Here is a 57,671-nt window from a genome sequence, read left to right as displayed (position 1 = left end):
AACCCAATCAAGTGTCATGGCATACTGAAGCATTACTCAAACATGATAAACAAAAGCCACTCGTGTTAATTTCAAAGCACACGACTCGTGGTGGCAGCGAGCTGTTTGTTTACGCCAAAGACAAACCCAAGTTATTCGCCACTGTTATGACAGTGTTAGATAACAAAAATATAAATGTTCATGATGCTAACATCATGACATCAAACGATGACTTCGCCTTAGATACATTCGTTATATTAGAGCAAGATGGCGAACCAATCAGCCAACTTTCACGCATTCAGTCGATTAAAAAGTCGCTTGAAAAGAGATTGGCGACACAAAAATCTAAACCTCCAAAGTTTAGAAAGATGTCACGAATCATGAAACCTTTTAAAGTTCGTACACAAGTGAGTTTCTTACCGGGTGCGAAGCATGATACAAGTATGATGGAGCTAATTGCGCTGGACACCCCTGGCCTACTCGCCAAAGTAGGTGATGTACTTTACCGCTGCGATATCACGTTATTATCAGCAAAAATTACCACCATTGGTGAAAGAGCAGAAGATTTCTTTATTTTACAAACAGCTCAAGGCCAAGCGCTCAACGAAGCTCAACAAACACAATTATCAGAAGCGCTTTCAGAGGCGCTTACTCAACCTTTACATCAATAAACACAATTTGGGAGAAAGTAATGGAGGCATTACGCCAACGCATAGAAGCTGCATTTGAGGCTCGTCAGGACATCACACCTAGCACGGTAGAGCCAAGTGTTCGTGCAGATATCGAAACTGTTATTAGCATGCTTGATAAAGGCCAAGCTCGCGTAGCAGAAAAGATTGACGGCGAATGGCATGTACATCAGTGGTTAAAGAAAGCTGTTTTACTTTCTTTCCGTATTTTCGACAACGAAGTTGTTGAAGGCGGTGACACTAAGTACTTTGATAAAGTGCCACAAAAATTCTCAGACTACACAGCTGAACGCTTTAAAGAAGAAGCTATTCGTGTTGTTCCACCAGCGACCGTTCGTAAAGGTTCATTTATCGGTAAGAACACCGTATTAATGCCATCTTACGTTAACCTAGGCGCATTCGTTGATGAAGGTACCATGGTTGATACATGGGCAACAGTTGGCTCTTGTGCACAAATTGGTAAGAATGTGCATTTATCAGGTGGTGTTGGCATTGGTGGCGTACTTGAGCCATTACAAGCAGGCCCAACAATCATTGAAGATAACTGTTTCATTGGCGCACGTAGTGAAATTGTTGAAGGCGTTGTGGTTGAAGAAGGCAGCGTAATTTCAATGGGCGTATACATTGGCCAAAGCACACGTATCTTTGACCGTGAAACTGGCGAAGTGCATTACGGCCGCGTACCTGCAGGCTCTGTAGTGGTTTCTGGTAACCTACCATCTAAATGTGGTACTTACAGCTTATACGCAGCTATCATCGTTAAGAAAGTTGACGCTAAAACTCGCGGTAAAGTAGGCATTAACGAATTATTACGTATCGTCGATTAATCGATAAAACACTGAGTGTGATAAGTCATAACGACCACTAAGCACTCCGATGTTAACGTAAAAAGGCTCAGATGATACTGAGCCTTTTTTATTGAATTTTTGCCAACTAGCAGCTTAAAACACGACGGTTTTGTTGCCGTACACCACCACTTGTTCTTCAAGCACTAATTGTAATGCTTTACTCAATACACTCTTTTCAACGTCACGGCCGTTATGGGCCATTTCTTCAGCGCTAAAGCTATGATCAACATTAATCACATCTTGCTTAATGATTGGTCCTTCATCTAAACAGTTATTCACAAAGTGCGCTGTTGCACCAATAATTTTAACTCCCCTTTCCCAAGCCTGGCGATAAGGCGATGCGCCAATAAATGCCGGCAAGAATGAATGATGAATATTGATAATGGTATTTGGAAACTCTGCAACAAACTCAGGGGTTAAAATACGCATGAATTTGGCCAGCACGATATAGTCAGGCGAATAACGTTTTATCTTTTCAAGCATAGCTTGTTCATGTTCTTGTCTATCAAGCCCTTGATGACTCACATAATGAAACGGAATATCAAACTTCTCCGTTAAGCCTTGTAAAATGTCGTAATTACCAATGACTGCCGCAATTTCGACGTCTAAACCACCGTAATATGACTTCATTAGAATATCACCCAGGCAATGAGCTTCTTTAGTCACTAATACCACAATACGCTTCTTACCGGCATCAACTAACTTCATGTGGTTTTGTTCTGGTAAAACTTGACGAAGATCTGCCAATAACGCTTCATCATTAATCTTGCCTTCTAACACGGTGCGCATGAAAAAACGGCCTTGCTGATGATCAACAAATTCGGTGTTTTTGATAATGTTTAGCTGATGAGCAAAACATACCCCTGTGATGTTCGCGATTAATCCTTGAGCATCTTCACAATCAGTAATTAAAATTTTCCGAGGTAATGGTGTCGATGCAGTTTCACTTTGTTGACTTAAAGGGGAGTTATTCATAATTACACTACTCATATCAATAATATTAAACGCTTATAGCCATTCATTAATAACACAGCATTTGAGAAAATAAATATTCAGGAATATATTTTTATGATTGCGAATTAAATAAGTGCCTTGAGATAGGATATGTATAAAAATATGACTTAAAAGATGATAATTCTATAATTAAACTTGAATTTTACTGACGAGTGTCGAGATATTTCTGCAATAGCTTTCTTAAGCTTTCTGCTTTAGTACCAAATACGACTTGTACCCCCTTGCCTACTTTAATCACGCCCTTTGCTCCCAGTCTCATCAATCTAGGCTTATCAACTAGCTTAGGATCGACAACCGCAATACGTAATCGAGTTAAACAAGCATTCAATTCAACGATATTATCAGGTCCACCTAAGGCACTGATCATTGATCTCAAACTCTCTTTATTTCCATCGTCATTAAGCTCTAACCGACCAGGTGTCTTCAAATTAAAAGCTAAAATACTGACTCTAAAAATAAGGTAGTAAATAAAGGCCGTTAATGGCCCTAAAAACCAGAACCAACTGGTATTGCTGGACTGAGCAAACAATAAACTGAAATCAATTAACCCATGGGAAAACACCACACTATGGTTAACATCAAGTAAAATACAGACGGTATAAGCAAGCCCAGTTAATATGGCATGAATAACAAATAACACTGGTGCCACAAACATAAATGCAAACTCAATCGGCTCAGTAATGCCCGTAAGCCAACTTGTAGCTGCGGCTGATAACATAATGCCGGCAACACGGTTGCGCTCTGATTTATCTGCGCAGCGCCAAATCGCTAATGCAGCAGCAGGTAAGCCCCACATTTTAATTAAATAGCCACCAGCTAAATTCCCCGCTAACGGATCGCCTGCAAGATAACGTGCGATTTCACCACGAACCATTTTTCCTTCATGAAAATACTGACCCACTTCAAGATAAAAAGGTGCATTCCAAATATGATGTAAACCAAGAGGGATCAAAAAACGTTCAATGGTGCCATAAACACCGAAGGCAAGTGCGGGATCTTGATATACAGCCCAAAGCGATAGTGAATCAATATAGTAAGCTAACGTTGGCCAAATATGAGCAAGTAAAAAAGCCAGAGCAATTGTGAAAGGAATGATGATTAACGCGGCGCTGCGCTGGCCTTCAAAAAAAGAAAACATCGCAGGCAGCTTAACATCCTGACTTAACCGAACAACAAAACAGGTTAACGCGCCAACAAGAATACCGCCTGCAATACCTGTATCAATGGTGTCAATTCCCCATATTGGCCGGGAGTTTAACTCATAAATAGCAGTAAATGCTCCTAGGCTAGATATAAAGACCCCGTAGCCAAACACTGCAACAAATGCTGCAATGCCTTGATCTTTACAAAAACCTATAGATATAGCCACCGCAAAAAGCAAAGGCATCATAGTAAAAATGAGGTTACCAACAGCGGAGAAAACCGTCGCCAGCTCTGCTGGAATAAAAGGGAGTGGATTAAATGATAAACCGAGCATTACACCGGCAGCGGGTAAAATGGCAATAGGAATAAGCAGCGCCTGACTCAGGCGCTGGGCAAACTTAAACCATTGCTGGCTAAGTCGTCTTAACTGGCGAGTGATTGAACTGCCGCGTGCCAAGCTGGTATCCATTGTGTCGCTTCAGTTTCAGGTTCCATGGTTTCGCATGCATCAATTTCTAATGTCTCAGTGAGTTTTTTTGCCCCAAGTTCAGACAATAACTCATCAAATTGTTTAGCGGCACCACAAAAGGTTTCATAACTTGAATCCCCAAGACCAATGATACTGTATTGCAACTTAGGTAAATATGGCGCCACTGATTTCAGCTCACTAAACCACTGGGCAATATCATCCGGTAAATCGCCTTGCCCGGTCGTTGAAGTAACGACAATCAATAACTCATCTTCACTGGGCACATAACCAGTTAAATCGGCTGGCTGCAGCAGATTAGCCGTGAAATCTAATTCGGCAATTTTATCGGTCAATGTTTCAGCAACAAATTGAGCACTACCGTATACCGTCCCAAACACTAAATTAACTTTTTCCATGATATACTTCTCTTTAAGTTAACTGACTTCTATAATTCATTTAGCAGTGCGCTGCTTTATGAGGTTAATAACTTCACCATACTGTATTCTAATACTAGGCTGCAAGTATGAAATACAAACAAAAGTAATAACTTACCCATTCGTTAAGGTTACTGTTATGCGTCAGGCCAACAGGCACAGATTGTTTAAACTGCAACACAAATCAGCCCATATTCGCCGTAATTTTTATTTTCGTTGTGAGCAACAAGATACCAGTGAACCTCTGGCAAAAATTGAAGAGTTTGAAAAACTTAAATCGGTATTGCTAGAACATACTAAAGTGCCGCTTAAGGCCAGTTAGTCCGTTTTAGTCCAATAGTCGCGGTTGTTATTGGCTCGTTATTGACAGTCATGATATCGATCAAAGAATATTGAAAAAAGAGATATCCCTGACAGATATCTCTTTTTATTATTCAACTTTTTCTATTTTCTATTTTCTATTTTCTATTACTAAATATTTAGCACTAGGCAAGCAGCATAGGCTCTTCATCAATTAGTTGCTCTTGCCAACCAAACTGTTCAAAAATCGTTAACCACTCTTGCTCAAGCTCTGTTTCAATATGCATTAATTGCTGAGTGACAGGATGGGTAAAGCGAATAGATTTCGCTATCAGCCACAGTCGATTTATCTCAAAGTGCGATCTGAAGAATTTATTTTGTTTGCCGTCACCATGGGTGGTATCACCAATGATCGGGTGACGTAAATGTGCCATATGACGACGTAATTGGTGTTTACGTCCTGTTTGCGGTGTTAATTTAATTAAACAAAAACGACTCGTCGAGTAACGACCTGAACTAAATGGAATTTCTGTATTTAATAAAGGAGCATAGTCAGTCACCGCATCTTGAGGAGGTTTATCTTTGCGGGCTTTTTTGTCGGCAACATCATCAAGTTCTACTTTTAATGCGTAATCCAACCTAGCTGCTTCATGCATATTACCCCGCACTAATGCTAAGTAGGTTTTCTCAATTTGGTGCAGCTCGAACTGCTCACATAAAGCCCTAGCCACCTCACTACTTTTAGCAAACACCAATACACCTGAAGTCGGCCTATCTAAGCGGTGAACAGGGAATACATGACATCCAACTAAATCACGTGTTAATTGCATCGCAAAAAAACGCTCTTTTCTGGCTAAGTATGAACGATGTACCAATAAACCGGCAGGCTTATGGATGGCCACAATATGTTCATCTTCAAATAAAATCTCTAACTCAGGAGCGACTTCATCGCTTTCCTCTAACTCAGTATTAAGCGTTTCATCGTCAAAGTATTCATCATCAGCAAATGGACTAATATATTTATCTTCTGTCATTATATTCACCTTACTGACGGGTTAAAAAGTTATCTATCTGAGTCAGCAATTCAACTAAAGCAGTTAAGTCACCGTGATTTACCCAAGCTTGCTCTGCCATTGGCGTTAACGATATTTGCGTCGGCAGAGGTAAGCATTGCTCAATTAACTGACCCATTTTCGGAATGAATATGAACTGCAGCCACTGCTCAAAACGCAATGAGTCACAAGCAAATGGCGCCGTACTGGCAAGCGCTGTATCTGAAGGTATAGAGCCAGACCACAAATCACTTTGCTTTAGTTGCTGTTCTAACTGTATTAAATATTGAGCGGTTTGAATATGAGGCATAACGGCAGGTTTTCGCTTAAACGGTTTAAAATAATCATAGTTGTTTGTGCGACTAATCATATCATCAGACGCCAGTTAACCCTATAATAGCGGCAAGTTAATCGCGATAAATAAACTCCCATGACACAACTCGAAACCTTAAGCCAATTCCTAGACACCGCTAACACTCAATTTCAGGTTTATGATTTAGGCCGAAGAGTGGAAAACATTGACCCAGTGTTATTCAACCAAATTGAAGCATTGAACACCCCTTACCCATTTCCAATTCAAGGCCACGCCCAGTTTGCTATTGTGTTTTGGCGTGAAGAACAACCGCCTTTTATTTGGTTTTTAAAGTTGCCCCTTGATGAGCAAGGTTTGTTATCGCCTGCCCAGCGTAGCCAGTTTATTAAAATGATCCTAGAAGCGTTAGGGCGTGATCCAACTAAAGCTTTGTCTGATGAAGAACAAGAACGCTACGCCAATCATCCGTTCAGTTTTAAGCCTAGCCAAGAAAAACTAGCACTGTTTAATGCAATGGTTAAAAAGCAATTAAGTCAGCAAGCATCAGCTCAATATGAATATGCAGCCCAGTATTTTTCGAATTTAAATGAAACCAATGCTCAAGGTGACAACTGGCAACAACTCGGATTGCAAGGTATTGCCGATGTCTGTGTCCGCTTAGATAAGTTTGACCATGACAAGCATATCAATTTAGCTATTACCCTAGCACCGTTAGAGGTTCAAGCTGCTATTTGTCAATGTTTAGAGCACGTTGCCATTTCAGATGCATTAGCTAATACCTTATTTGATAAGTTATCCGCCGCAGAAGTTGAGCATAAGCATATCTACCTTAGAGCGCTCGCATCTCAACCAGAATTAACGCAAAAAGCGATTAAGCTATTAGTGAATTACCAACAGTTAGATGAGAACTTATTGATCACAATTGCAGCAAGAAGTTGGACTGCTCTAAAAGATGATGCAACTCGCAAACTTTATCTTGAAGTATTAGCTAACCAACCGCAAAACTTCTTTAATCAAGTTTTTGCTGATATCGTAGCTATTCCAAGTTTACGAGATTCACTGCTGCTCGATTTAAGAAGTGCTGACCGTAGTGAGAAACTTTCTTCCGCCATCGGCGGATTATTTAGGGCCGTTAGCCAATGATGTCAGATTTTATTTTAATCGTCGCAGTTGTCGTTATTGCTGCATTCTTTTGGCAATTACGTCAAATGGCTGAAATCAGTCGTCGCTATGCTGAAAGATCTTGTGCCAATCAAAAAGTACAATTGTTGGCTATTGCTATGGAATCAGCAAGACCAAGTATTGGTGGCACAACAGGCTTATGTTGGCGTGCAAAATTTATGTTTGAATTCAGTACCGATGGTATTAATCAATACCGCGGTCACATCGATATGCACGGCAAAAAGATAGAAAAGATTAACTGGCCGATATTTCCAGAGCCGGAATGGATGGATGCGCCAATGGCCAAAGGTAAGTTTGGTGGCTGTGGTGGCGCATCAAGCTGCAATTCTGGCAAATGCCGTTAATACGCATACGTTAAGCAAGCCTTCAATTAAGCATCTACTTAATTAAAGTATAAAACGTCCACATGATGAAACGCTATTAGAGGGTTAAGCACACTCTCAATAGCGTTTTTTATTGGCTGAGTATTAGAGTGTGTTGATCTTTTAAGGTTTTTTTGCAGTGAAATTTGCTTAGATTGCTAGGCGGCAATTCACTCGCCGCGCTTAATTCGCTTTTTACCTCGAACAAATTCAACCAGTAAAAATCAACTCGCCCTAGCTGATATCTCGTTTCAATATCAACGTAAGTCGAATTTTAAGCAAAAGAAAGACCGCGGCAATAAATTGTCGCGGTCTCTTATACTCTTGTTAAGCCATCCAGCTATATTTGTGCTCCCTGCACCATCCATGCGTCTAACTTGCTCCGTGCGCTATCCTTATTCAATCCTTGATGTTCCATGTACACTAAAGTACTGTCCCTCTTACTCGATTATCCTTTGACCGAGCCTGCTCAAATCCTTAAGCGTGTCCTTTAAATCATCCTTGGGGTTCTTCCATGACATCCTTGCTTCAATTATCTGCATCCATTGCAATCACTGTTATCCTTAACAGCGTAAATCCATTTTACTGATGTCCAAACATTAAAATCCATTTCACCATAAAGTCTTTCATCATCTCTGATGTCAGTGTCATCCATTAACACTGTCGTTTTCCTTAACGACGCTTTATCGTCCACTTAATTAATGTGCTATAAGTCATCATCCTGATGAGCAACATCAATAACTAAGGTAATAACTAGGGTTCATCCTGAGCAGGCCATTACAACAATCTATTGTAATCAGTCTCATGTTACAGCCACTTGCTAAAATCTTAATTAGCAGCAGTTTTGTTTAAAACTACTAAACACATCCTGTGCTTATCTGCTTCCTTGTCGCTTATTTTAAGCAATATGTGAGTAAATAAATATGCACAAAACACGCAATTAACACAGCAGCAACAAACAGCAAAAGCCAAACTAAAAATTAAACTAACTGATACAACAACTTAAATAAAAACGCTCCAAATAAGCCAATCTAAAAGCGCTAAGTCTCACAGCGCTTGTGAGATATATCTCACAAGGCGAGTGGAAAAGTAAGAAGCTAAGTCTTTTGACCGACTTACATATTTAACATTTACATAGCAGACATGCATTCATAAAAGTAGGCATATATAAAAGTAGGCGTGCATAAATATTGATTTCAATTAAGCATAAAAAAGCGCAACCTAATAAGGTTGCGCTCATTTTACTCTTCGTTAGCTATCCTGCTAAATTGTGCTCCCTGCTCCATCCATGCGACTAACGTGCTCCTTGCTCCATTTTCCTTTTAACTCAATTTCCTTGTACTACCCTTGAAGAGTATTACTTGAGTGTTCATTCCTTTGAATCAGTCTATCCTTGTGACTGAGAGGCTAACTCCTAATATACCGTCCTAGTATTTGCTTCCTGCAATCCTTCATCTTCCTGATGAGGTTCATCCTTGTTTCAGTTAATCATTAACTGAGCTTATGCCCATTCCTTGAGCGTGTCCTAGTTTCATCCTGAAATTGATACGCTCATTCAAAACTAATGAAAAAGCATTTTTATTCACTTTAAGCACTAACTCAATTAACTTTGATTGTGGCTACATCCTGTAACTCACTCAATTAATTCATTGATTGCTTAATAAGTTCATTGTAAATAATAATTGAATTCGAAATCAGCCTAAAAACCATTGAAACAAAATATTCACAAAGTAAATATTACAACCAAATACATAAGTACCTGTTTTTATTTAGCTTTAAATTAAATGGTGAGAAATTAGATAACTCATAACGAAAGAATACCTACACTACTGTGAGATAAGTCTCACAAGCATAGGTAACAGTTAGCTTGAAGTCGAGCCTAAACCAAGGCGCTTTTTTAACATTTGTGCAAACATCACCCAGTCGGCTAGTAAGCTATATAAAGGATATTCAAATGTGGCAGGTCTATTTTTTTCAAATACAAAGTGTCCTACCCAAGCAAAACCATACCCAATAACTGGCAAAAGCCATAATTGCCACCACTGTTGATTCAACAAAGTAACAATGATTAGCACAATGATTAAGGCACTGCCGACATAATGAAGCCTCCGGCAAGTTATGTCTTGATGTTGTGATAAATAGAAAGGATAAAAAGATTTAAAGTCTTGATACTTTTTTTCACTTATCTTTTCATTCATAACCGTCACTCATCTTTTCATCCATAACCGAAGCTAATTGTAATAATATAAATTAACGCAATAATTTTTCTTAAACGATCAGCTACTTCATGAAGTTAGCTAATGGTTAGATAATAGGTAGCTAATAGCTTGTTAACTGAAGCTTTTACTTACTCGGATAAATTAATATTTCACCATCTACGCTACCTATAGAAAGTTCAGATAAATGATTAAAACCTTCGCGGGCAAATAGCTCTGCATGTTTAGGGTTATTCACAAACACCCCAATGCCATCTAAATCAGGCTGTTCATCACACCAACTTAATACTGCTTCGATCAATTTTGCACCGTTACCTTTACTCTGTTCATTAGGGGTTAATGCAATAAATTGCAGGATCCCATATTGCTTACTCGGCAAGCTTTCTAAGATGCTGTGTTCTTTTTTAATTAATGCCTGAGTGGAATTCCAGCCTGTTCCCAGTACCATTTTCAAGCGCCAATGCCAGTAACGGCTTTCCCCTAGCGGCACTTGGTGAGTAATAACACATGCAACGCCAATTAGGCGAACACCATCGAACCAACCAATTAAAGGTTGTTCTTGCTGCCAAAGCTCCGTCAATTCTTCACGAATAGCTGCGCGAAGCTTTTGCTCGTAACTTGCCTGATTTGTTGTAGCAAGTGCTTCAATAAAGAAAGGATCATCATGGTAAGCGTTATAAATAATCGAAGCTGCCACTCGCAAGTCTTCTGCCGTTAAGTAAACGGCTTTATGCTCTGCCAACACGTTCTGTTCCATATTCTCACTCATTGCTAAATCAAGTTGATAGTTACAACTTAACAAGTTTGAAACATATTGCAATTTTAATGCTGTCACCTACGCTTAAAGTTAATTTAATCGCGAAATTTAAGCATAATAACGGGACTATTATGGACACGACTTCAGCTACGCTTGCACACTTATTTGAACAACTCGGTTTAGATGCTACAGAGGCCGGTATCAAGCTTTTTCTGTCACAACATAGTATTGATGCCAATACCAAGTTAACCGATGCAAGCTTTTGGAATCATGCTCAGAAAGCATTTTTAGAAGAGAGTTTAAAAGAAGACGCCCAGTGGTCTGAACTCGTGGACCAACTGGACGTTCTTTTAAGGCAATAGCTAAGATTCTATCTAAAATTGCATAGCCATAAAATATTGATAAAAACTTACCCAACTAATGGCTGGTATTAAATCTTTTGATACGCGGTTTCACCCCAACCCACTAATTTATTGTCACTTATGACTACTGGGGTACATTCATCTTTAGTGGTTTTGCCATCGCCTTTACTCCACTGCGTACGATAGAAAAGCACATTCACTTCTTTCTTCGGACTTTCAGCATCAGCTTGAGTCACGTAAGCTTCACTAAAATCTGCTGTGCCCATTAAAATAGTGACTTGATCGCGCGCCATACCAATGGTTAATTTTGATAAGTTAGTTCTATTAGTTTGTTGCTGTTTTTCCCAGTAAGAATCACTACGATTACCTTCATGATCACCAACATTCAACACACAACCACTCAAAGAAAGGCTACTCACAGCCATTAAAAATGCTAAACCCAATTTTGTTTTCATGATACTTCCCTTTTATTAAAATGATTCTCACGTAATTACTACTCAAACTGCTTTTGAGATACGTTATAATGTTGTCAATTATCATTAAGCTAAAACCGTGCCAAAATTTATACAATTGATTTTATTAAGTTTTATAAATATCTAATTGGCGGTTGAGCATTTTCACTAATCAATATTGAGGGTTTTCACCAATTATGAGTCCAATCGAACAGGTCCTCGCAGCGGCAAAAACTATCGCAATGAATGGTCATACACCAACAATGGCATTGATTAAGGGGAAATTAGGTGGCCGAGTACCTATGCCAATTCTTATTCAAGGCTTACAGCAATTCAAAGCCATTCCGAAAGAACAATGGCAAACCTTGCCAGACTTAGGCGATGCGCTTGAAACAACTAAACAAGCAACAAATGATGCACCTAGTATGATTGAGCAACAATTAATGGCTCAAATGCAGCAAATGAAAATTGAATTTGAAGCTAAAATAGAATCACTAGAAAAGCGTGTTTTACAGCTTGAAAATAAACAATAACGATTGAAGTACAACAGTATTTTCATTTAAATATATGAGTCTGCTGACACAAAATGAGTGCCTTAACTTGTGTGCTCACATTGACTTAGTACACTCACATTAATTTAGTACACTCACGTTGATTTAGTGCACTCACATTGATTTAGTGCACTCACATTGATTTAGTGCACTGGAACCTTGTCATTTTACAGCCCAAGAATTGAACGGAAACCCCATGTTTGTCACAGAGCTCAGATTTGAATGTTTTGCGGATACCACGATAACCGCAGCCGAGAAAGCCATTAACCATTACCTCGAATCATTAAGAGCAAACGGTCAAATTTTAGGAAGAGAATTCGCTGTTGCATTTAACGAAGGTGAGTTTAAAGTCAGGTTGTTAATGCCGGAAAAAACCAGTTTATCGAGCCGTCATAACAGCCCTTGGACTAAACAAGCTTTACTGCAATTGACTGAAGCAAAGTTACTTGCGCCACGTGAGAAGTACATTGGCCAAGACATTAATTCAGAACAAAGTAATGAAGAAGCACCAAGTTGGCAGGTGCTTTATACCAGTTATGTTCATATGTGTTCGCCACTACGTAGCGGCGATAACTTGTTACCTATTCCGTTATATCAAATCCCTGCCACATTTAATGGCGACCACAAAAGAGTGATCCGCTGGCAAACAGAGTGGCAAGCCTGTGATGAATTACAAATGGCTGCAGCGACTCAAGCTGAGTTTGCCGCTCTAGAAGAAATCACCAGCCATAAAAGCGACCTATTTAGACGCGGTTGGGATATACGCGGCAGAGTCGAATTTATCACTAAAATTCCAACCTACTATTACTTATATCGTGTAGGTGGTGAAAGCCTAGCCAAAGAGAAAGAACGAGCTTGTCCTAAATGTGGCTCGAAGGAATGGCGTTTAAATGAGCCATTACTCGATATGTTCCATTTTCGATGTGAGCCTTGTCGAATCGTGTCTAATATTTCTTGGGATCATCAGTAAGCTTGTACTCATAAGCCCTTAGCTAATAAGCCTTTAGCTAATAACTTCTTAATTAATAACCTCTTAGGCTATAAGCCTGCGGTTCAAAAAAGCCTGACTTATAATGAGTAAGCCAGGCTTTTATTTTCACATCACGCTAAACGCGCTGATTGATCATTTACGTTTCAGTAAATCATTACACATCATCTTCATTCGCTGCCAAATTCCAGGGTGAGCGACATAATTGTCTTCAACAATAGGTGCAACTGGTGGCATAACGCGCGGCGATAATGCATCGATGAATTCGGCTAAACTGTCAGCCAGTTGGTCTTTAGGTTTATCACCAGGAATTTCAATCCACACACTGCCGTCTTCATTATTTACGGTGATCATTTGGTCACTATCACCTAATACACCCACAAACCAAGTTGGCGCTTGCTTAAGCTTTTTCTTCATCATGAGATGACCGATCACATTTTGTTGCAAAGATTCAAAGTCTTGCTGATTCCAAACTTGGAGTAATTCACCCTCACCCCATGTTGAATCAAAATACAAAGGTGCAGAAAAATACTCACCATAAAATGCATTAATATCTTGATGTAATTTGAGCTCTAAAGCGTGTTCTACATTACTGAAATCAGAGCTATTTTTACGTTTAACAGCCTTCCAGGAAACGGCTTCATCTGATTCAAGATCATACTTACCTACAATGCAGGCGGATCCTTGCCCAAGTGGGAAATAACGGGGAAACTCGCCTAATACATCCTGATAAGCTTGAATATAACGGCTAGAAAAATGATCCAATGAAGTTGAACAAGACACTTAAGATGCTCCAATTTTGGGTTATAATATAAGTCTATTTTGACACGGAAACAGACTAGATGACACACAATCACGACCCCTATAGTGATGCAGAGGCACTTAAAGGACTCACTTTAGGCCAAACGACGCAATATCAAGCAGAATATGATGCTTCACTGCTGCAAGGGGTTCCTCGTAAACTGAATCGAGATGCCATTGAATTAACTGATACGCTTCCTTTTCAAGGTGCTGATATTTGGACAGGTTACGAGCTGTCTTGGCTAAATGCCAAGGGTAAACCCATGGTCGCTATTATTGAAGTTTACTTAGCGATTGAAAGTGATAATTTAATCGAATCCAAATCTTTTAAGCTATATCTCAACAGCTACAATCAGACACGATTTGACAGTGTTGAACAAGTGCAGCAAACATTAGTTACCGACTTAAGCCTCTGTGCTAATGGTAACGTCAGCGTCAAAGTCATTGAGCCAAAGCATTTTAATACCCAGCGTATTGTTGAATTGCCGGGTCACTGTATTGACGAGCTTGATATTGAAGTAGATGACTATCAGTTTAAACCTGAGTATCTTGAAAACAGCACTGATGATAAACACGTAGCAGAAACGCTGACTTCAAACCTGCTAAAGTCGAATTGCCTTATCACCTCACAGCCTGATTGGGGCAGCGTAATGATCCGTTATCAAGGCCCTAAAATTGACCGTGAAAAACTGCTGCGCTATTTAATTTCTTTCCGCCAGCATAACGAGTTTCATGAGCAATGTGTCGAGCGTATTTTTACCGATTTAAAGCGCTATTGTGAATGCACAAAACTAACGGTTTATGCCCGCTATACACGTCGTGGTGGTTTAGATATTAATCCATTCAGAAGTGACTTTGAGCAGCCACCAGAAACTCACCGTTTAGCTAGACAGTAAGCTGTGTAGTGACAAATAAAAACGGATTAAGCGCGGCAAGTGAATTGCCGCCTTGCAATCTAGCAAAATGCGTTTTTATTGTTCGATACTTTTTTGCTAACCTAAGCTCAAAAGATGTCGAAAAAGTTAACTTGTTTAGCCTTCACAACAACCTTATTTTCAGCCCCGCAATCGACACTGATCGCAAATCGATATGTTTGATCAATCCTGCCTAAATAACATTGCCAATTGGATGCGGTGACATATTGCTTTGTGTCGGTTTCACACAGCAAACTCAGTGGAATGCTATCAGACAATAACAACTCCTTGTTTAGTAACTTATAAGTACTTGACGCCATATGCGCATCTGGCACTTTATGAGTTACTGACAATGGTTCATGTGAAACTGGCAAAGGACAAAATTGTAGGTTCTTGAGGTCAAATGCAAACGATTTAAGTGACAATGCCAAGCCTAGGCCTTTGGCTTTTATGTAAGATTCTTTTAAAGACCATAAATCAAAGAAGCGTTCTCGCTGTTGATTTTCTGGTAACGCCAATAACGCAGACTCTTCTGGGGATGAGAAGTAGTGATGTAAAATGGCATGAATGTTAGTACTGTTTCGGCGACGTTCTATATCAACGCCAAAATCAACACCAAACTCTTCTGCAATCACTGAGTCTGCACTCTTAAAGACAATAGTATTAGAGTCAGCAGCATTAGAATCAATCGTATTTTGGATCACGCCAATCAACAGCCACTCACCGCTATGGCTGACATTAAACTGAATGCCCGTTTGCTTATATTGCGCAGCTGATAACCTTGGTTTCCCCTTCTCACCATATTCAAATTGCCACTGCTGCGGCGTAATATCTGCAAATTGGGACAACACTGCACGTAAATATCCACGTACCATCAAACCTTGTTCTCTGGCTGATTGTTGAATAAAGCGATCGACTTTAGTCAGTTCATTTTCAGGCAGCCATGAACGCACGATAGATGCACTACAATCATCGAGTAAATCAGTATTAAGAGAACAATAAAACAGTTGAATGGTGGTAGAAGACTGCAAATTAAGCTCACACAGAGTAACAATAGCGTATTGTCGCTTTTTTTAGGGGCTTGTTTCAACTAGCAGCCTATCTGTTTGTTGCAATAAAAAAGAGCTAAGCCAAGCTTAACCCTTTTATTTTTCGGTCAATAGGTATTGCAAGAGTTACTCAAGCAATTAACCTGCTAATGCTTGAATAGATTTACGCTTATATCAAAAAGTACTTTTATCAAAGAGAGCTTATATCCAAGATATGCTTATATCAAAGAGTGCTTTTATCAACTAACGCGTTAATTGACTTATAAGCTAACTAACCACAGCCTTGAGCTCTTTTTGTGGCAATACATCGTAACGACTGAATTGCATCGAGAACTGACCATCTCCTCCCGTCATCGATTTTAGCCGAGTAGAATAGTTACTCACATTGGCTAGCGGCGCTTCTACATTAACTTCCACTAAACCTTTACTGTTAGCCTGTGTGCCACACACAATACCGCGGGCAGAACTAATGTCACCGGTGATCTCACCGACATGGGTTTGCGCTACTTGAATATTCATATCAACTATCGGCTCTAACATTACAGGTTGCGCTAATTTCACTGCCTCCATAAAAGCTCTTTTACCTGCCATAACAAAGGCTATTTCTTTTGAGTCAACGCTGTGATGCTTGCCATCAAGCACGGTCACTTTGATATCTTGCAGCGGGTATCCTCCTAACTCTCCGACGAGCATGGCTTCACGAACGCCCTTTTCAACTGCTGGAATATACTGACTAGGCACCGAGCCACCCACCACTTTAGAGACAAACTCAAAACCTTGCCCACGAGCAAGAGGCTCAACTTTTAACTCAACCTCACCAAACTGGCCTGAACCACCAGATTGCTTTTTATGGCGATAACGAAATTCAGCCTCGCCCATAATGGTTTCCCGATACGCAATGGCAGGAATGTCGGTTTCCATATCAACATTAAATAGATTCTGCGCTTTCTCCAATGCAATTTGCAGATGTAAATCCCCTTGTCCTTGCAATACAGTTTGGCCTTCAGCTTCATTGCGACTGATTTGCAAACTAGGATCTTCTGCCACTAACTTATGTAACACTTCCGATATTTTTTGCTCATCACCGCGGCGTTTTGCAGATACCGCTAAGCCAAAAATAGGCTGCGGGAATTTGAGCTCCGGTAAATGGAATTCATCTTCATCATGACTGTCATGCAGCACTGCGCCTACTGTCAACTCTTCCAATTTAGCGATGGCGCAGATATCTCCTGGTAACGCTTGGTTCACATTGATTTGTTTGTCACCTTGCAACTTCATTAAATGAGACACTTTAAACGGCTTACGACCGCTACCAATAAACAATTTCATTCCCACAGAAATCGTACCTTGATACAAGCGGAAAACCCCCATACGTCCAAAAAACGGATCTATCGCCACCCTAAATACATGAGCTAAAACATGGTCTGAGGCTTTTTGTGTGACATTAACTGGCTTAGCATCATCACCAAACCCTTTAATAAATTGTGGTGAGTTAGCTTCAAGCGGGCTAGGCATTAATTTAATCAGCATTTCTAATAACGAGCCAATACCAATATCTTGCTCTGCACTGGTAAAACAAACTGGCACTAGGTGCCCCATTCTTAATGCTGTTTCTAATGGTGCATGTAATTGCTCAGGGCTTAGTGATTCCCCCTGCTCGAGATAAAGCTCCATTAAGGCTTCATCTTCTTCTAATACGGTATCGACTAGCTCATCTCTGGCTTGGGTAGGGCTACTGAATAGCGTCGATGTGGTTTCATCACAATGTAAATAACAATCAACAACTGAATCCACAACGCCATCAGCATTGGTATGAGGTAAATTAACCGGCAAACAACGATGACCAAATTGATGCTGAATATCCATCATCACTTCTGACACGTTTGTTTCATTGCCATCCATATGATTAATCGCAATGATCACCGCTTTACCTTGACGGCGCGCTGCTTCAAAAGCGCGTTTAGTGACAGATTCAATGCCGACACCTGCATTGACGACCAATAACACCGACTCAACGCCGGGTAAGGGTAATAGTGCACGACCAAAAAAGTCAGGTAATCCAGGAGTATCGATAAAATTGATGTGATGCGATTGATAATCAAGATTTAAAAAGGAAGGTTCTAAACTGTGGCGGTGGGATTTTTCTTGGGCAGTGAAATCAGCATGATTTGTACCCTTATCGACCCTGCCTTTTAAAGTGATTGCATCAGCGCTAAAGAGTAATGCCTCAAGTAATGAGGATTTCCCTGCGCCAGTGTGTCCGAGCACTGCCAGATTGCGGATTTGCTCAGTGGTAAACTCAGCCATGATGGCCTCCTTTGTTCACATTATTAAACTATCCATATTTTGTCTTTGTATGTTTACAGCTGCCTATTATTTGCACTCAAACCAGTATACGACTGAAAGAAAGTGAATAAATTGACCTAGATCAGTCTTTACACCGACCCCATTTTTCATAACAAAATCACCCATTCAGCTTACAAGTGTTAGCTAGTTCTGGTCGTATCAGTGATTAATTAGTTTCGGGTGATTGTATCGACCTGAAACCTCAGGTACTCTGCATGCTCGTTTATGCTAAAACACTAATAATGAAGATGAACAAACGTTAATCTTCATTATGATTTTAAGAGTCCCAATAGATTGTACGGAGTATTCATTCTGCTATGGCCGTCCTTAAATGACAGCAAACCGACAAGCTAAATCTGCCATGAAAAAACCTGGCAAAAAAGTATCTTCCGATTGTGATGCGGCAAACACACCAGTGCGCCATCGCAATGCAACAACGACACCTGAAATGCGTCAATTCATTCAGACTTCCGAGTTTACTGTCAGCCAGTTAGCTAAAATTCTTAATATTACTGAAGCAACAGTTAGAAAGTGGCGCAAGCGAGACTCAATAAGTGATACACCTAATACCCCACATCATTTAAAAACCACCCTTTCACCAATGGAAGAGTATGTGGTTGTCGGGTTGCGCTATCAATTGAAAATGCCCTTAGATAGGCTGCTAAAAGTCACCCAACAGTTCATCAATGAAAACGTATCTCGCTCTGGTTTAGCCCGTTGTCTTAAACGTTACGGTGTATCCAAACTCGATGAATTTGAAAGCCCTTTTGTACCTGAACGATATTTTAATCAGTTACCTATTGTTCAGGGTACAGATGTAGCGACTTATACCTTAAACCCTGAAACTCTGGCTAACACCCTTGCTCTACCAGAGGCTACGCCCGATAACGTGGTACAAGTGGTTTCATTAACCATTCCACCGCAACTGACACAAGCAGACAGTTATTCAATTTTACTCGGTGTCGATTTTGCAACCGACTGGGTTTATCTCGACATCTATCAAGACAACCACACACAAGCGACCAATCGATATATCGCTTATGTGTTAAAGCACGGACCGTTTCATCTACGTAAGTTACTCGTCAAAAATTACCATACATTTTTAGCTCGTTTTCCTGGTGCAACTGCAGCAGAAAACGCGCCTCAAAATAATAAATCAGCTAAGGATAAGCTGAGTACTGGAGACTCAAAATGAGCCAAACACCTACTAATCCTGAGACGCCCTCTCAAGAAAACAGTCAATCTCAAGATTCGAGATTAAATAAACGCCTTAAAGACATGCCAATTGCCATTGTTGGCATGGCAAGCATTTTTGCAAATTCGCGTTACCTGAATAAATTTTGGGATTTAATCAGTGAAAAAATTGATGCGATTACCGAAGTGCCTGAGTCGCACTGGCGTCCTGAAGATTACTTTGATGCTGATAAATCAACGCCAGATAAAAGCTACTGTAAACGTGGTGGCTTTATTCCAGAAGTGGACTTTAATCCAATGGAGTTTGGCCTGCCACCAAATATTTTAGAACTGACTGATACTTCACAGCTGCTTTCGCTAGTCATTGCCAAAGAAGTGCTTGCAGATGCGGGCGTGACCTCTGAGTACGATACTGACAAAATCGGTATTACGCTGGGTGTGGGTGGCGGTCAAAAGATCAATGCAAGCTTAACGGCGCGCCTGCAATACCCAGTGCTTAAAAAGGTATTTAAAAGCAGCGGCCTAAGTGATGCTGACAGCGATATGCTGATCAAAAAATTCCAAGACCAGTACATTCACTGGGAAGAAAACTCATTCCCAGGCTCACTAGGTAATGTTATTGCAGGTCGTATTGCTAACCGCTTCGATTTAGGCGGCATGAACTGTGTGGTTGACGCTGCATGTGCAGGTTCGCTTGCAGCAATGCGTATGGCATTAACTGAGCTGGTTGAAGGCCGCAGTGAAATGATGATCACTGGTGGTGTGTGTACCGATAACTCACCTTCAATGTACATGAGCTTTTCAAAAACCCCAGCGTTCACGACCAATGAAACGATTCAACCATTTGATATCGATTCAAAAGGCATGATGATTGGTGAAGGTATCGGCATGGTAGCCCTTAAGCGCCTTGAAGATGCAGAACGTGATGGTGACCGTATTTACTCAGTCATTAAAGGTGTTGGCGCTTCATCAGACGGTAAGTTCAAAAGTATTTATGCTCCACGCCCTGAAGGCCAAGCAAAAGCACTAAAACGTGCTTATGATGATGCAGGTTTTGCCCCTGAAACCGTTGGCTTAATTGAAGCACACGGTACAGGCACTGCAGCAGGTGATGTAGCCGAATTCAATGGTCTTAAATCAGTATTTGGTGAAAATGACCCGACCAAACAGCACATTGCGTTAGGTTCGGTTAAATCACAAGTGGGACACACTAAATCTACCGCTGGTACTGCTGGTGTGATTAAAGCTGCGCTTGCACTGCACCACAAAGTGCTGCCGCCAACCATTAACGTCTCAAAGCCAAACCCTAAACTAAACGTTGAAGATTCACCGTTTTTCGTTAATACCGAAACCCGTCCTTGGATGCCTCGCCCTGACGGCACACCACGTCGTGCTGGTATTAGCTCATTTGGTTTTGGTGGCACTAACTTCCACTTAGTCTTGGAAGAATATAGTCCAGAACACAGCCGTGATGACAAATACCGTCAACGCCAAGTGGCTCAAAGCTTATTAATTAGTGCTGATAACAAAGCAGCCTTAATTGCAGAAGTGAATAAGTTAACCGCTGAAATCAGCGCACTTAAAGGTACTGACAATAGCAGTATTGAGCAAGCAGAGCTCACGCGCATTGCCAAGCAATATGCAGTGACTAAAATTGAAGATTCCGCTGCCCGCTTAGGTCTTGTGGTATCAAGCCTTACCGAGCTAACCACTCAGCTTGGTTTAGCGTTAAAGCAACTTAATAACGATTCAGAAGCATGGCAATTGCCATCGGGTACCAGTTACCGCTCATCAGCACTCATCACTGTGACAACTAAGGGTAAAAAAGCGACTAGCGAACCAAAAGTCGCAGCGTTATTTGCCGGCCAAGGCTCGCAATACGTCAACATGGGTATTGAAGTCGCTTGTCATTTCCCTGAAATGCGTCAGCAACTGATCAAAGCCGATAAAGTGTTTGCAAGCTTTGACAAAACACCACTATCACAAGTGATGTTCCCTATTCCTGCTTTTGAAAAAGCAGATAAAGATGCACAAGCGGCATTACTCACCAGCACCGACAATGCGCAAAGTGCTATTGGCGTAGTCAGCATGAGTCAGTATCAGTTACTGAGTCAGGCAGGCTTTAGCGCGGATATGTTTGCAGGTCATAGCTTTGGTGAGCTTTCAGCATTATGTGCCGCTGGGGTAATTTCAAATGATGATTACTATCAGCTTTCATATGCTCGCGGCGCAGCTATGGCTTCATCGGCTATAGATAAAGACGGTAATGAATTAGATAAAGGCACCATGTACGCCATTATCTTGCCAGCTAATGATGCAGATGCTGCAAACAGCGATAACATCGCTAAGTTAGAAACCTGTATTGCTGAATTTGACGGTGTAAAAGTCGCTAATTACAACTCTGCGACTCAGCTTGTTATCGCAGGCCCTACAGAGTCTTGTGCACAAGCAGCTAAAGCCATTAGCACATTAGGCTTTAAAGCCATTGCGCTGCCTGTCTCTGGCGCATTCCATACGCCACTTGTAGGACATGCACAAAAGCCATTCGCTAAAGCCATCGATAAAGCCAAGTTTACTGCCAGCAAGGTTGAATTATTCTCAAATGCCAGCGGTGAAAAACATCCAACGGATGCTAAGTCGATTAAAGCGGCATTTAAACAGCACATGCTACAGTCGGTTCGCTTTACTGATCAGTTAAACAGCATGTATGACGCTGGAGCGCGTGTATTTGTTGAATTCGGGCCTAAAAATATCTTGCAGAAACTGGTTGAAGCCACGCTAGGTAACAAAGCAGAAAGCGTATCAGTGATTAGCATCAACCCCAATCCGAAAGGTAACAGCGATCTGCAGTTACGTATTGCGGCTATGCAACTTAACGTTCTTGGCGCACCGCTAACGGAGGTTGATCCTTATCAAGCAGAAATCGCCGCCCCTGCAGTGCCGAAAGGCATGAACGTCAAGCTAACAGCTTCAAACCATATCAGTGCACCAACCCGCGCTAAAATGGAAAAATCATTAACCACTGGCAAAGTCACTTCACAAATTGTTGAAACTATTGTCGAAAAAGTGGTTGAAGTACCGGTTGAAAAAGTAGTAGAGAAAATCGTGGAAAAAGAAGTCATTAAAACAGAATACGTTGAAGTTGCCGCATCAGGTTCAACTGCAGTGTCTAACGCTGCTGCTCAAGCGCCTCAAAAAATAGCACCTCAAGCTCCAGCACAAAGTGCTCCAGCTTCAGGCAGCTTAGAAGCGTTCTTCAATGCACAACAGCAAGCAGCTGATTTACATCAGCAGTTCTTAGCCATTCCACAGCAATATGGTGACACCTTTACTCATCTAATGGCCGAGCAAAGTAAAATGGCTGCTGCAGGACATGCTATTCCTGAGAGCCTACAACGCTCAATGGAGCTATTCCACCAGCATCAAGCTCAAACACTACAAAGTCATACTTTGTTCCTTGAGCAACAAGCACAGTCAAGCCAAAACGCATTAAGCATGCTGACTGGTCAAGCACCAGTAGCGACAGCGCCTGTTGTTGCAGTTCCTGTTATCAATACTCCTAGAGTTAATGCGCCTATCGCTGCAACTCCAGTGATTACTGCGCCAGCACCAGTCGTTGAAGCTGTAAAAGTAGCCGCTCCAGTACAAGCGCCTGTTTCCAAACCTGCCGCTATGGCTGCTCCAGCGCCACGTATTGAACCAGTAAAAGCACCTGCCCCAATTACAGCTCCTGTCGTTGCGCCGGTAGTTGCAGCAGCGCCTGCAGGTTTAAACGCAGAAACAGTGCTGAACACTATGCTCGAAGTCGTTGCTGAAAAGACCGGTTACCCGACTGAAATGCTTGAATTAAGCATGGATATGGAAGCAGACCTTGGTATCGATTCAATCAAGCGTGTTGAAATTCTAGGAACCGTTCAAGACGAACTACCAACGCTACCAGAGTTAAGCCCTGAAGATTTAGCTGAATGTCGTACACTTGGCGAAATCGTTGATTATATGAACAGTAAGCTACCCGCTGAAGGGACTCAAATAGCAGCTCAAACTGCTGTTGCAGCACCAGCATCAGGTCTTAGCGCAGAAACCGTGCTTAATACAATGCTTGAAGTCGTAGCTGAAAAAACCGGTTACCCAACTGAAATGCTTGAACTGAGCATGGATATGGAAGCAGACCTTGGTATTGATTCAATCAAACGTGTTGAGATTTTAGGTACAGTTCAAGACGAACTACCAACACTGCCAGAATTGAGCCCTGAAGATTTAGCTGAGTGTCGTACCCTTGGCGAAATTGTTTCTTATATGAACTCTAAGCTACCAGCTGAAGACTCTAAACTTCCTACAAGTGCCGCTGAAGCCTCTCAGCTACCAACTGCTGGTTCTGCTCCAGTAGGTTTAAGCGCTGAACAAGTTCAAAGCACCATGATGACTGTGGTTGCTGAAAAGACGGGTTACCCAACTGAAATGCTTGAACTGAGCATGGATATGGAAGCGGATTTAGGTATTGATTCAATCAAGCGTGTTGAAATTTTAGGTACCGTTCAAGATGAACTGCCAACACTGCCAGAATTGAGCCCTGAAGATTTAGCTGAGTGTCGTACCTTAGGCGAAATCGTTTCTTATATGAACTCTAAGCTGCCAGCTGAAGGCTCTAAACTTCCTACAAGTGCCGCTGAAGGCTCTCAGCTACAAACTGCTGGTTCTGCTCCAGTAGGTTTAAGCGCTGAACAAGTTCAAAACACCATGATGACTGTGGTTGCTGAAAAGACGGGTTACCCAACTGAAATGCTTGAGTTGAGCATGGATATGGAAGCGGATTTAGGTATCGACTCAATCAAACGTGTTGAGATTCTAGGTACCGTTCAAGATGAACTACCAACACTGCCAGAACTTAACCCTGAAGATTTAGCTGAGTGTCGTACCCTTGGTGAGATCGTCAGCTACATGAACAGTAAGCTTCCAGCAGTCAGTACAACTACTGTTAATGCACCAGTGACGCCAGCTGCTCCTGTTGCCAATGGTTTATCTGCTGAAACAGCCTTGAGCGCCCCGTCAGGTTTATCTGCAGAGCAAGTTCAAAACACCATGATGACTGTGGTTGCAGAAAAGACCGGTTACCCAACTGAAATGCTTGAGTTAAGCATGGATATGGAAGCGGATTTAGGCATCGACTCAATCAAACGTGTTGAGATTTTAGGTACTGTTCAAGACGAGCTACCAGGCTTGCCAGAGCTTAACCCTGAAGATTTAGCTGAGTGTCGTACACTTGGTGAAATCGTCAGCTACATGAACAGCAAGCTTCTTCCTACAAGTGCAGCCGCAGGCGCTAATACACAGGCCGCAGCAGGCGCTTCTCAAGTAGCAGCTCCAGCAGTTAGTGGTTTATCAGCTGAGACAGCCCTGAGCGCCCCGTCAGGTTTATCTGCAGAGCAAGTTCAAAGCACTATGATGACTGTGGTTGCTGAAAAGACCGGCTACCCAACGGAAATGCTTGAACTAAGCATGGATATGGAAGCGGATTTAGGCATCGACTCAATCAAGCGAGTTGAAATCTTAGGTACTGTTCAAGACGAACTACCTGGCTTACCAGACCTAAACCCTGAAGATTTAGCAGAATGTCGCACTTTAGGCGAAATCGTTAGCTACATGAACAGCAAACTAACGACAAGCAGTGTTGTGAACACTGCAGCATCAACGGCAGCTGCACCAACAGCCACAGCAGATTTAGCAAACGACTTACCTCCTCATCAGGAAGTCGCACTAAAAAAGCTACCAGCGGCGGATAAGTTAGTTGACTGTTTTTCAAAAGACGCATGTATCGTTATCAATGATGACGGTCATAACGCAGGTGTTTTAGCTGAAAAATTAGTAGCAACAGGCCTAACCGTCGCCGTTATTCGTAGCCCTGAATCTGTGACATCTGCGCAATCACCGCTAAGTAGCGATATTGCCAGCTTCACTTTATCAGCGGTTAATGATGATGCAATTAGCGATGTAATAGCTCAAATCAGTAAGCAACATAAGATTGCAGGTTTTGTTCACCTGCAGCCTCAACTCGCAACATCAGGCAACTTACCATTAAGTGATGCTGGATTTATCGCAGTTGAGCAAGCTTTCTTGATGGCAAAACATCTACAAAGTCGTTTTAGCGAATTAGCACAATCACAACGCGTAAGCTTTATGACAGTGAGCCGTATTGATGGTGGTTTTGGTTATTTAAATACCACTGAACTGGCAAAAGCTGAGCTTAACCAGGCTGCTTTATCTGGTCTCACCAAAACCCTCGCCCATGAGTGGCCAAACGTGTTTTGTCGAGCATTAGATATTGCACCAAGTTTTGAAGCTGTTGAGCTTGCTCAAGCAGTGATTGCAGAGCTTTATGATGTTGAAACAAGCATTGCAGAAGTCGGTGTTAGCGACCAAGGTCGTCACACACTCACAGCAACAACAGCGGCGCAAACTCGCTACCAAACAACATCGCTCAATAGTAGTGACACAGTGCTTGTTACTGGCGGCGCAAAAGGCGTGACATTTGAATGCGCCCTAACCCTTGCTAAGCAAACAAAGTCACACTTTATTCTTGCAGGTCGTAGTGAACATTTGGCAGCAAACTTGCCGACTTGGGCACAAAACAAGCAAGCATCTGAGCTGAAAGCTGCGGCAATTAAGTTTATTCAATCACAAGGTGACAAACCAACGCCTAAGCAAATTGATGCCTTAGTTTGGCCGATAACCAGCAGTTTGGAAATTGATCGTTCACTCGCAGCCTTTAAAGCCGTTGGCGCAAGTGCTGAATACATCAGCATGGACGTCAGTTCAGATGCAGCGATTAAACAGTCATTAGCAGGTCTTAAGCCAATTACTGGCATCATTCATGGTGCTGGCGTACTTGCCGATAAACACATTCAAGACAAAACCTTAGCCGAGTTAGGCCGCGTTTATGGCACTAAAGTGTCGGGTTTTGCCGGAATCATCAATGCGATTGATGCTAGCCAACTAAAACTGGTTGCTATGTTCTCATCTGCAGCGGGTTTCTATGGCAATACGGGTCAAAGTGATTACTCAATGTCGAATGAGATCCTTAACAAGACAGCACTTCAACTTGCAGCGAACTACCCGCAAGCAAAAGTGATGAGCTTTAACTGGGGGCCTTGGGACGGCGGTATGGTCAGTTCAGCCTTAAAGAAAATGTTTGTTGAACGCGGCGTATACGTGATTCCACTCGATAAAGGCGCAAACTTGTTTGCTCACAGTCTATTGTCTGAGTCTGGCGTACAGCTATTAATCGGTTCAAGTATGCAAGGTTCAGCATCAACTGAAGGCGCTGCTGTAAAAAAGCTTAATGCGGACTCTTCGCATAATGCCGAGGGTTCGCTGATTCTTTCTTTAAATAATGCTGCAAGTCACCGTGTTGTGAGTAACACGGTGAGTGTTGAACGAGTACTAAATCCTGTTGCAATGCCTTTCATTGAAGATCATTGCATCGCGGGTAATCCGGTACTACCAACAGTGTGCGCCATACAATGGATGCGTGAAACTGCGCAGCAATTGTGTGGCCTGCCTGTATTGGTTCAAGATTATAAGCTGCTAAAAGGCATTATTTTCGAGACTAAAGAGCCACAAGTATTAACGCTGAAACTGACGCAAACTGAATCAGGCTTAACAGCACTGATTGCTAGTCGCATGCAAAGTGATGATGTGGATAGTTTGCTTAGACCTCAGTATCAAGCCAGCCTCCTTGTTAATGAGAAAGTTGTTAATGAGAAGCTCGGAAATGTCGCTGTTTCAGACACGCTACCAACAGTGGCAAAAGACGCCCAACAGTTAGTTGAGTCAGGCAAAATCATCAGCACAGATAGCGAGCTATATAGCAACGGCAGCTTATTCCACGGCCCTCGCCTTCAAGGAATAAAGCAGCTGTTAATTGCCGACGATAAGCAGTTGGTTTGTTCGGTTGAATTACCACAAATTGATGCTAAAGATTGTGCAAGCTTTACGCCGCAAACAGGTTTAGGTGGTAGTCAGGCTTTCGCTGAAGATTTGCTACTGCAAGCCATGTTAGTGTGGGCGCGTATCAAGCATGATGCAGCCAGCTTACCGTCAACTATTGGTGAGTTAACCACTTATGCACCGTTTGCATCAGGTGACAGTGGCTACTTAGTGCTGAATGTGGTTAAAAGTACCAGTCGCTCATTAACGGCTGACATTGCTTTATATCATCAAGATGGCCGTCTAAGTTGTACGATGACAAACGCTAAAACGACAATCAGCAAAAGCTTAAATGAGGCTTTTTTAGCCCCAGCTAAAGCATTAGCTGATTTGCAGGAGTCTGTGTGAGTAATCAAACTCTTTCTGCACAAAAAGTACAGTCTACAACATCAGCAAGTGCGGCTAACATGCGCATCGCGTTAAAGTTAGTGGCGAATGAGTCTTTCTCATTCGCCGCGCAAGCTGAAATGAACAGCTCTGCTTTTGCTGCCATCAAGTCATGTTCTTTAGCTGACAGTATTGGTTTGTCAGCTATCGTGCTTGAAATTGATGTCTCATCGTTAGACGACACATCAGCCCCCGCAAACCAAGCTATCAGTTTTAGTGACTATTTAGCCCAAGCAATTGTTCATATAGAACAACAGCAAAGTGTGCTACTCAGCCACCCTGCTATGCCTTATCGTTTATTAATGATGCCAGCTATTGTTGCTGCTAAGCATCGCTGCCACCCCCATGCTTATTTAACAGGTATGGGCGATGATAGTAATGCAAAAACAGCAACCTCTAAGGCATTATCTCAAGCGAAACGCGCTCATATCAGCCCAATCCAAGTGGATGCGACTCATTGCAACAGCTATAAAGATAAGTTTGCTGAATTGATAACGCTAGTTGGCAACATTGCAGCACGAAGCATGCCTGAAACGCCAGCTAACCTCACTGCAGACAGTTCAACATACTGGTTCAGTGAAATGCATCAAAGCCGCGTGGCTTGCTTCAATATCACTGAAGGCGCTCATCATCATGCAGCTGTGTTAGTTCAAGGAACTGAGCTTGCCCAGGCAAAATCCATGCTGGATGAAAAGCGGATATTTATCCCTTTATCTGCAGATAATTTGCAAGCGTTCAAATTGCAATTAACAGACTTACACGCCCAACTTGATAGCATGAAATCGCAGTCAGATAACATCATGACTTTAATGCTCACTCAGCTTGAAAAGTTTGCTAACAATAACGCGTTATCGGCCGTGATCATGGCGAACTCGGCAGCTGCAGCTTTTACTGAAGCCGAAGCCATGCTATTGGCTGTTGAAACAGCATTAAATAACAACACAACAGAACTCGATTACAAAACGCCGTCTGGGAGCTGTTTACATACTTCATCCCTACAAAAAGATGCGCATAGTGGCGTCTGTTTTGTCTACCCCGGCGTAGGTACTGTTTACCCACAAATGTTTGCTCAATTACCCAGTTACTTTCCAACGCTGTTTTCACAATTAGAACGTGAAGGCGACGTCAAAGCCATGCTGCAAGCAGAAAGCATTTACGCTGAAAATGCCAAAGTATCAGATATGAGCCTAGATAAACTGGCCATTGCTGGTGTCGGTGTGAGTTATATTTTAACTAAGATATTAACCCAGCACTTTGCTATAAAACCAAATTTTGCCATGGGTTACTCTATGGGTGAAGCGTCGATGTGGGCCAGTCTTGATGTGTGGAAAACACCGCACAATATGATTGAAGCTACTCAAACCAATAGCATTTTCACCACCGACATTTCAGGTCGATTAGATTGCGTGCGTCAAGCATGGCAATTGAATCATGATGAAGATATTGTCTGGAATAGTTTTGTGGTTCGCGCTGAGCCAAGCATCATAGAAGCGGCATTAAGTGACTACCCTCGTGCTTATCTCGCCATCGTTCAAGGCGACACCTGCGTACTTGCTGGTTGTGAGCAAAGCTGTAAAGCGCTACTTAAGCAAATAGGTAAACGTGGGATTGCTGCGAATCGTGTTACTGCGATGCACACCCAACCTGCGATGCTAATACGCGACAATGTGCAAACATTTTATCAGCAACCGCTTCATGACCAGGCTGTACTTGATGCACAAGCGGCGCAAATACAATTTATGAGCGCTGCCAGCACTATACCTGTTAGCGTCACCAGCGAAGCAATTGCAGACTCTATTGCTGATACATTCTGCCACCCGCTGAATTTTACGGAATTAGTAAACAATACACGTAAACAAGGCGCCAGTTTATTCGTTGAAATTGGTGCAGACAGACAAACCTGCACCTTAATCGATAAAATTGCCCGCACCACTGAAGCCCCCAATACAGTAATGAATTCAGCATGCCAAGCCATTGCAACTAATGCTAAAGGCGGCGATGACCTAACAGCGCTACTGAAATGTATTGCTCAACTTGTGGCTCACAACGTGCCGTTATCACTCAATTATTTAACTGATGGTTTAACCAACCTTTTGACTACGCAACTTATGAGTGCACAAAAAAGTCAAACTGCGATGAGTCAATCAAACTCTCAGTTAGCCTCACAATTAGAAGGAGAACAATCTTGAGTTCTCAATCGAATACACAACACGCGAGTTTGCCAAAAATTGCGATTGTCGGTTTAGCAACCCAATATCCTGATGCGGATACACCGGCAAAGTTTTGGCAGAATCTATTAGATAAAAAAGACTCTCGCACAACCATTAGCAGCCAAAAACTCAATGCTAACCCTGCTGATTTTACTGGTGTACAAGGTCAGTCAGACCGCTTTTATTGTGATAAAGGCGGTTATATTCAAAACTTCAGTTTTGATGCTAATGGTTACAAAATCCCAGCGGCGCAATTTGACGGCCTTGATGACAGCTTTTTATGGGCAACAGATACTGCCCGCAACGCATTAAATGATGCAGGCATTGATATTACAAACCCACAAAATGCAGCTAGCTTAAGCCGTACAGGGATTGTAATGGGAACCTTATCGTTCCCAACAGCAAAATCGAATGAGTTGTTTGTCCCGCTGTATCACAGCGCGGTAGAAAAAGCCTTACAGCATAAACTGCAGCAAGCTGATTTTACCCTGCAAGCTTTTGACTCTGAAGGCTTTGCAACGCAGGCGACACCGGCCTCGTTATCTAACGGTGCGATTGCTCATAACGCCTCAAAGTTAGTTGCTGACGCGCTGGGTTTAGGCGCTGCGCAATTAAGCCTAGATGCCGCCTGTGCAAGTTCAGTTTACTCGCTAAAACTTGCCTGTGACTACTTGCATACTGGCAAAGCTGACATGATGTTAGCCGGGGCAGTGTCTGGCGCTGACCCATTCTTTATTAACATGGGTTTCTCCATTTTCCACGCCTACCCTGACCATGGTATTTCAGCGCCTTTTGATAGTAATTCCAAAGGGCTTTTTGCTGGTGAGGGCGCAGGTGTTTTAGTGCTAAAACGTCTTGAAGATGCTGAACGCGATGGCGACCATATCTACGCGTTGGTTAGCGGTATTGGATTATCAAATGACGGTAAAGGTCAATTTGTATTAAGCCCGAATAGCGATGGCCAAGTTAAAGCGTTTGAGCGTGCTTATGCTGACGCAGCAATGCACGATGAAAGTGCTGGCTCTGAGCGTTTTGGACCAGACAAAGTGGAAGTGATTGAGTGTCATGCAACAGGCACACCTTTAGGTGATAAAGTTGAACTGACTTCAATGGAGCGCTTTTTCAGTGACAAGCTCAAAGGAAGCAACACGCCGCTCATTGGCTCTGCTAAGTCTAACTTAGGTCATTTGCTGACGGCTGCAGGAATGCCTGGGATCATGAAAATGATCTTTGCTATGCGCCAAGGTATGTTACCGCCAAGTATTAATATTAGCGCGCCGATTGCATCTCCATCGGAGATGTTTGGCCCAGCCACATTACCCAATGATGTATTACCTTGGCCAGACAAAGCTGGCAATAAAGCCCGCCATGCTGGGGTATCGGTTTTTGGTTTTGGTGGCTGTAATGCTCATTTATTGGTTGAGTCTTACTTTGCCAAAAATAATGCTAATAACAGCACTCGCACCCCTTCACATTCAACGACTCATTCAACGACAATCAATGCGCAATTACCTATGCATATTACCGGCATGGCATCGCACTTTGGCTCCCTTAGCACCATTAATGCATTCGCTAATGCTGTTGCAACTCAGCAAAATGCTTTTAGTGCATTACCAGCAAAACGTTGGAAAGGCCTTGATAAACACCCTGAATTATTAAGCCAATTTGGCATTGCAGAAACAGCGACAATGGGCGCTTATATCGACCAGTTTGATTTCGATTTTTTACGTTTCAAAGTGCCGCCGAATGAAGATGACCGCTTGATTTCTCAGCAGCTGTTATTAATGAAAGTGGCAGATGAAGCGATACATGATGCCAAGCTTGAGCCAGGTAGTAAGGTAGCCGTGCTTGTGGCAATGGAAACTGAACTTGAATTGCATCAATTTCGCGGTCGAGTCAATTTGCATACCCAAATAGCAGCAAGCCTTAAGGCCCATGGCGTAAGCTTATCTGATTCTGAATACCAAGCACTTGAAACCATTGCCATGGACAGCGTGTTAGATGCCGCTAAGCTCAACCAATATACCAGTTTCATTGGTAATATTATGGCGTCGCGTATCTCATCGTTATGGGATTTCAATGGCCCAGCCTTTACGATTTCAGCGGGCGAGCAGTCGGTTAATCGCTGTATTGATGTGGCGCAAAACTTATTCTCGATGGAATCTCGTCAAGAGCCATTAGATGCAGTGATTATTGCAGCAGTTGATTTATCTGGCAGCATTGAAAACATGGTGCTAAAAACGGCCAACCTAGCGAAAGCAGGGGCGAAAACAGCTCAGCAGCAAACGCTTAATATTGGTGAAGGTGCTGGTGCAATTGTTCTGCAAACCGCCACACCAAAGACTGTTAATGTCGAGTCGTTAGATTTAATTCATCAAGCCTTAGGCGCAGTAGAATCACCAATCACTGAACATGACACATCAATATTACTGCAAAACAGCTACGGTACAATTAATACGTTAGCCTTTGGTCATAGCGAGCAAGTCAGTAGCATCAGCGATAGCTTGTTAACCCCTGCAGGGTTAGCGGCTGAGCAGATTAATGCCCTTGAGCTTAACCAAGCACCAGATGCACAGGTATTGCCAAATAATATCAGTGCAGTGCAGCAGTTATCGGAAATGTTTAGCCAATCAAGCCCAAGCCAAGCGCAGCAGTGCATTGGCCATACGTTTGCAGCATCGGGTATTGCCAGCTTATTGCATGGCGTTTTATCACTTAAAACAGATTCAACAAGTCAAAACCTTGTTGTAGCCACAATGAGTGAAAACCAATGTTCGCAATTGCTCGTTAGTCAATCAGCGCAGCAATCAACAGCGCTTAAGACCCGAATAAACACAGATATTGGCCAGCAAACCGCCAAAAAACTGAGCTTAGTGAAACAAGTCAGCTTAGGTGGCCGCGATATTTATCAACATATTGTCGATGCACCTTTAGCTGAGTTAGACAGTATTCGCGCTAAAACGGCCAAATTAACGCCAGTAGCTAAAAGCACTCCGTTAACGATGGCCGAGCGTAACCAGTTTATTGCGCCAGCAAATACTGCGACAGCTAACAAAACTCCCCCAAATTCAATGACAACAGAGACTTCTATGCCGTTTTCTGATCGTTCAACCCAGTTTAACCCTAAACCAAGCCAGTCAGCGCCTAAACAAGCCGCTTCGCCTCAAACCGTCATCAGCCAAGTGCCACCTGCACATTTAACTGCGTTTGAGCAAAACCAATGGTCAGCCCATCAAGCTCAGTTAGCATTTTTGAAGAGCCGTGAGCAAGGTTTAAAAGTGGCAGACGCCCTCTTAAAGCAAGAGCTAGCCCATGCGAACGGTCAACCTTATGTTGCCCAATCGATTGCACAAGCTGTTACACCTATCCAAGCAGCAAATGTGTTAGCTCAGCCAGTAGCAACTGCTCCAGTTTTGCGTCCAGATCATGCTAACGTGCCGCCATACACAGCGCCAGTGCCAGCAGATAAGCCATGTATTTGGAATTATGCTGATTTAGTGGAATATGCAGAAGGCGATATTGCCAAAGTATTTGGCCCAGATTACGCTGTGATTGATAACTACTCTCGCCGTGTACGTCTTCCTACAACAGATTACTTATTGGTATCTCGTGTTACTAAGCTCGATGCCACCATGAATCAATACAAGCCATGTAGCATGACAACGGAATACGACATCCCTGAAGATGCGCCGTATTTAGTTGACGGACAAATTCCATGGGCAGTAGCCGTTGAGTCAGGCCAATGCGATTTAATGCTGATCAGCTACTTAGGCATTGATTTTGAAAACAAAGGTGAGCGCGTTTATCGTCTTCTTGATTGTACGTTAACCTTCTTAGATGACTTACCTCGTGGCGGCGATACCTTACGTTACGATATTAAAATCAACAACTTTGCTAAAAATGGCGACACCTTATTATTCTTCTTCTCTTACGAGTGTTTTGTTGGCGATAAGATGATCCTCAAAATGGATGGCGGTTGTGCCGGCTTCTTTACCGATCAAGAGTTGGATGATGGCAAAGGCGTTATTCGCACTGATGATGAAATCAAAATCCGTGAAACAGCATTAAACAACCCGAACAAACCTCGTTTTGAACCACTACTACATTGCGCGCAAACTGAGTTTGATTATGGACAAATCCATCATCTACTGAATGCCGATATTGGTGGTTGTTTTAGTGGTGAACACCACAACCATCAACAAGCTTCGGGTAAACAAGACTCGTTATGTTTCGCTTCAGAAAAGTTCTTGATGATTGAGCAAGTTGGCAACCTGCAAGTTCATGGCGGCGCTTGGGGCTTAGGCTTTATTGAAGGCCACAAAACCTTAGCACCTGATCATTGGTACTTCCCTTGTCATTTCCAAGGTGACCAAGTGATGGCTGGCTCGTTGATGGCAGAAGGCTGTGGCCAATTACTGCAATTCTTTATGTTGCACATCGGCATGCACACCTTAGTTGAAAACGGTCGCTTCCAACCACTTGAAAATGCGTCGCAAAAAGTACGTTGTCGTGGTCAAGTATTGCCGCAACATGGCGAATTAACGTACCGCATGGAAATCACTGAAATTGGTACTCACCCTCGCCCATTTGCAAAAGCAAACATTGATATTTTACTCAATGGTAAAGCGGTAGTTGATTTCCAAAACCTTGGTGTGATGATTAAAGAAGAAGTCGAATGTACCCGTTTCGTCGGCGACACTTCTGAGACAAGTGCTATCATTTCAAGCACAGTCCAAAACAACAATAGCCATAATACGCCTGCATCAGCGAATGCACCGTTAATGGCGCAAGTGCCTGACTTAAGCGCACCAACCAACAAAGGGGTTATCCCACTGCAGCATGTTGAAGCGCCGCTGATCCCTGACTATCCAAACCGCACCCCTGATACGCTGCCGTTCACTGCTTATCACATGTTTGAATTTGCCACAGGCAACATCGAAAACTGTTTTGGCCCTGACTTTAGTATCTACCGCGGCTTTATTCCACCACGTACACCTTGTGGTGACTTACAGTTAACCACTCGTATTATCGATATAGACGGTAAACGTGGTGAACTTAAAAAGCCATCATCATGTATCGCTGAATACGAAGTGCCAACAGATGCATGGTACCTTGCTAAAAACAGCCATGCCTCTGTAATGCCATATTCAGTCCTAATGGAAATCTCACTGCAACCAAACGGCTTTATCTCTGGTTACATGGGCACGACTTTAGGCTTCCCAGGTGAAGAGTTATTCTTCCGTAACCTTGATGGTAGTGGCGAGTTACTCCGCGATGTGGATTTACGCGGTAAAACCATTGTTAACGACTCAAAACTGTTATCTACCGTGATAGCTGGCAGTAACATTATTCAAAGCTTCACCTTTGATTTAAGTGTCGATGGTGAGCCTTTCTACAAAGGCAGCGCGGTATTTGGTTACTTCAAAGGCGATGCACTTAAAAACCAACTGGGTATTGATAATGGCCGCATCACGCAGCCTTGGCATGTTGAAAACAATGTTGCTGCCGATATCACCGTTGATTTACTGGATAAGCAATCTCGCGTATTCCATGCGCCTGCTAATCAGCCACATTACCGTCTAGCCGGTGGTCAGCTTAACTTTATCGACAAAGCTGAAATCGTTGATAAAGGGGGCAAAAATGGTTTAGGTTACTTGTCTGCATCTCGCACCATTGACCCAAGTGATTGGTTCTTCCAGTTCCATTTCCATCAAGATCCTGTGATGCCGGGTTCATTAGGCGTTGAAGCGATTATCGAGTTAATGCAAACTTACGCCATCAGTAAAGACTTAGGTAAAGGTTTCACTAACCCTAAATTTGGTCAGATTTTATCTGACATCAAATGGAAGTACCGTGGCCAAATTAACCCACTGAATAAACAAATGTCGTTAGATGTGCACATCAGTGCAGTTAAAGATGAAAACGGCAAACGCATTATTGTTGGTGACGCAAACCTAAGCAAAGACGGTTTACGTATATACGAAGTTAAAGACATCGCAATCTGTATCGAAGAGGCATAAAGGAATAATAATGACTATAAGCACTCAAAACGAAAAGCTATCTCCATGGCCTTGGCAAGTTGCCCCAAGTGATGCCAGCTTTGACACTGCCACTATCGGTAAAAAATTAAAAGAACTGACTCAAGCTTGTTACCTGATTAATCACCCTGAAAAGGGCTTGGGTGTTTCACAACATGCCCAAGTGATGACTGAAAGTATCAACAGTCAACAAGATTTACCCGTCAGTGCATTTGCCCCTGCATTAGGAACACAAAGTTTAGGCGACAGTAATTTCCGCCGTGTGCATGGGGTTAAATACGCATACTACGCTGGCGCGATGGCAAATGGCATTTCATCAGAAGAGTTAGTGATTGCGTTAGGTCAAGCTGGCATCTTATGCTCGTTTGGCGCAGCAGGATTAATTCCTTCTCGTGTAGAGCAAGCAATTAACCGTATTCAAACTGCGCTACCAAATGGCCCATACATGTTTAACTTAATCCATAGCCCAAGCGAACCCGCGCTTGAGCGTGGCAGTGTTGAACTATTTTTAAAACATAAAGTGCGCACCGTTGAAGCATCAGCATTTTTAGGGCTAACCCCACAAATTGTGTATTATCGCGCAGCGGGTTTAAGCCGTGATAGTCAAGGCGAAGTCGTTATCGCCAACAAGGTTATCGCTAAAGTGAGCCGCACCGAGGTTGCGATTAAATTTATGCAACCAGCCCCAGCTAAAATGCTGCAAAAGCTGGTTGATGAAGGCTTAATTACGCCTGAGCAAATGGAGCTCGCGCAGCTCGTTCCTATGGCTGATGACGTAACCGCTGAAGCAGATTCTGGCGGTCACACAGATAACCGTCCGTTAGTCACCTTACTACCAACAATTTTAGCGCTTAAAGATAAAGTGCAAGCTGAGTATCAGTACAAAACACCTATTCGCGTAGGTTGCGGCGGTGGTGTCGGCACCCCTGATGCGGCACTCGCCACCTTTAACATGGGCGCAGCGTATATCGTTACAGGTTCAATTAACCAAGCTTGTGTTGAAGCTGGAGCCAGTGAACACACTCGTAAACTGCTTGCAACAACAGAAATGGCCGATGTCACCATGGCTCCTGCTGCTGATATGTTTGAAATGGGCGTTAAACTACAAGTAGTTAAACGCGGCACGCTATTCCCAATGCGCGCAAACAAGCTTTATGAAATTTACACCCGTTATGAGTCCATTGAAGCCATACCAGCAGAAGAGCGTGAAAAACTTGAAAAACAAGTCTTCCGTTCAACCCTCGATGAGATTTGGGCAGGCACAGTAGCCCACTTTAACGAGCGCGACCCTAAGCAAATCGAGCGTGCTGAAGGAAACCCGAAGCGTAAAATGGCACTTATCTTCCGTTGGTATTTAGGTCTTTCAAGCCGTTGGTCAAACTCTGGCGAAGTTGGTCGTGAAATGGATTACCAAATTTGGGCAGGCCCTGCACTTGGCGCGTTCAATGAATGGGCAAAAGGCAGCTATTTAGATGATTATACCCAGCGAAATGCGGTAGACTTAGCCAAACACTTGATGCACGGCGCAGCGTACCAAGCTCGCGTTAACTTATTGACTGCTCAAGGCGTACCGCTTCCGGTTGAACTACAACGTTGGAGCCCGCTTGATCAGGTAAAATAACCTGACTGCTAATCCGCAGCTGTTGTTTTACAATATGAGCCAGTTATCAGTTTATAGCAAGTTAACGGTAAGTTAGCGATAAGTCATGTATCAAACAACAAATTGCGTTATCAGCCTATAATTTTGATCTAGGAATAAATAGTCAAGGAATAGGCAGATGATTAGAACAGTAAAGCGAATTAGGTATCAGTATGAGTGAAACACAAAAATTAGATTTTTCAGCGGTCAATGGCACTACGCTTGAGTCATTTAATCAGCAAAAAAATCTGATAAAACGCATGCTAAAAGGCAATAGCGCCCAGTGTAGTGAGTGCAATAAACCACTGACACTGCAACTCCCGCCTAACTCAGCTAAAGCGAAAGTAAGCACAAAACCCCCTGGTATATATTGCGCCAAAGGTTGTACCGATATTGAACTGGATATGGAAGCCGTTGCGTTGATGAAATGATAAGTTGAAATAGTTTACTGAACTAACCTTTTAGTTATTTCAGCTTGATTAAAAAAGGCATCGAAAGATGCCTTTTTTGTTGTCAACTGTTGAAAATAGTCATAGCCAAATATATGTGAATTGCAGATGTTTTATCATTAAAGTTCAACTAATATTTTCTTTTCTATTTAGCGTAATACTAAGCAAGAAAATTAAATCACCCTTATAATTTATATATCCAATTATTACCTAAGGAGTTAAGACTGCGTTAGCTTTAAAGTAATCAATTCGTCTTTGAAATCGATCATTAGGTACACGCTGTAAGCGCCAATTACTTCTATCAGAAAGAGCTTTTAGAAAACCTTTAGAGTCATTTGCAACAACATATTTCTGCAAAAATAAACGAGTGGTACCGGTATAATCACCTCTAAATTTCAGATCAATTAATATCTCTTTGATGGTGCTATCTAACCCCTTCCAGTTACATTGTCCATATTTAGATGTTACATCAGCTTTAGAGCATAAACGCTCAGTTTCTGATTCTTGTTCTTTATAGCTAATGTCAAACAGCTTTAATTGTTGGGTCGTCGTTATTTCAAATTGTTTCAGATTTTTTGAAGTTATAAATAATTTTGCTGACTTACCGAACAAACCCGATGCTTTTGATAATAACAATGCATCTTGCTGTTTTATACCTGAAGATAAGAGATCTCTATTAATTTCAAATGAACTCCTATTTTTCATATCATAACCTCGACCAATAGTCAGGCCAGAAGTCGGACTCGGGACATGCAGTATACGACTATGATAAACCCCCTTTTCAGTTCCCTCTGATTCAAAAGTTACTTTCCCTAGTTTTGGCGGCATTACGCTCATCTCTATTTCCCTTTTAAGGTATATCTAATAGCCATTGTAAATAGCTATTTCGTTCATTAATTTTTGTTTCGAGACAATCACTTAAGATTGAATAATATGCACTACCATCTTTAGAGTCTTTGGTTTCTATGCTACAAGTGGCTTTCATATACTCAGACCAGTAAGTTTGAGACAACTCAATATCCGAAACGACTAAAGCCTGTTGATCATTTAGCAATTTGAGCTCATTTAGAAGGGACTCCATTTTGCTCTTAGCATTTTCTATACTTGCTCTACTACATGTATCCACCTCTTGTTGAGTTTGTTCATTTAAACAATTAATACTCATAAAAGGTTTGTGGATTTCATAATATGAATCATTAGTCGTTTCAACCCCTCCTGGATACGCAGAGAATGGATACATTAAAAATACGAGTGAAAGTAGATAATTCATAATATTCTCTAGAAAAGTTAGTTTGGAACAGATGGCCAATACACCAGTTTAAATCAAGCTTTATAAAATTAAATACTTGTAAGGTTTAATGACATCACTCACTATTGTGATATATACAAACGTAGCAATCTAAATATATATCCAATAAAAGCAGTCACTTATAATGCCAGACATAATAACCATTAACAATTATCCTTAATAGCTATTTTAATCGATAATATATCCAATATAACTATGCATTATCAGACTAGGTAAACGATTAATTAAACTAACCTATAACCAAATACGCTTGCCACAACAATCAATATAGTAAAGCCAACTATCTCCGTTGGAAGTGTCCGAATCAGTTAAGCTATTTGACGTGATCAAAGCAAGTGATGGAGCTTACTGATAAAAGACTTGTAAGACATCTAAGAGCCACAACAAAGACACACCTACTCTTGATTTCAATATAAGCATCCCTATGGGCTTTGTGAAAACAAATAACATCCTTATTAAACGACCAGTTCAGCATCCATTATCTCGTTCAGAGCGTTCACACTGTGAAACTTCGCCATATTTTCGAAGTTCTTGAACGCATCTACACTGAGATTATTATCTCTTCTATTTGACTGAATTCGTGACAATTTAAAGACTTAAAGTTGGCTACAAATGAAGTTAAAAGCAAGATCAATCCCTATCGGGAACCATGTGCTCTTCAGCATTTTTCGTTAGGGAAATTTAGGACTATTTGTAAGCTCAAAATATGAGTGTATTGCTGTTTCAGCCTTCTTGAACTGCTATTTAAAAGAGGAAGCGAAGCCCCACGACATTGTTTAAGGCTTCGACTCAAATTTATGTTCAAATTTCGCAAACAATCGCTAACTAGAGCAGTTAATAAATTTAAGAGTAAAACCTTGTTCCCTCCTCAAATTGCGAATGTGAATAGTTTTAACCTTTAAATTTCCGTTTTACACTCTATTGCTGAGTTTCAAGCTTCAATATTTATTGACCACTACACATCGACTCCAACACCAACACCAACAAAGCGTTGCTATTAATGCTTCGTTATAAGTGCTTTTATAAGAGCTTTTATAAGAGCTTTTATAACTGCCTTGTCATATACGGTTTGTAACAAATCAGCACTATGTCGCACTTTTGCTAACAAAAATAATGCGTTAACAAATATTTGACCTATATCAACAATAAATAACATTAGCTAAGGCAAACTAACTCATTCTTTTTTATGTGGTTATATTTCTATGAGTCATAACAAGGCCAACAACAATATTGAACAACCCCTTACTGATGATTGTATTTTACTTTCTACCACTGACTTAAATGGAAATATAAAGTACGCCAATAAAGCTTTTGCCGATATTTCAGAATTCAGTGCAGACGAATTACATGGAAAGCCCCATAATATTGTTCGCCATCCTGATATGCCCAAAGCCGCCTTCAAGTCCCTGTGGGATAATGTAAAAGAAGGTAAACCATGGTGTGGCATTGTTAAAAATAAAACCAAAACGGGTAAGTTCTACTGGGTGAACGCCTATATATCACCCGTTTACGAAAATGGCCGCTTACATGAACTTCAATCTATTCGTCGTAAACCAAGCCGTGAACATATCGCTACAGCTGAAAAAATTTATCAACAACTCAATGACGGTAAGCAACCAGCTGAACTCAGCCCTCCTCTATTTAGTTTTACTGGTGCACTGTGTTTATGGGCTGTATTTATCTCATTAATCGCTGCTGTCGCGCCCTTAGTTATGCCAATGCTTGTTGCTGCTATTTTTATTCCAATTCTTGCTGGTATTGGGATTTATTTCCTCACTCGACCATTAAAAGAGCTTGAAAACAAAGCAACCCAAATTATTGATGATCCGATTGCTTGTGGTGTTTTTTCTTCAAACCAAAACGAGTTAGGAAAAATTGATTTAGCTTTAAATTATTTAATTACTGAAATGGGTGGCGTGGTTGGTCGTATGGCTGATTCAGCCTCGTCAATCAGTGAAGAAAGCCAGCAACTCAATGACACGATTATTCAGACACGCGAGCGAGTGCAAGAGCAAACCCAACAAACCAGCCAAGCTGCCACGGCGATGGAAGAAATGACCACCAGCTTTGCAGAAGTGAATGACAATACGCACAATACCGCCCAAGAAATTACCACTAGCCAGGAAGCTGCTAACCTAGGCCATAACAGCATGGTGAAAGTGGTTAACTCAATTGGTGAGCTCAGAAAAGAAGTGGTTCAATTTTCAACTGTGGTTAACACCATCGAGCGCGACAGTAAATCTATTGCTAGCGTGTTGAGCGAAATCAAAGGCATTGCAGAACAAACCAACCTGCTTGCACTCAATGCAGCGATTGAAGCAGCAAGGGCAGGAGAAAGCGGCAGGGGCTTTGCGGTGGTTGCCGATGAAGTAAGACAATTATCGATTCGCACCAGTGAATCCACTGCAGAAATTGAACATATCGTGGCTAATTTCCAACAAAGCACTCAAAAAGCCACCCAAGCAATGGAAGCAGGTCAGCGCCAAGTTGATATTTCTGTATCACTAGCAGAAGAGGCCGATGGTGCTTTTGACCAGCTTTTATCATCGATTAATAGCATTCAAGATATGGCAGCGCTCAACGCAGCAGCAATGAGCCAGCAAACTCTAGTAGCGGAAGATATTAGTCGTTCGATTCAACAAATTGATGAGCTTTCAAACCAAAGTCTAATCCAAACCGAAGATACGCAGAACAAATGTGAACAAATGGGACGACTGGCCAATAAAACCAGCCACCTTTCAAAGCAATTTTGGAAGCAAACTATTGAGCGGACTAAGTAACCTGAATTCGGGATAAGTAAAAACAGCCAAATATGAAAACCGCAATAACACGATTTTGTTTATTGTTATTGCGGTTCTCACCTTAAAATCACACACTTAAAATTACACGATTACACGAATACACTTAAAAGTATCGCTTACACTCATCATATAAAGTCATCGCTTAAAGTCGCATTTAGCAAGCCTTAGTCACCTGCATCAAATATCTAACACCTTAAATCCATGCTAACTCCTCAGTTTCTGCTCACTCTTTGCACACTCTTTAATTAAGCTATTCATTCGGCATCTTACCCAATGGTAATGGTTTCGAGTGGCTCGATTACAGGAGAGAATTATGTCCACACTAGATCGTTTTTTCGACGTTAATACCCCAAATAACAAACCATATTTATCTATTTCTATTGTGCTGTTGAGCAGCTTACTTTTGTTCACAGGTTGTGGCAGTAGTGATGATGACAGCACCAGTGAAGATACAGTCATCATAGTACCTGAAGAGACTGTAACCCCAGTTATCGATTACGATTCTGATTTCGAAGCAACCGATTGGACAGAAGCCACACACACCAAAGATGTCGATCCTAATTTTGACGAAGTGTTTGACGATACCCAAGTAAAACGCCTCGATTTTGTGGTCACCGAAGCTAACTGGCAAAGCATGCTAGATGACATGACAGCTCTTTACGGCACTTTTGGTCAATCAACGTCAAACAATGGCTTAACAGATACTGATGAAGACCCAATATTTGTCCCCGCCGAAGTATTTTATAACGACACTCAATGGTACCGAGTTGGGATAAGATTCAAGGGAAATTCTTCACTGCAAACCAGTTGGCAACAAGGAATTTTAAAACTCTCGTTCAAGTTGGATTTTGATGAGTACGAAGATGACTATCCGCAAATTGATAACCAACGCTTTTATGGTTTCAAAAAATTTAGTCTTAAAAACAACTATAGCGACCCTTCTTTCGTGCGTGAAAAAGTCGCGGCTGATGTGTTCTACGATGCAGGACTTGCAGTGTCGCACACCGCATTTTATACCCTCTATGTTGACCATGGTGACGGCCCTGAATACTTTGGATTGTATACCTTAGTTGAAGAAGTTGACGGCGAAGTTCTCGACACACAATTTAGCAGTGATGATGGTAATCTCTATAAGCCTGAAGACGATGGTGCCACGTTTGCATATGGCAGTTTTGACGAAGAGAGCTTTGAGAAAAAAACCAATGAAGATGATGCTGATTGGTCTGATATCCAAGCATTATTCAGTGCATTACACGATGATACGGCCACCAGCGACCCACAAACTTGGCGGGCTAATTTAGAGGCAGTATTTAATGTTGATGCATATCTTAACTACTTAGCTGTTAATGGCATTATTCAAAACTGGGACTCTTATGGCGTTATGCCACACAACTATTATTTATATAATAACCCTGAAACGTCGCAACTCACTTGGATCCCTTGGGATCATAACGAAACTCTTCAAGATGGAAAAATGGGCGGCGCATTAGCGCTAGACTTCTCTGACTTAAATTCAGCAGATTGGCCACTCATTGGCAATATTTATGCGGATGAGGAATACAAAAATCGTTACAACGAGTACCTGCTTTCAGTGTCACAAACAGCATTCGAAACCAATCAAATACAAGCAAAGTATCAAGACTACCAAGCGTTAATTGAACCTTATGCGACATCTGAGCGGTCGGGGTATTCATTCTTAAACAACAGTAATGAATTTTACCAAGCGATAGATGAATTAATTTCTCATGTAGAAGAACGTAATGATGCCGTTGAGCAATATTTGGATAATCAATAAGCGATAGAATAGATCAACATTGATTTAAGTTTATAGCAAAGGGATTAACACCAAAGCGGGTTTAAAACCAAGTCGCGTTAAACCTAATCGCCTTAAACAAACGCCTTAAACAAACGCCTTGAACTAAAGCTACTTAAACAAGCGCCTTAAACAAGAGTGACTTAGACTAAAGCAATTTAAACCAAAGCAATTTAAATAAGAGTAACTTAAACAAGAGCGCCCTAAACCACAGTAGATACACTGTGGTTTAAGGCGACTTAGTAACTAAGTCAAATTACACAGGTGGATCAACTTTATTAGCGACAGAAGTATTAACCCTAAACCAACCTGCTATCGAGCGCCTGTCTCGCTTAGCAGGTAATACTTCATGGGGAAATTCTTCACTTAAAAAAATAACCAAAGAACCTAACAATGGCACAACCTTGAGGCCTTGTTTATCTTGCTCATTCATATAGAGCACTAACTCACCACCATCAGCACTGGTCCAGCCTGAATTAAAGTATGCGACAACAGAAAGCACCCGATTAGCTTCACCTTTAAAGGCATCACAATGGCGTTTGTAATAATCACCAGGCCCATAATGAGCAAAATGGCTTTCGAAAGAAAACAGCCCTAAGAATAACCGCCGATTCAAATAATCTTGTAACCTGGTTGTCCAATCAAGCCATTGATTAGCCGGTGTTGCGCCTTCTGTAATCCAACAGATTTCATCTGTTCTCACAAATTCATTCTGCAGGTATTTTTCACCGCGACCGATACCCGCACTTTTGAAAGCTTCAGCCTCAATAGATAGTTGATGGGTAAGTAATGATTGGGCTAGCGGTTCAGGCAGTGCACCTAGGCGAATGCTGTAACCTTTTTGTTCAAGATCTTGAGCTATCAGTGAGAAAAGCGTTTCGTCATATGAGCTATTAGCGCCATCTGACGCTAAATGATTAACTGCAACCAATTTTAATACCTTCGGTAAAACTTATATCCTCTTAATTAGAAACAACAAAAAAGAGTAATGCTCACCATGCAAATCCGCCATCATTGGCATATCAGAGTACAAACGCTTAAGTTAAAAACGCTAACTACTTAAGGGTTTGAATATCCTTAATTAAAGTCGGTATTATCGATTCAGCTAAGTCATTTGAGTATACATCAAGTAATATTTTTATATTGAGAAACAGTTAATTATCATCTTGAGTTTAAAGGAGGAAAGTATCGAGAATCTAATAATTGATATAAATCATCAATAAACTAAACGTGTCGTTGAAAAATGAGACTCTTCTGTAAATTTAAAGCAGCTCTAGTGGCTTGATATCAATCAAGCTGAAAATGATGAAGTAGTTGTTGTCGTTTGTGTTTTAGACGTTAGCGATTAAGTAAACAGCCAACGCTGGCAGTATGATGCACCTTGTCGTCGTTTTCGCTCTAAGTGTTCACAATATTCTGTTAATGCCGGTAATGCGCCTACTGCGCCTTTAAATAATGAGCCAAACTCAGTAGTGATTTTCAGCCAGTTTTCAGCTGGAATATTGAGTCTACTAAGAATATTTTGGCTACTGACACTAATGGTACCGAGCTTATCTTCTCGAATAATACGACCTGTATCTTCCACCAGCACGATATAGTCTTTTACACTGAACATCAGCCCATTTGGCATATCTAGCCGTTCATTACCGACAAAAGGCAGTAATGCTTTGGGCTGTTCACCTTTTATCGCTGAATATATTCGACGTTGAATGCTGGTGTAGTCTGAAGTTTCGGGGGTAGTGCCCATTTGGGCTCGAATAGGATTCAAGTCGACATAAGCCATACAACTCATCACTGCCGCTTCATCTAATAATGCTTGCGATTTAAACCGCCCTTCCCAGAATCTGCCAGTACATTTATCTTCTTTGTTGGCCATTCGCGCTATCGGCTCACTTAAGGAGCCCATAAACCAATTGATATCAACTAACCGTTGGCGATATTCTGTAATACATTCATTGACTGTCTTAAGTTCAAATTCGTTTAGGTCTTCACCTTTCACAAACTTCTGTGTCAATAATGTGCCTTTAAAGCCTTTGTGCCATTGCATAAGCACGTCTTTATTTGACCAGTGTTTTGCTTTATCGGCATTCACTTTAACGACTAAATGCAAATGATTACTCATCACGGAGTAAGCACAGATATCTATGGCAAAGATGGTGGCAAACTCAATAATTCGAGAGTCAACCCACTCACGCCTATGCTCAAAATTTTCACCGGTTGAATGATCAATACCACACAGAAAAGCCTTACGTACTTATCGTGAACAGCAGTGATAATAAGGTGTGTAATCTAGGCTAACTATTACCTGTCTTGGTCTGGCCATCTTCAAATACCATTTAGGAAGGGTAAATAAAACGTAGTTTATTAGTTTGATATTTAGTCAAAAATCATGAGTGTCCATGTTATTTTTAGCGGTCTTAATCATGCACATCATTGGTGCTTTTATAGTTTTTTAAGTTCCTTTAATAACCCTCCTTCAAGTAACATTAAATCAGTTACAAAAAAGTCTTGAAAGGGTTCATCATACTTTCTGCTATGCCTACTGAAATTAGTAAACCTAAACCCCTTTTGTCCTTGTGCACCAACATTCATTTCACGGTATATAGCTAATCTTTCTCCAGCAACTTCTTCTTTGTATGTGTACAGTCCTGATGGAAGTCCTCCTTGCGCAGCACTTTTCCAGAACTTATTTTCAATAGAGTCAATTAACCATGAGATATTTTTTTTCAATAACTCAAATTGCTCAACATAATAGTTAGGTATATCTGGGCTTCCGAATTTAGGTGGGCTCAACTTAATAAAAAATGAAGTTTTTTCATCATTAATTAAAAAAAAAGTTTTACCCTCATAACCAAGCGCATCAAACTTACACTGTATTTCATAATTTAAATCTAGATTATATGGGTCTAATAATTTCATTATTCCTTCCTTTTTAAATAGGTAAAGCTGGTATTATTTCAACAGCTCCACCTAACTCATTTATTTTTAATGGATCTCGTTCAAAAGTAAAGGTTTCAACTACTCCATAGTCACCACTTATTTTCTCCCCCCATTTTGACGTTTTATCTACTTCAGTAAGACCATTACCACTATATAGATCATTTGCCCCAAACTGGTTCATCACCCTATATCGTGCTAGTAAAACCTTTGCATCTTTATTTTTATTAGCTTTTTGAAAATCTTTATAGTCTTCTTCAATAAAAACATTTCCACCAAAATCTTTATAGCTATCAAGATTACTTTTAAATTGTGAACTAAGCTCTGGTGTCATTATTTTTGCCATAACATCTGGCTCATCAATTCCCCTTTCTATAAAATCAGGCGCGAGCTCACGCTTTCCGAACTCGATCATATTTTCATATGTAGGAATAAATGTCTCTCGCTCTGTCGCTTCTGGCATTTCAGCCATATCTATAATAGCTAAGGAAAATTCTTGCTCTGGCTTATAGTCATTAATACCAAAAAGTGCTGCTATTAAATGAGGGTCGCTATCAGCCATTTCCATTTGTTCAAATGTAGTTGACCAATATGGTGCTCGCTTAGAGTCAGGTCTAGGAAATCCCAATGTTCCTCCTGCAGAGTCATCAGCGCTACCAAAAATTAATCGAACATAAAATCGATTGCTAATTTCTTTTTTAATAGCCATTTTATGAAGTTGTTCTTGAGTAAACCTTGGCTGATAACCATTTTTCATTAATTTACTTCGTGCTTCAACTAGACGTTTTTTTGCTTCTTTAATACTAGATGGCTCTTTATATTCGCTATCTTTTTGCTCTTGATGCTTATTTGCATCAAGCAATTCATCACCCGTTCCCGCCTCAATATGCTCAACCATTTCATCTGCTGTGTATGGTGAATCTACTAATTGAGAAATTGCTATCAATTTCGCTTCAAGCTCTGGCGAAATGTTAGGGTTATTATTAATGGCCTTTGCAACTTTTGCTTGGCCTTCTTTACACAATAACCCAAACGGGTCCACCCAGTTCACATGATTCGGTGCATATTGGTAATGGTTAATACCGCCCACTAATCCAATAGGGTCTTGATGAATAAATCTTGCTTGCTCTGGGCTGTAGTATCTAAAGCGGTTGTAATGCAGTCCTGACTCATCATCAAAGTACTGGCCTTGAAAGCGCAGTGGGTTATCAATGTGATTAGCCACCTCAGCACTATTTTCAATCGATGTTGAGACTGCATGACCAAATACATCGAGATGATTGCGCCATACGGTTTGCGCGTTGGCATCAGTTAAGCAAATCGGTGTACCGAGTTGGTCTAAATGGTAGTGAAAAATTTGGCCATGTTTAACTAACGCTACCGGTAAAAAGGTCTCTGGCTGATAGATGTACCAGGTGTATTCACCTAGGCTGCATTCACCTATTAGCTGGTTATTATCCCAAATAAAATCTGTGCGGCCTTGTTCGGTGATTTTGGCGCTGCGCCGACCTAGCGCATCGTATTCATATTGGGCCAGCTGGCCATTAACATTAATATGCACTAATTGGTTTAAGCCATTAAAGCTGCGCTGCTGTTTATCACCTTTAGCCAATTGGTTAATTTGATTGCCGCTAGCATCGTAACGGTAATCTATACCCGCCATGCTTAACAGACGATCATGTTTAACGATAACCTCGTCAAATGGTTTATTTACAGTTAGCTCTGCAGGGCTATTTTCAGTCGATTTTTTATCGGTATCATTATAGACAACACTGTTATCAGCATGAGTGCTGATAGCCGTTCGCGGATTACCGAAGGCATCCCACTGATATTGATGAGTGCCAGAACCTGACTTAATCCCTGCAAGCGGTCTGACAATTTGTTCTTTGTCATCAAAGACACTGTTATCAACGGCGCTAATATCATGCTCAGCGCTATCATGCACTGCTGTGAATGATTCTCCCTTACAAGCCGTGACATCTTTAACCAGCTGGCTGATACGGTTATAGGTAAATTGCTTAACCTTTGGCTGCTGGGCTGCTAACTCAGTTGATAATTGATTTAGCTGGTCTTGTTTATCGTATTGGTATTGACGGTATTCAAACGTGGCGGCGTCACATTGATTGGACCATGTTTGCGCGCTTAATCGTGAGAATGCATCAAACTCTTGGACTAACTCGAGCTGATTTGATTGTTGGCTTTTATGTAAAAGCCCCGAGGGTAGATATTGATAACTAACAAGTGTGTTTAATGTTTGTTTATCAAGCCCTGCTACTGCTGCATCTACAGCCGTTTGTGTTCCATCTACAGCCGTTTGCAAACTAATATCTGTTAGTTGGCCATTGGTATTGTATTGATAGCCAATATTACTGCCATCGGGCAACACAAGATGCGTGCGCTGACCTTTATCATTATATTGATACTCAAGCTGCCAGCTGCCCTGAGTTGATGTTGCTAAACGGCCTTGAACATCATATTTCTGCTCAACTGTACGATGCTGATTATGAGCACGGGTGATTTGGCCTAACTTGTCATATTGATAAAAGTTTTGGGTATTTAATAGTGGTGATAGTGCATTCGCTTCTATTTTGACATGACTACTTTGCTTAACAATGCGCCCCATGGCATCACGGCTTAGCTCAATAAAGCGAGTATCACTGTCATTCACGGCAATCAGCTTATCATTAGCATCGTATTGATATTGCTGCTCGCGCCCATCAAAACCGACTAACTTTTTAGGTTGCTCAGTTGGCGTATAATCAATGGCGTATTCAGCACCATCACTGCGGGCGATGCGTTTAAGGTTACGCTCTTTGTCATAATGAAACTTAAGCCAGCTGCCATCTGCAAAGGTTTGTTCGCTAGGCTGTGATAGCCCCTGATAGCTGAGCATGGTGTGATTTAACGATGATTCATTTGATTTATTATCTAGCACATCTGTATTGGTGCTCGTAATCTCATCAGAGTTTGTATCAAGTTGGCTGACATCTTGTGAGTGACAAGTCAGCCTCCCCGCATCATCAAACTGAAAGTATTTATTAATCGACTCTTCAGGCGCTGATTGAGGATAAGACTTTTGCTGAACAACTTGGCCTTTGTCATCTCGAATAAATTCGGTGACTAGCCCTTGTGGATCGATAACCGCATTGACTCGACCCAAACGGTCGTGGCTATATCGAGTGAGTGACTCCCCTACTTGCGTTGCGAGTAGCTCCCCGTCACGATCCCATAAATATTTATGCGTCACACCATCAAACTCAATTTTTTGCGTGACTTGACCAAAATCATTGTATTGATACTGGCGCTGACGACCATCAAAATTAACTTCAGACAAAATCCGACCAGTTGCATCGAATTGCTTTGATAACTTTCGACCCATAGGATCTTGAGTGAGAATACGTTGCCCTAAACGGTTGTATTCAAAACTTGTGACGCCCCCATCAGGTTGAACTATCGAGTCAATTTGACCTAAAGAGTTATACAGGTATTGGGTTTGATTATGATTAGCATCAATCGTGGCAACTTTACGACCCGCTGCATCATACTGATGTCGAGTAATATGCCCATTGGCATTATGATACTCAGTTAATAAACCTTGAGCATTATGAACAAACTCTTCTTTGTTTCCCAAAGAATCAACACAGCTGCTGCGCATTCCGCTTGATTGTTGCTCATAGGCAAAGTGGTAATGATAGGTGTCATTGTCACCCCATTGCTCGATACATTTAGCACTGGCATTATGGCTATCCCATGCAAAGTGATGACTATAACCCGATGCCCGAGTTCTGCGTTTTAGCAGATAAGTCGATGATTTGGGCCCTAGGGGATGTTTGTGTGGCTCAGCTTGTGTTTTAGGTTTAGCTGCGTCGACATAACTGTACCTTTCTACAAGGCCATTGATATCTGTTGCCGCTATTAACGCTTCAGCATCATCATATTGATAACTGGCTAATAATGATGGATGAACTTCTCGATTACCTTTGTCATTCAGCACATATGATGACACCCGTAACAAATTATTTTGGGCGTTGTAATGTAATAACACCCCACGTTTAGGCCCTGTAGTAATCTGAGCTAAGCGGCCTTTTTTGTCATAGTACAGTTCAAAATATTGACCTTGATGGTTACTGATGGTTTCAAGTAACCATACCGTTTTGCCTTCGATTTCATAAAGCTTGAACGCCCAATGGCTCTCGTCAGGTTTAATCAGTACCTGTCGACCATCCGCTTGATGGACTAACGACCAACCTGTCGAAGTTTGAATGCTTGTTTGACCACGTTTAACGCAGTCAAACACATGTACCCGCCCTTCTTCATCTGTTAATTCATACCATTGCTTTGCTGGTTTTTTAGGGCCAATTTTAGGCGCTTCTTTATATTGATGAGTTAATTGGACACTGAAATTATGTCGCCAACCGAAGCCTAGTCCGATATTGGAATCGATTTTACTAGAGCGATATAAACGTCGCCACGTTAGGGGTAATAGGCCACTGATTTCGAAATCAACCAGCGGTAATATCTCTTCGCCACTTAACATGGAAACAGGATCGCTACGGCACTCTTGCTTATCAATAGCCACTTCTGTTGAGGTATTATTGGTTACAGATCCGGCTGACGCTGCTGAGCTAGCTTTCTTGCCGTTATTCGATTTTGGCATTTTTTTAGCACTTGAACTTACGCCTGGCGTGGCTGTTTCAGTCGAGTATTGAATTTGCGGTTTAGGCACCTCAACATACACTCTGAGCAATGAACGCTCGATTGCTTCTGTCAGGTTTTTTACAATATTACGTGGCTGTAGCGTGGCAGATAATCCTGCTTGTAAAACTAAATCACGACCATAAATCAACGCGTTACGATCTCGAACTAAATGAGGTGATATCTCATTGATAACGTCTGTTAACTGATTTGCTTTATCAAAGGTTAATAGTTGGAAACCCGCTGGCGTAGACGCGCTTGTTAGCGCCACTACAATATGACGATTTTGGCCATTAAAGCGAAAGTTACTCATTGTCATGCTTGTTTATGCCTCTATCCATGAGTATGTTGCTAATCCTAAATGCAGCGTTTGAGACACTTCAAGCTGTAAACTTTTCCCTGTTACAGCCTGTTGTTCATAACGGTTAAAAAGATGCACAAAATTATATAAACCAGAGACACAACCAATGTCTCCTGTGAAATTTGTTGTCTGTGAAATGTCACTATCTGAATCAATTCTGCCTGCAAGCTGTTCATATGCATTTAGCCAATTATCGGTCACAGTTTGATTAGCACCGGGTAAATACAATTGATTAAAAAGCTCTGGCTCGCACGCTTTATTTGCCTGCTGAAAAAGGCTTTGAATAGTTTGAGTTTGCTGCACTAAACTGCAGTTATTTTGACTTAATAGGTCAATGCTTAAACCAGTGGTATTAACCCTTAAGTTTGTCACCATTGCGGCTTCTGCTGGACGACTGCCAGATCCTTGTTCCTCGGTAATCAGATTTTCTGTCGCTAACAACTCTGCTAAGTCAAAAAATAAGCTATCAACAGAAATTAACACCACACTTTGTGAATCAAATGGCATCGCTTCTAGTGCCTTAAAGGCAAACATTAACGAAGCGCTTCCATTAGGAAAGATCCGAGTGAGTGGATGTTCAAAACAATGTGGTAAATGTTGGTGAAGCACACTCACCCAGTGTTGTAATTCATTGGCAGAAAGGTTTGGCAGCAACCAAAAAACAGGCTTACCCTGGTATGTTTTCCATACAGTGTCATCTTGTAAGTTTAACTTAAATAGCAAGTCTACTAAGCGATCAACTTTGCGTTCAGTAGATAAATTTGCCGCCATGACTGCGACAACATTTTGTGAGTTCTGCTGATATGAGAATTCTAACGGCTCACTAAAAGGTAAGTTAATCAATCGTTCAGTGTCGGTATTAGCACCAATACTAAGACGGGTATGTTGGACATCTATAATCATGATGCCAACTTGCTATCTGCTGTGCTGGCAATTGCTTTTGAAATAGTGCCGTGCAAGCGATACTGGTGAAGTTGCGCTATTTTTTGATGAACCGGACTTGTTTGTGTCAGCAAGAATTCGATAGAATTCTCATTCACTTCAACGCCATTTAGCATTCGGCTGATAGTGTTATTTTGATTATAGTTAAGTGCGATAGCTGGCCAACGGTCAAGCAACTTCGCACTGTAAAACTGTAAATATTCACCACGTTTATCCAAATCGCTTTCAGATTGCCACTGAAGAGAAATTGCTTGTTCAAGCAAGGGACCTAAAATGATTTTGAGTGCATTAAACGCTGCCATTGTTTGCGAGGGTTGTTGCATCGCTTTCGCTAAAAAAGGCACAAACTTAATAAAACCAGAATACCCCATAACCTCAATCACTTTAGCCCTTAATGTATCGTCTTGGCTCATAACATTGAGTATCAAAGTGAGTTGTTCTTCATCTAAGGAGGCGATGTAAAAATCAAATAAAATACTATCTACCATTTCTAATTCAATAACATTTTCGTAGATCTTTAATGGCGCTTTTTTAACTTCCATCAGCAACTCAACATACAGTGTTGTCACTGGCGTTACTGGTGTCATTGACGTAGTTAGTCGTTCACTTGCTTGTTTGCGGTTAAGTCTTTGCCCTTGAAAAATACAAAGCAATAAGTATTGATGAATTTGTGCGGCTGTTTTCCCATCGCTACTCAATACCAATGGATGAATTAAATACTGGCTAGCAAGAAGTGCAAGATTAGGAAAGCTCTGTGCAGAATTGATTACGCTGCTATCAAATAGTCGTTGAAATAATAAACATTGCTGCTGTGAATTTTGCTGACAATGTAATTTCAAAAATAACTGAATGATGACCAACTGGTTTTGAACGTCATAATCCACTTCAGATTCAAGTGCGCTTACGAGTTCAGTGGCATTTTTAGCTTTAAGTAACTGGCTTTGGCTATCACTCTGACAAGCATTCTGGCTATCACTTTGGCTAAGAGCAGCACCTTCATTTAACGCTTTATAACTGATAAATAATGCTTGAGTATTATCTATAAGATTTTTAGGCGCACACTCAAAAGACGACATTATCACTTGTCGTTGCGCTAATAAAAAATCAAATCGCTCATGCAAACTCATCAATACAATCCTTGTCGTTTAACCAATCAGCACGGTAGGGTTACCTACAATGATCTTCCCACCATGCGCAGTGCCATCGCCTAAGCGAGCCGCTGGTTTTCCATTGATGAGTACTGAACTTGAGCCGGCATTGATAGTGTCAGGTGGCCCAACACAAATAAGCTTGTCACCTTTGCGCGCTGCAGGCATAGAACCTATTAACACATTGCCTGAACCCATGATAATTGGCCCGCCAACATGTGGTACTGGGCCTGGATTGGTCTTCGGGCAAACATGCATACAAGATAACGTCGCAGCTGGCATTCCCATCAAATATTCCTTTATTTGTTAGCGCAAATAGCATTGGGTCTATAAACATTTAAAAATGGCAGTTCAGATAATCAGGGTTAATCTGAATCGATTAGAATTACCAATAATTGCTTTCTTTCAATTGCATTGGCTATTGCCGTAATCATCTCAGCTTCTGTTATCTGACTACTGCTAAATTCCTCAGCGTTTAAGTATTGATAAATACGTTGCAGAATATCAGTTTGATTATTCCAAGTATGACGACTTATCAAGAATTGCTCACCAAAAAGGCTGGATGCTGACAATGCTATTTCTGGCTGATTTAGCAGCGGGTCCATTGGCTTATCAATAGGTTTACAAATCAAATAACGATAGCCAAATCGACAAACAATTTCGTGCCCTCGGCAAAATGCGCCTAATTGACCTACGCCAGCATATGATGTCGAGGTCATAACTAATTTAGCTTAATTTGAGCGGCTTTGAGGGCAATACTCGCCCCATTAACTTTAACGTCTGTGCCTTTGATTTTAATATTGGTGCCTTCTATTGAAATCGAACCGTCACTGCTCATTTTGATACTGGCGCCACCCGTTTTAATCACAATTTCATTACCCGCTTCAATATTAAGCACTTTGCCAACTTTAACGGTCTCGTTATTGCCAATATCCTGCTTTCTATCATTGCCAATTTCTAGTGTGCTATCGTTGCCTACTTTTTCATTATCGTTATTGACGACTTCGGTAAACCTGTCATTGCCAACTTTATCTTTTTGGTCATTTTTAACATTTAAATGATGATCTTTCTCGGCCTGAAAAAATAGCAACTCCTTGCCTTTTTCATCATCAAAACGCAACTCATTGAAGTTGTCAGCGCCGCCTTCTTTTGTGCTATGTGACTTAATTCCCGATTGCGTTTTTTTAGCAGGTAAAGCATATGGAGGCATCAAATCAGCATTGTAGACAGCACCACTGATAATAGGCTGGTCTGGGTCGCCATTAATGAATTCAACCAACACTTCTTGGCCAACTCGTGGAAAGAAAAAGGCTCCCCACTTATTGCCAGCCCAGCTTTGTGCGACACGGATCCAACATGAACTTTTTGAATTAAACTCACCTTCTCTATCCCAATGAAATTGCACCTTAACTCGGCCAAACTTATCAATATGCTGTTCATCACCAGGTTCACCGGTCACAACAGCGGTTTGAACGCCGTTGATTAACGGCTTTTGCATCAATAGAGAACTACGGTAAGGTGTTGAATTGGGAACACATTCAAAATCATTGTGATAGACAGCATGACTACCTGATTGACTCGCACCCGATTGATTAGGCTGTGTCGCTGATGTTCTTAAAGCACTCACAAGAAAAGTCTTACCTTTAAAACTGCTATTCTCATGATCTTTAAAGGTAAAAAACTTACCTACAGTAAAGCTGCGGCAATCGCTTTGACCACTGCATTTATTCATATCTTTTTGAAAAGCTTCTAAATGATTATCTGCTAATGGTTGGGAGCGACTATTTAGTTCAGACTCGCCAAGGTAATCAAATACTTCTAGATTTTTTTGTTCCGGCAAATCGTTTTTCGTATTGCTGCCAGATGGGAATTTTTTAGGTTGAGTATAATCATATCCCTTTTGAGCAAATCCGCCGCTTACCATGCTCATACCACCTTGCCAGTGAGAAACATGTGACTCAGCTAGATGGCCTGAAAAACAACGAACCTGCGCTTCATCGCAGGCGTTATAAGCAGTGATGTCATCAGCAAGGACTAACTTATGATCGCCTATACTGTGGTCGAAAAAGTAAAAAATACCCTCTTGCTGTAATAAACGTGTCACAAAATCAAGATCTGACTCAAGGTATTGAACACAATATTCGTATTTGGGATAGGTACGGGTTGTCTTATTTTGAAAACTGACGGCATGTTGACCAAATATGTCAGTAAGAATATCGATAACAGACTGATTTTGAAAAATTCGGCAGTTAGTTCGCTGCTTCATTAACGCAGCTCGAGGAACGATAACCGCTTGATAGTCAATATAGTCTTGTGCCACATCTGCAGCAGCGGTTCGCATTCCAGCAGATTCAATATGGCTTATTACGCCATGGAAGTATCTAGCTGCACCATCGCTTTCGGCATTTCTCAATGAGATACAAACATTTTTGCCGACTAAGCTCTCAAGTTTGATTTGAGTACCAATAGTAAACATTGAAACACTAATTGAGAACAGCTGGGAAATCGCTTCAGAGGCAGTAAAATGTGTTAGGTAGAGCGTATCTTTACCTAATGGAGTCGTAATACTAATGATATTGTTTTTTTGCGTAGCCTTTAGCATTCCTTGCCTCAGTCTTTTTAGGTAAAGATCTTGGAGGAATTTCTCCTCCAAGATACAAGATCACAAATGGATTACATTTGTTGACCTTTAACACCGCTGTAGCCATAACGTAGCGCTGCAGTGATGTTGTTTTTGTCATCTGTAGGTGTAACTGCCATCATCATCTCTGTGTAGCTGATAGTGATAGTTTCAACAGGGCGGTCACCTTGAATTGACACGCTGTAGCTTGAAATCATTGCATCAGTTAATTCGATCTGCATGATTTCTTCGATTTTGTCACCTTGTTTGGTGATATGGAAAACAGCTTTTTTACCTTTACCGATTGTTGCTTCTTTAAAGATATCTGTTGAAGCATTATCTTGAAGTTTAGTGATTGTAACGTCACCTAAACGAGTTGAACTTGCTTCACGATCTTTAGCAGTACCAGTGAAAGAAGAAATCTCACGGCTTACATTCCAATCTACAGATAAGACAGTGATCATGTCTTTGAATTCTGCAGCAGTTGTTTCGCCTTTAATACCTTCGTAATCTAAATATGTATTCGCTTGCATTATTAATGCTCCTTTTGCGTAAATATCATCCATTAGTGGATAGGTTTATATAAGTTTAAATATAAACTTAATTCAATTTATTAAAAATGCATTCAGACATGCCAAAGTTATTAATGTGGCACATCTAAAATTAAACTCGCGTTTTAAAGCAACGAGATTATATCAAAGACCTTTTTATTATCAACAATACTTTCAATGTAATTTAAAAATAAAAATAACATCAAAATCAACAACTTAAAAGGCAAGCCATTTGGTAGCTTTTTGTGTAATACTTTATAACTATCTAACTAAAGCCTCAAACTAATACTTTGTAATAGTATTAATAAAACCTATAGGTGTAAGTAACACTATTTCACGTAAAATTATTTTTTACGCAAAATAGTAGTCATAT

General features: G+C 41.3%; 39 protein-coding genes and 1 pseudogene (1 of these 40 running past the window's edge). 17 read left to right on the top strand and 23 right to left on the bottom strand.

Going from position 1 to position 57,671, the window contains the following annotated elements; all coding sequences use genetic code 11:
- Both glnD and dapD read left to right on the top strand, forming a co-directional pair.
- Positions 1–650, top strand: partial view of a bifunctional uridylyltransferase/uridylyl-removing protein GlnD gene (gene glnD, locus BCU84_RS09630; RefSeq protein ID WP_102527879.1) — the final stretch only. It extends 1,930 nt beyond the left edge of the window; the window shows 650 of its 2,580 coding nt (coding positions 1,931–2,580); its start codon lies beyond the left edge, outside the window; its stop codon occupies positions 648–650.
- Positions 651–670: 20 nt separating this feature from the next.
- The gene (gene dapD, locus BCU84_RS09625; RefSeq protein WP_102527878.1) at positions 671–1,495 is read left to right on the top strand and encodes a 2,3,4,5-tetrahydropyridine-2,6-dicarboxylate N-succinyltransferase; all 825 of its coding nucleotides are present in this window, start codon (positions 671–673) and stop codon (positions 1,493–1,495) included.
- A 114-nt stretch (positions 1,496–1,609) separates the two neighbouring features.
- Here the strand turns inward: dapD and purU are convergent, their stop codons facing one another.
- From purU to BCU84_RS09610, 3 genes are all read right to left on the bottom strand, one after another.
- Positions 1,610–2,491 carry a formyltetrahydrofolate deformylase gene (gene purU, locus BCU84_RS09620; protein ID WP_102527877.1) on the bottom strand — a complete coding sequence of 294 codons (882 nt, stop codon included), beginning with the start codon at positions 2,489–2,491 and terminating at the stop codon, positions 1,610–1,612.
- 181 nt (positions 2,492–2,672) lie between these two features.
- Positions 2,673–4,142, bottom strand: a complete 1,470-nt coding sequence (locus tag BCU84_RS09615) for a PTS transporter subunit EIIC (protein ID WP_102527876.1) — start codon at positions 4,140–4,142, stop codon at positions 2,673–2,675.
- Positions 4,097–4,558 carry a flavodoxin gene (locus BCU84_RS09610; RefSeq protein ID WP_102527875.1) on the bottom strand — a complete coding sequence of 154 codons (462 nt, stop codon included), beginning with the start codon at positions 4,556–4,558 and terminating at the stop codon, positions 4,097–4,099. The genes BCU84_RS09615 and BCU84_RS09610 overlap by 46 nt, the downstream gene beginning before the upstream one ends.
- A 157-nt stretch (positions 4,559–4,715) precedes the next feature.
- On the opposite strand from BCU84_RS09610, the gene BCU84_RS09605 reads away from it, so the two are divergent.
- The gene (locus BCU84_RS09605) at positions 4,716–4,898 is read left to right on the top strand and encodes a hypothetical protein (RefSeq protein ID WP_102527874.1); all 183 of its coding nucleotides are present in this window, start codon (positions 4,716–4,718) and stop codon (positions 4,896–4,898) included.
- Between the two features lie 163 nt (positions 4,899–5,061).
- Here BCU84_RS09605 and truC read toward each other — a convergent pair whose 3' ends face one another.
- Entirely contained in the window at positions 5,062–5,910 is an 849-nt protein-coding gene (truC, locus tag BCU84_RS09600; protein ID WP_102527873.1) for a tRNA pseudouridine(65) synthase TruC, read from the bottom strand.
- Positions 5,911–5,920: 10 nt separating this feature from the next.
- On the bottom strand, positions 5,921–6,298 hold the full coding sequence (locus BCU84_RS09595; RefSeq protein ID WP_324295146.1) for a YqcC family protein: 378 nt from the start codon (positions 6,296–6,298) through the stop codon (positions 5,921–5,923).
- Positions 6,299–6,358: 60 nt separating this feature from the next.
- Here BCU84_RS09595 and BCU84_RS09590 point away from each other — a divergent pair, with 60 nt between their 5' ends.
- Together BCU84_RS09590 and BCU84_RS09585 are read left to right on the top strand one after the other, a co-directional pair.
- Positions 6,359–7,384 carry a DUF3549 family protein gene (locus tag BCU84_RS09590; RefSeq protein WP_102527872.1) on the top strand — a complete coding sequence of 342 codons (1,026 nt, stop codon included), beginning with the start codon at positions 6,359–6,361 and terminating at the stop codon, positions 7,382–7,384.
- Positions 7,381–7,767: a DUF3301 domain-containing protein gene (locus BCU84_RS09585; RefSeq protein WP_102527871.1), complete on the top strand. Its 387-nt coding sequence runs from the start codon at positions 7,381–7,383 to the stop codon at positions 7,765–7,767. The genes BCU84_RS09590 and BCU84_RS09585 overlap by 4 nt, the downstream gene beginning before the upstream one ends.
- 1,880 nt (positions 7,768–9,647) lie before the next feature.
- Here BCU84_RS09585 and BCU84_RS09580 read toward each other — a convergent pair.
- Together BCU84_RS09580 and BCU84_RS09575 are read right to left on the bottom strand one after the other, a co-directional pair.
- Positions 9,648–9,983: a DUF962 domain-containing protein gene (locus BCU84_RS09580; protein WP_102527870.1), complete on the bottom strand. Its 336-nt coding sequence runs from the start codon at positions 9,981–9,983 to the stop codon at positions 9,648–9,650.
- A 145-nt stretch (positions 9,984–10,128) separates the two neighbouring features.
- Entirely contained in the window at positions 10,129–10,758 is a 630-nt protein-coding gene (locus tag BCU84_RS09575; RefSeq protein ID WP_102527869.1) for a GNAT family N-acetyltransferase, read from the bottom strand.
- A 131-nt stretch (positions 10,759–10,889) separates the two neighbouring features.
- Between BCU84_RS09575 and BCU84_RS09570 the strand changes: the two genes are divergently transcribed.
- Complete coding sequence (locus BCU84_RS09570) at positions 10,890–11,120, top strand: DUF2789 domain-containing protein (protein ID WP_102527928.1); 231 nt, start codon at positions 10,890–10,892, stop codon at positions 11,118–11,120.
- A 68-nt stretch (positions 11,121–11,188) separates the two neighbouring features.
- On the opposite strand, the gene BCU84_RS09565 is transcribed toward BCU84_RS09570, so the two are convergent.
- Complete coding sequence (locus BCU84_RS09565; protein WP_102527868.1) at positions 11,189–11,575, bottom strand: DUF3192 domain-containing protein; 387 nt, start codon at positions 11,573–11,575, stop codon at positions 11,189–11,191.
- Positions 11,576–11,769: 194 nt separating this feature from the next.
- Here BCU84_RS09565 and BCU84_RS09560 point away from each other — a divergent pair, with 194 nt between their 5' ends.
- A complete protein-coding gene (locus tag BCU84_RS09560) occupies positions 11,770–12,105 on the top strand; it encodes a hypothetical protein (protein ID WP_102527867.1) in 336 nt (111 codons plus the stop codon).
- 214 nt (positions 12,106–12,319) lie between these two features.
- The gene (locus BCU84_RS09555) at positions 12,320–13,093 is read left to right on the top strand and encodes a Zn-ribbon-containing protein (RefSeq protein ID WP_102527866.1); all 774 of its coding nucleotides are present in this window, start codon (positions 12,320–12,322) and stop codon (positions 13,091–13,093) included.
- A gap of 153 nt (positions 13,094–13,246) precedes the next feature.
- Here the strand turns inward: BCU84_RS09555 and syd are convergent, their stop codons facing one another.
- Positions 13,247–13,894, bottom strand: coding sequence for a SecY-interacting protein (gene syd / locus BCU84_RS09550; protein WP_102527865.1), 648 nt, complete (start codon positions 13,892–13,894; stop codon positions 13,247–13,249).
- 59 nt (positions 13,895–13,953) lie between these two features.
- On the opposite strand from syd, the gene queF reads away from it, so the two are divergent.
- Complete coding sequence (gene queF / locus BCU84_RS09545; protein WP_102527864.1) at positions 13,954–14,808, top strand: NADPH-dependent 7-cyano-7-deazaguanine reductase QueF; 855 nt, start codon at positions 13,954–13,956, stop codon at positions 14,806–14,808.
- Positions 14,809–14,915: 107 nt separating this feature from the next.
- On the opposite strand, the gene BCU84_RS09540 is transcribed toward queF, so the two are convergent.
- Both BCU84_RS09540 and fusA read right to left on the bottom strand, forming a co-directional pair.
- Positions 14,916–15,857 (bottom strand): 4'-phosphopantetheinyl transferase superfamily protein, encoded by a 942-nt coding sequence (locus BCU84_RS09540; RefSeq protein ID WP_102527863.1) that lies wholly within the window; start codon positions 15,855–15,857, stop codon positions 14,916–14,918.
- A 285-nt stretch (positions 15,858–16,142) separates the two neighbouring features.
- Positions 16,143–18,182 (bottom strand): elongation factor G, encoded by a 2,040-nt coding sequence (fusA, locus tag BCU84_RS09535; RefSeq protein ID WP_102527862.1) that lies wholly within the window; start codon positions 18,180–18,182, stop codon positions 16,143–16,145.
- A gap of 400 nt (positions 18,183–18,582) precedes the next feature.
- On the opposite strand from fusA, the gene BCU84_RS09530 reads away from it, so the two are divergent.
- From BCU84_RS09530 to BCU84_RS09505, 6 genes are all read left to right on the top strand, one after another.
- Positions 18,583–19,416: a helix-turn-helix domain-containing protein gene (locus tag BCU84_RS09530; RefSeq protein ID WP_102527927.1), complete on the top strand. Its 834-nt coding sequence runs from the start codon at positions 18,583–18,585 to the stop codon at positions 19,414–19,416.
- Positions 19,413–27,746 carry a type I polyketide synthase gene (locus BCU84_RS09525; RefSeq protein ID WP_102527861.1) on the top strand — a complete coding sequence of 2,778 codons (8,334 nt, stop codon included), beginning with the start codon at positions 19,413–19,415 and terminating at the stop codon, positions 27,744–27,746. The genes BCU84_RS09530 and BCU84_RS09525 overlap by 4 nt, the downstream gene beginning before the upstream one ends.
- Positions 27,743–29,974, top strand: coding sequence for a PfaB family protein (locus BCU84_RS09520; RefSeq protein ID WP_102527860.1), 2,232 nt, complete (start codon positions 27,743–27,745; stop codon positions 29,972–29,974). Before BCU84_RS09525 ends, BCU84_RS09520 begins: the two co-directional genes overlap by 4 nt.
- Complete coding sequence (locus BCU84_RS09515) at positions 29,971–36,015, top strand: beta-ketoacyl synthase N-terminal-like domain-containing protein (RefSeq protein ID WP_277868761.1); 6,045 nt, start codon at positions 29,971–29,973, stop codon at positions 36,013–36,015. The genes BCU84_RS09520 and BCU84_RS09515 overlap by 4 nt, the downstream gene beginning before the upstream one ends.
- A 10-nt stretch (positions 36,016–36,025) precedes the next feature.
- The gene (gene pfaD / locus BCU84_RS09510; RefSeq protein WP_102527858.1) at positions 36,026–37,654 is read left to right on the top strand and encodes an eicosapentaenoate synthase subunit PfaD; all 1,629 of its coding nucleotides are present in this window, start codon (positions 36,026–36,028) and stop codon (positions 37,652–37,654) included.
- A gap of 191 nt (positions 37,655–37,845) precedes the next feature.
- Positions 37,846–38,103 (top strand): hypothetical protein, encoded by a 258-nt coding sequence (locus BCU84_RS09505; RefSeq protein ID WP_102527857.1) that lies wholly within the window; start codon positions 37,846–37,848, stop codon positions 38,101–38,103.
- Positions 38,104–38,331: 228 nt separating this feature from the next.
- On the opposite strand, the gene BCU84_RS09500 is transcribed toward BCU84_RS09505, so the two are convergent.
- Together BCU84_RS09500 and BCU84_RS09495 are read right to left on the bottom strand one after the other, a co-directional pair.
- Complete coding sequence (locus tag BCU84_RS09500) at positions 38,332–38,958, bottom strand: hypothetical protein (RefSeq protein WP_102527856.1); 627 nt, start codon at positions 38,956–38,958, stop codon at positions 38,332–38,334.
- Positions 38,959–38,971: 13 nt separating this feature from the next.
- Entirely contained in the window at positions 38,972–39,391 is a 420-nt protein-coding gene (locus BCU84_RS09495; RefSeq protein ID WP_102527855.1) for a lysozyme inhibitor LprI family protein, read from the bottom strand.
- A gap of 1,241 nt (positions 39,392–40,632) precedes the next feature.
- Between BCU84_RS09495 and BCU84_RS09490 the strand changes: the two genes are divergently transcribed.
- Both BCU84_RS09490 and BCU84_RS09485 read left to right on the top strand, forming a co-directional pair.
- Positions 40,633–42,210 (top strand): PAS domain-containing methyl-accepting chemotaxis protein, encoded by a 1,578-nt coding sequence (locus BCU84_RS09490; protein WP_102527854.1) that lies wholly within the window; start codon positions 40,633–40,635, stop codon positions 42,208–42,210.
- Between the two features lie 334 nt (positions 42,211–42,544).
- Complete coding sequence (locus BCU84_RS09485) at positions 42,545–44,026, top strand: CotH kinase family protein (protein ID WP_102527853.1); 1,482 nt, start codon at positions 42,545–42,547, stop codon at positions 44,024–44,026.
- Positions 44,027–44,300: 274 nt separating this feature from the next.
- Here BCU84_RS09485 and BCU84_RS09480 read toward each other — a convergent pair whose 3' ends face one another.
- The 10 genes and pseudogenes from BCU84_RS09480 to BCU84_RS09435 form a co-directional block, all read right to left on the bottom strand.
- Positions 44,301–44,975, bottom strand: a complete 675-nt coding sequence (locus BCU84_RS09480) for a 2OG-Fe(II) oxygenase (protein ID WP_102527852.1) — start codon at positions 44,973–44,975, stop codon at positions 44,301–44,303.
- 414 nt (positions 44,976–45,389) lie between these two features.
- A pseudogene (locus BCU84_RS09475) lies at positions 45,390–46,367 on the bottom strand (transposase).
- 119 nt (positions 46,368–46,486) lie between these two features.
- Positions 46,487–46,963, bottom strand: a complete 477-nt coding sequence (locus BCU84_RS09470; RefSeq protein WP_102527851.1) for a hypothetical protein — start codon at positions 46,961–46,963, stop codon at positions 46,487–46,489.
- A 13-nt stretch (positions 46,964–46,976) separates the two neighbouring features.
- Positions 46,977–51,989 (bottom strand): RHS repeat-associated core domain-containing protein, encoded by a 5,013-nt coding sequence (locus BCU84_RS09465; protein WP_198589556.1) that lies wholly within the window; start codon positions 51,987–51,989, stop codon positions 46,977–46,979.
- 12 nt (positions 51,990–52,001) lie between these two features.
- Positions 52,002–52,940, bottom strand: coding sequence for a hypothetical protein (locus BCU84_RS09460; RefSeq protein WP_102527849.1), 939 nt, complete (start codon positions 52,938–52,940; stop codon positions 52,002–52,004).
- On the bottom strand, positions 52,937–54,106 hold the full coding sequence (locus BCU84_RS09455) for a hypothetical protein (RefSeq protein WP_102527848.1): 1,170 nt from the start codon (positions 54,104–54,106) through the stop codon (positions 52,937–52,939). Before BCU84_RS09455 ends, BCU84_RS09460 begins: the two co-directional genes overlap by 4 nt.
- Positions 54,107–54,124: 18 nt before the next feature.
- A complete protein-coding gene (locus tag BCU84_RS09450) occupies positions 54,125–54,415 on the bottom strand; it encodes a PAAR domain-containing protein (RefSeq protein WP_102527847.1) in 291 nt (96 codons plus the stop codon).
- A gap of 77 nt (positions 54,416–54,492) precedes the next feature.
- Entirely contained in the window at positions 54,493–54,846 is a 354-nt protein-coding gene (locus tag BCU84_RS09445; RefSeq protein ID WP_102527846.1) for a hypothetical protein, read from the bottom strand.
- 2 nt (positions 54,847–54,848) lie between these two features.
- The gene (gene tssI, locus BCU84_RS09440) at positions 54,849–56,729 is read right to left on the bottom strand and encodes a type VI secretion system tip protein TssI/VgrG (RefSeq protein WP_102527845.1); all 1,881 of its coding nucleotides are present in this window, start codon (positions 56,727–56,729) and stop codon (positions 54,849–54,851) included.
- A 71-nt stretch (positions 56,730–56,800) separates the two neighbouring features.
- Positions 56,801–57,280 (bottom strand): type VI secretion system tube protein Hcp, encoded by a 480-nt coding sequence (locus BCU84_RS09435; RefSeq protein ID WP_102527844.1) that lies wholly within the window; start codon positions 57,278–57,280, stop codon positions 56,801–56,803.
- Positions 57,281–57,671: the final 391 nt, after the last annotated feature.

Origin of the sequence: Shewanella sp. 10N.286.51.B7, assembly GCF_002873615.1 — a bacterium.
In the GTDB taxonomy this organism is placed as follows: Bacteria; Pseudomonadota; Gammaproteobacteria; order Enterobacterales; family Shewanellaceae; genus Shewanella; species Shewanella electrodiphila.
Note: the sequence above shows the minus strand (reverse complement) of the source record. Positions and strands in the feature narration are given on the sequence as shown.

Bases quoted from the DNA above. Each gene is read 5' to 3' on its own strand.
- BCU84_RS09615 (WP_102527876.1), bottom strand. From the start codon at position 4,142: ATGGATACCAGCTTGGCACGCGGCAGTTCAATCACTCGCCAGTTAAGA.
- pfaD (WP_102527858.1), top strand. From the start codon at position 36,026: ATGACTATAAGCACTCAAAACGAAAAGCTATCTCCATGGCCTTGGCAA.
- BCU84_RS09575 (WP_102527869.1), bottom strand. From the start codon at position 10,758: ATGGAACAGAACGTGTTGGCAGAGCATAAAGCCGTTTACTTAACGGCA.
- BCU84_RS09460 (WP_102527849.1), bottom strand. From the start codon at position 52,940: ATGATTATAGATGTCCAACATACCCGTCTTAGTATTGGTGCTAATACC.
- BCU84_RS09505 (WP_102527857.1), top strand. From the start codon at position 37,846: ATGAGTGAAACACAAAAATTAGATTTTTCAGCGGTCAATGGCACTACG.
- BCU84_RS09605 (WP_102527874.1), top strand. From the start codon at position 4,716: ATGCGTCAGGCCAACAGGCACAGATTGTTTAAACTGCAACACAAATCA.
- BCU84_RS09580 (WP_102527870.1), bottom strand. From the start codon at position 9,983: ATGAATGAAAAGATAAGTGAAAAAAAGTATCAAGACTTTAAATCTTTT.
- BCU84_RS09435 (WP_102527844.1), bottom strand. From the start codon at position 57,280: ATGCAAGCGAATACATATTTAGATTACGAAGGTATTAAAGGCGAAACA.
- dapD (WP_102527878.1), top strand. From the start codon at position 671: ATGGAGGCATTACGCCAACGCATAGAAGCTGCATTTGAGGCTCGTCAG.
- BCU84_RS09455 (WP_102527848.1), bottom strand. From the start codon at position 54,106: ATGAGTTTGCATGAGCGATTTGATTTTTTATTAGCGCAACGACAAGTG.
- fusA (WP_102527862.1), bottom strand. From the start codon at position 18,182: ATGGCTGAGTTTACCACTGAGCAAATCCGCAATCTGGCAGTGCTCGGA.
- BCU84_RS09450 (WP_102527847.1), bottom strand. From the start codon at position 54,415: ATGGGAATGCCAGCTGCGACGTTATCTTGTATGCATGTTTGCCCGAAG.
- BCU84_RS09560 (WP_102527867.1), top strand. From the start codon at position 11,770: ATGAGTCCAATCGAACAGGTCCTCGCAGCGGCAAAAACTATCGCAATG.
- BCU84_RS09525 (WP_102527861.1), top strand. From the start codon at position 19,413: ATGAGCCAAACACCTACTAATCCTGAGACGCCCTCTCAAGAAAACAGT.
- BCU84_RS09470 (WP_102527851.1), bottom strand. From the start codon at position 46,963: ATGAAATTATTAGACCCATATAATCTAGATTTAAATTATGAAATACAG.
- BCU84_RS09485 (WP_102527853.1), top strand. From the start codon at position 42,545: ATGTCCACACTAGATCGTTTTTTCGACGTTAATACCCCAAATAACAAA.
- BCU84_RS09445 (WP_102527846.1), bottom strand. From the start codon at position 54,846: ATGACCTCGACATCATATGCTGGCGTAGGTCAATTAGGCGCATTTTGC.
- BCU84_RS09530 (WP_102527927.1), top strand. From the start codon at position 18,583: ATGAAAAAACCTGGCAAAAAAGTATCTTCCGATTGTGATGCGGCAAAC.
- purU (WP_102527877.1), bottom strand. From the start codon at position 2,491: ATGAATAACTCCCCTTTAAGTCAACAAAGTGAAACTGCATCGACACCA.
- BCU84_RS09500 (WP_102527856.1), bottom strand. From the start codon at position 38,958: ATGAGCGTAATGCCGCCAAAACTAGGGAAAGTAACTTTTGAATCAGAG.
- BCU84_RS09590 (WP_102527872.1), top strand. From the start codon at position 6,359: ATGACACAACTCGAAACCTTAAGCCAATTCCTAGACACCGCTAACACT.
- BCU84_RS09490 (WP_102527854.1), top strand. From the start codon at position 40,633: ATGAGTCATAACAAGGCCAACAACAATATTGAACAACCCCTTACTGAT.
- queF (WP_102527864.1), top strand. From the start codon at position 13,954: ATGACACACAATCACGACCCCTATAGTGATGCAGAGGCACTTAAAGGA.
- tssI (WP_102527845.1), bottom strand. From the start codon at position 56,729: ATGCTAAAGGCTACGCAAAAAAACAATATCATTAGTATTACGACTCCA.
- BCU84_RS09595 (WP_324295146.1), bottom strand. From the start codon at position 6,298: ATGATTAGTCGCACAAACAACTATGATTATTTTAAACCGTTTAAGCGA.
- truC (WP_102527873.1), bottom strand. From the start codon at position 5,910: ATGACAGAAGATAAATATATTAGTCCATTTGCTGATGATGAATACTTT.
- BCU84_RS09555 (WP_102527866.1), top strand. From the start codon at position 12,320: ATGTTTGTCACAGAGCTCAGATTTGAATGTTTTGCGGATACCACGATA.
- BCU84_RS09585 (WP_102527871.1), top strand. From the start codon at position 7,381: ATGATGTCAGATTTTATTTTAATCGTCGCAGTTGTCGTTATTGCTGCA.
- BCU84_RS09565 (WP_102527868.1), bottom strand. From the start codon at position 11,575: ATGAAAACAAAATTGGGTTTAGCATTTTTAATGGCTGTGAGTAGCCTT.
- BCU84_RS09465 (WP_198589556.1), bottom strand. From the start codon at position 51,989: ATGAGTAACTTTCGCTTTAATGGCCAAAATCGTCATATTGTAGTGGCG.
- BCU84_RS09610 (WP_102527875.1), bottom strand. From the start codon at position 4,558: ATGGAAAAAGTTAATTTAGTGTTTGGGACGGTATACGGTAGTGCTCAA.
- BCU84_RS09495 (WP_102527855.1), bottom strand. From the start codon at position 39,391: ATGAATTATCTACTTTCACTCGTATTTTTAATGTATCCATTCTCTGCG.
- BCU84_RS09570 (WP_102527928.1), top strand. From the start codon at position 10,890: ATGGACACGACTTCAGCTACGCTTGCACACTTATTTGAACAACTCGGT.